Genomic DNA, 54498 nt, shown 5'->3' on the forward strand with positions numbered 1-54498 from the left:
TCTATCTGAATTTGCGTCCCGAGCAGCTGAAAAACGAACGACGCTTAAAGCGGATGTCTGCAGTGATTACGCTGTTATTAGGGGCACTGCTGCTGCTGGCCGCCTGGCGTCCACCGGAGATGATCATCTGGCTGAACCTGCTTGCGTTTGGCGGCCTTGAAGCTGTTTTCCTGTGGCCGCTGGTGCTTGGCCTGTACTGGGAACGCGCGAATGCTGCGGGCGCGCTAAGCGGCATGATTGTTGGCGGTGTCGTGTACGCCGTGCTCGCCACCTTTAAGATCCAGTACCTGGGCTTCCATCCAATTGTGCCTTCGTTACTGTTAAGTTTACTGGCGTTTGTGGTGGGGAACCGTTTCGGTCAACCCGTCCCACAACCCGCTATGATGTCTACTGATAAATAAAGAGTTTTGCCATGCCGTGGATCCAACTAAAACTGAACACAACCGGTGCTCACGCCGAAGAGCTGAGCGATGCGCTGATGGAGGCCGGCTCGGTCTCTATCACCTTCCAGGACACGCATGACACGCCGGTTTTTGAGCCGCTGCCGGGCGAAACGCGCCTGTGGGGCGATACCGACGTGATTGGCCTGTTTGATGCCGAAACCGACATGAAAGAAGTGGTCGCGATTCTGGAACAGAATCCTCTGCTGGGCGCGGGTTTTGCACACAAGATCGAACAACTGGAAGACAAAGACTGGGAACGCGAGTGGATGGATAACTTCCACCCCATGCAGTTTGGCAAGCGTCTGTGGATCTGCCCAAGCTGGCGTGAGGTTCCCGATGAAAACGCGGTCAACGTGATGCTCGACCCGGGTCTGGCATTCGGTACCGGCACCCACCCGACCACCTCACTGTGCCTGCAGTGGCTGGATGGTCTGGATCTGGAAGGGAAAACCGTGATCGACTTCGGCTGTGGATCCGGGATCCTCGCCATTGCCGCACTGAAGCTGGGCGCCGCAAAAGCCATCGGGATCGATATCGATCCGCAGGCTATTCAGGCCAGTCGTGATAACGCCGAGCGTAACGGCGTTTCCGATCGCCTTGAGCTGTATCTGCCGGACGCGCAGCCAGAGGCCATGAAAGCCGATGTGGTGGTCGCTAACATCCTGGCAGGCCCATTACGCGAGCTTGCACCGTTAATCAGCGTGCTGCCCGTTGAGGGCGGTCTGCTGGGGCTTTCCGGTATCCTGGCAAGCCAGGCTGACAGCGTCTGCGAAGCCTACGCCGATCTCTTCACCCTCGATCCGGTGGTGGAAAAAGAAGAGTGGTGCCGCATTACGGGCCGTAAAAAATAAGAACATTTTTCGTACTGAGATGATGTTCTAAAATGCGACGCAGATCGCATAGAAGCGGGAGAATCTGCTGCTAAAAACAGCAGAATATCCCGCTCAACGGATTCATTTTTTGAGAAATGATGAGAAGTTACGGGAAATTGTAAGCGGTCATAAAATCGCCGTTAATACATAACATAATGATTTAAATAAAAAATAATTTTCATCATTGTGACTGGGTGGCGATTCCTTGATCTACAACAGTGGATTGTTCAAAGTTTGGCCTTTCATCTCGTGCAAAAAATGCGTAATATACGCCGCCTTGCAGTCACAGTATGGTCATTTCTTAACTCATGCGCATCGGACACCACCAGCTCAGAAATCGCCTGATCGCAGCCCCAATGGCAGGTATTACCGACCGGCCGTTCAGGACGCTGTGTTATGAGATGGGAGCCGGTTTAACCGTTTCCGAGATGATGTCGTCTAACCCGCAGGTCTGGGAAAGCGACAAATCCCGCCTTCGGATGGTGCACATTGATGAACCAGGTATTCGCACCGTGCAAATCGCCGGAAGTGTGCCTGAAGAGATGGCAGATGCCGCGCGGATTAACGTGGAAAGTGGCGCCCAGATTATTGATATCAACATGGGTTGCCCGGCCAAAAAAGTGAATCGCAAGCTTGCAGGTTCAGCCCTTCTGCAATACCCCGACCAGGTGAAGTCAATCCTGACGGCGGTTGTCAGCGCAGTGGACGTTCCTGTTACGTTGAAGATTCGCACGGGTTGGTCGCCGGAACACCGTAACTGTGTAGAGATTGCCCAACTGGCCGAAGACTGTGGCATTCAGGCCCTGACCATTCACGGACGCACTCGCGCCTGTTTGTTCAACGGTGAAGCTGAATACGACAGCATTCGGGCAGTTAAGCAGAAAGTTTCCATTCCGATTATCGCGAATGGCGACATTACTGACCCGCTTAAAGCCAGAGCTGTGCTCGACTATACGGGAGCTGATGCTCTGATGATAGGACGTGCAGCTCAGGGAAGACCCTGGATCTTTCGGGAAATCCAGCATTATCTGGACACTGGGGAGCTGCTTGCCCCGCTGCCACTGGCAGAGGTTAAGCGCTTGCTTTGTTCGCATGTTCGGGAACTGCATGACCACTACGGCCAGGCAAAAGGGTACCGAATTGCGCGTAAACACGTCTCCTGGTATCTCCAGGAGCACGCTCCAAATGACCAGTTTCGGCGCACATTCAACGCCATAGAGGATGCCAGCGAACAGCTGGAGGCGTTGGAGGCATACTTCGAAAATCTTGCGTAATGAAATAAAGAGCTGACAGAACTATGTTCGAACAACGCGTAAATTCTGACGTACTGACCGTTTCTACCGTTAACTCTCAGGATCAGGTAACTCAAAAACCCCTGCGTGACTCGGTTAAACAGGCACTGAAGAACTATTTTGCTCAACTGAATGGTCAGGATGTTAATGACCTGTATGAGCTGGTACTGGCTGAAGTTGAACAGCCACTGTTGGACATGGTGATGCAATACACCCGCGGTAACCAAACCCGCGCTGCGCTGATGATGGGTATCAACCGTGGTACTCTGCGTAAGAAACTGAAAAAATACGGCATGAACTAATTTCGGTTAGCGAAATGCTTGTTTAAAAAGGCGCTACCTGGCATGGGGATGCGCCTTTTTTATTGCTCCACATCTGCCACCGTCAACGCTTTGTAAACCTTCGCTTTCCCCACTTTTCAACCGCCGCTTTTCGTGTATATTTCCACCACCTTACTGGCTCTCTTCTTCCGGAATGTCATAATGATTCGTAAATACTGGTGGCTGGTTGTCTTTGCTGTCTCAGTTTTTCTCTTTGATGCGTTGCTGATGCAGTGGATTGAACTGATGAGCACCGAAACCGATAAGTGTCGCAATATGGATTCCGTGAACCCGCTTAAACTCGTCAATTGTTCAGAGCTGGACTGAGCCGCCAACGTCGTCAAAAACCCCGAAATCACTTAATAAAAACGGGGATTTAAATCCCTTTGAGTCATTACCTTACGATGATAATGTCTCGCCCTTCACCACCGCCCTTGCGTAACCTCACACTCGAGTTGAACCGATCATGCTGGTTAGCCAATACAACCATATCCTTGTCGTCCTCTCCTTTGTTGTCGCTATCCTTGCTGCCTATACCGCGCTGAATATGGCCGCGCGTGTGGCGGGAAGTCAGGGCGTGGCAGCGCGCATCTGGCTGGCCGGTGGCGGTGTTGCAATGGGGATTGGCGTATGGGCGATGCATTTTATCGGCATGCTGGCGATGGATCTCTCCATGCGCATGAGCTACAACGCCACCCTGACGGGGTTATCGATGGTTATCGCCGTGGGTTCATCCTTGTTTGCGCTGTGGCTTGTCAGCTGCGAGCAGCTGCGTTTGCGCCGTCTGCTGCCCGGTGCACTAGTCATGGGAACCGGTATTGTGGCCATGCATTACACCGGCATGGCGGCCCTGGAGGTTACGCCCGGTATTATCTGGGATAAAACATGGGTGGCGATATCAGTCGCTATTGCGCTTGCTGCGTCGCTCGCGGCACTGTGGCTGACGTTCCGCCTGCGTCATGAGGCCGCTCAGGTCGCGCTGATGCGCATGGGTGCCGCAATCACGATGGGGATTGCGATTGCCGGAATGCATTATGCGGGGATGAAAGCCGCACAGTTTCCAGTGTCGACCATGGCTCACCATGAGGGGATTAACGGCAGCTGGCTGGCCGTGCTGGTGAGCGTTGTCGCACTGGCCATCCTTGGTATCACCCTGCTGGTGTCGATGCTGGATGCGCGCCTGCAGGCACGTACCTCTCTCCTCGCCTCGTCTCTGGCGGAAGCAAACCGGGAGCTGGCCCAGCTGGCGCTACAGGATACGCTGACGCGCCTGCCCAATCGTATCCTGCTGGAAGATCGACTCGATCAGGCCATCAACAAAGCAGACCGTGAAGGCACGCATTTCGCATTGATGTTTATGGATCTCGACGGCTTTAAAACCGTCAATGACGCCTACGGGCATGATGTCGGCGATAAACTGCTGGTTGCCGTTACGCAACGCCTGCTGCTCCCCCTGAAAGGCCAGTACACCCTTGCACGTATTGGCGGTGATGAATTTGTTCTGCTGGCAGAAGTTGGGGGGCCGGACGATGCAGCCTCCCTTGCCAATGCCCTGGTGCGCACTATCGATAGTCCATTCAATGTGGATCCGTATAAACTGGTGGTGACCCTCAGTATTGGCATTGCGCTTTATCCTCACGATGGCAAAACCGATCGCGAGCTGATGTTTAACGCCGATGCGGCGATGTACCACACCAAGCATATGGGCCGTAACGGTTATCACTTTTTCCAGCCCTCCATGAACACGCTGGCGCAAACCCATTTGCAGCTGATGAACGATCTGTGGCTGGCCATCGATCGTAATGAGCTACAGCTGCATTATCAGCCCAAATTCCACGCGCCGGCAGGCCCCGTACTCGGGTTTGAGGCACTCCTGCGCTGGCAACACCCGAAGCTGGGATTGCTGACGCCAGACCTGTTCCTGCCGCTGGCGGAAAAAACGGGACAGATCATTCCCATTGGCAACTGGGTTATCAACGAAGCCTGCCGCCAGTTGCGGGAATGGCACCTTAAAGGGCATCAAAACTGGTCAATGGCGGTGAACCTGTCGACACTTCAGTTTGAACAACCTTCGCTGGTGAGTACGGTGCTTGATTGTCTGACACGTCACCAGGTGCCGCCGGAAATGCTGATCCTTGAAGTGACGGAAACCACTGCGATGAGTAACCCGGATGAGAGCGTGCGGGTGCTGACAGAGCTGACGAATGCGGGTGTGAAAGCCTCTATTGATGACTTTGGTACCGGCTACTCGAGCCTGCTGTATCTTAAACGCTTACCCGCCTGTGAATTGAAAATCGACAGGGCGTTTGTAAAAGAGCTCAGTGGAGAAAGCAAAGATGCGACCATTGTCTCCGCGATTGTCGCCCTGGCGAAAACGCTGAATCTGAAAGTAGTGGCTGAAGGGGTGGAAACCGAAGCACAGCAAGCCTTTTTGACGGAACTGGGCTGTAATACCCTTCAGGGCTATTTGTTAGGAAAGCCTGTCAGTGCGCAGACCATTGAAACGCTTTGCGAGCAGGGAGAGATCTTGCCCGACACCGAGTCGTAAGCTTCTTCACGTGGCGACACTCGCACCACCGGGAGTGTCGCCAGAATGTTATCGACCAGAGCAGGTGCCTGTTGATAGAGGTTGAAGCTGTCGTTATTCATTAACCAGTTTTTAATTATTCCGCTAAAAAATCCGTGGAACACTATCAGCGTTAAATCCACATTGACCTGCGAAGAAATGATGTTTCGTGAAATACAGCGCTCCAGTGTCGCACGTAGAAAATCATTGTTGAAACCAATACGTTTCCTGATTTCATACTCGGAAACCATATCACTGGTAAATTCACACTTATGATACAAAATCTGTAACAGCGCCCACTGGCGAGGCTCATGCGCAATATATTGCAACGCAGTGATAAATTGCTCACGAAGCATTAACAAGGGATCATCTTTTTCGGAAAGAGAAAGTCTGTCGCGAATGAGATCGCGAAGCGGCAATTGCTGTTCCCAGATAGCATTAAATATCTCTGTTTTACTGGTGAAATGCCAATAGACGGCCCCACGCGTCACCTTTGCCGCATCGGCGATATCCGTCAGCGTTGTGTTGGTTACGCCACGTGTCGCAAACTGCCCGATAGCCGCTTCAATCAGCTGTTGACGGGTTTGTTGAGCCTCTGCTTTCTTTTTACGCGCCATGGACGACTACTCGTTACTCACAAGAATTAAGCTGTTTAGTAGGGTTTTGTAATCAGAAGTATTCATGAAAGACAAGGTGAATTCTGCACAAAAAAAGTCAATTCGCTTTATTTATAACTGAGGTAAATACATACCAATAATTAAATTCACAAAACAGATGAATGCCCTCTATGAAACATCACTCTCCTGATTACTTTTGTTAAAGTATATTGCTGTAAACGCAAAGCCTTCTTCTGATTTTCTTTCCTGCCGCATTTATCCGCACTTATAAATTAAAAAACATTAAATACCCTCATTATTATACGCAGCTACATTTTTTGTTTTTGTCCCCTGCCCTGTCACCGATCCACGGAAATATCGGTTAATGGGTATTTAAAGGAACAGTAATGACGAATCATTTCAGACGCTTGCCCTTAACCGGTTTTATTGTCTGCGCCGCACTGCTTGCCGGATGCGATGGGCAGGAAAATCAGCAACATCAACCGCAGCCGCCTCAGGTGAGTGTACACATTGTCAAAAGTGCCCCCCTCACTGTGACAACAGAGCTGCCGGGCAGAACAGATGCGTTTCGCGTTGCGGAAGTGCGTCCTCAGGTTAGCGGCATTATCCTGCGTCGCAATTTCACCGAAGGCAGCGATGTCAAAGCTGGCCAGTCACTTTATCAGATCGATCCCGCCAGCTATCAGGCGGCGTATGACAGCGCAAAAGGAGAGCTGGCGAAAGCCCAGGCGGCAGCCAATATTGCGCACCTGACGGTGAAACGTTATCTCCCGCTGGTGGGCACACAGTATGTCAGTAAGCAGGAGTACGACCAGGCCGTTGCGACGGCTCAGCAGGCGGATGCCAGTGTCGTTGCTGCAAAAGCAGGAGTTGAAAGCGCACGCATCAACCTTGCCTATACCAAAGTCACCTCTCCCGTCGATGGTCGCATTGGTAAATCCAGCGTGACCGAGGGAGCTCTCGTCACCAACGGCCAGGCAAACGCCCTCGCAACGGTACAGCAACTGGATCCGATGTATGTCGATGTCACCCAGTCCAGCAATGATTTTATGCGTCTGAAGCAGACAAGCCTGCAAAAAGGGGAGACCACCAGCACCGTCGAGCTGTTGATGGAGAATGGTCAGCCCTATCCGCTAAAAGGCACGCTGCAGTTTTCTGATGTGACGGTTGATGAAAGCACTGGCTCCATCACTCTGCGGGCGATTTTCCCGAATCCGCAACACCTGCTGTTACCGGGAATGTTTGTACGCGCCCGCATTAATGAGGGTACGCAGCCGAATGCGATTCTGATCCCACAGCAAGGCGTCACCCGCACGCCGCGTGGGGATGCAACCGTCCTGATTGTTAACGACAAAAACCAGGTTGAGTCACGCACCGTCGTTGCCTCTCAGGCCATTGGCGATCGCTGGCTGGTCACAGAGGGGCTGAAAAACGGTGACCGCGTGATTGTCAGTGGGTTACAAAAAGCCAAACCTGGGGCTACCGTCGTCGCCACACCCGATACCTCTACGACTCCAGCCGGTTAAGGAACGACGTCATGGCTAATTTCTTTATCCAGAGGCCGGTTTTCGCCTGGGTACTCGCCATCATTTTGATGATTGCAGGTGGGCTGGCGATCCTCAAACTGCCTGTAGCGCAGTATCCGACTATCGCCCCACCCGCGGTTGCCATAACCGCAACCTACCCTGGCGCAGATGCGCAGACGGTGCAGGATACCGTGACGCAGGTTATCGAACAGAATATGAACGGCATCGATAACCTGATGTATATGTCATCCACCAGCGATTCTGCAGGTAATGTCACCATCACCCTGACCTTTGAGTCTGGTACAGACCCGGATATCGCCCAGGTTCAGGTTCAGAATAAACTTCAGCTCGCCATGCCGCTGCTGCCGCAGGAAGTGCAGCAACAAGGGATCGGCGTTGAGAAGTCCAGCAGCAGCTTCCTGCTGGTGGCTGGCTTTGTTTCAGACAATAAAAGCCTCTCGCAGGATGACATTTCCGACTACGTCGCCTCGAATGTGAAAGATGCCATTAGTCGAACCACTGGGGTGGGTGATGTTCAGCTGTTTGGTGCCCAGTATGCAATGCGCATCTGGCTCGACAGTAACGCGATGAATAAATACCAGCTGACGCCGCTGGACATTATTAATCAACTGAAAACCCAGAATGACCAGATAGCGGCAGGCCAGCTAGGCGGAACGCCGTCCGTGCCGGGCCAACAATTGAACGCCTCGATCATTGCGCAAACCCGCCTGAAATCACCGGAAGAGTTTGGCCGCGTGACGCTGAAGGTGAACCAGGACGGCTCGATGGTGCATCTGAAGGATGTCGCACGCATTGAACTGGGCGGTGAAAACTACAATATGGTGACCAAAATCAACGGGCAGGCCGCAACCGGCCTGGGGATTAAGCTGGCGACCGGTGCAAATGCGCTGGATACGGCGTCGGCCATCAAGAGCAAGCTGGCGCAACTGCAGCAATTCTTCCCACAGGGTCTGAAGGTGGTTTATCCGTACGACACCACGCCGTTTGTGAAGATCTCTATTCACGAAGTGGTGAAAACCCTGTTTGAAGCGATCATTCTCGTCTTCCTGGTGATGTATCTGTTCCTGCAAAACCTGCGCGCGACGCTTATCCCCACTATCGCGGTGCCGGTTGTTTTGCTGGGTACCTTCGCGGTGCTGGCGGCGTTCGGGTTCTCCATCAATACCCTGACGATGTTCGGGATGGTGCTGGCAATAGGCTTGCTGGTTGATGATGCCATCGTGGTCGTTGAGAACGTCGAACGCGTGATGGTAGAACACAAACTGCCGCCGAAAGAGGCGACGCAGAAGTCGATGGAACAGATTCAGGGCGCACTGGTGGGTATAGCCATGGTGCTGTCGGCGGTCTTTATCCCGATGGCATTTTTCGGTGGCTCGACCGGGGCCATCTATCGGCAGTTTTCGCTGACCATCGTTTCGGCAATGGCGCTCTCCGTGTTGGTCGCCCTGATCCTGACCCCCGCGCTGTGCGCAACCCTGCTTAAACCGGTATCCGGCGATCACCACGAAAAGAAAGGCGGTTTCTTTGGCTGGTTTAATGCGCTTTTTGACCGTAGCGTGGAGCACTACAGCAACAGCGTGAGCGGCATTTTACGCAAGACCGGACGCTACCTGGTGGTGTACATCATCATTGTGGGTGGTATGGCGGTGCTGTTCCTGCGCTTGCCCACCTCCTTCCTGCCCGAAGAGGACCAGGGGGTATTTATGACGATGGTTCAACTTCCGGCCGGTGCGACCCAGACGCGTACGCAGCAGGTCCTCGATCAGGTCCAGAACTATTATCTGAAAAACGAGAAGGCCAATGTTGAATCTGTCTTTACCGTTAATGGTTTTAGTTTTAGCGGCCAGGGCCAGAACGCCGGGATTGCCTTCATCAGCCTGAAGCCCTGGGAAGCACGACCGGGGGCGGAAAATAGCGTTGAGGCGATTGTTGGCCGCGCGACAAAAGCCTTCAGTCAGATAAAAGATGGGCTCGTATTTCCGTTTAACCTGCCTGCGATTATCGAACTGGGAACCGCAACGGGCTTCGACTTCGAACTGATTGATCAGGCAAACCTGGGGCATACCTCGCTGACGCAGGCGCGAAATGAGCTTCTCGGAATGGTGAAAGCGCACCCTGACATGCTGGTGCGCGTGCGGCCAAATGGTCTGGAAGATACCCCGCAGTTTAAACTGGATGTCGACCAGGAGAAGGCTCAGGCGCTGGGCATCAGTCTTTCTGATGTCAACCAGACCATCTCAACGGCCCTGGGTGGAACTTATGTAAATGACTTTATCGATCATGGACGCGTGAAAAAAGTCTATGTCCAGGCCGATGCGCGCTTCCGTATGCTGCCTGGTGACATCAGCAACCTGTATGTACGCAGCGCAAATGGTGAGATGGTTCCTTTCTCCGCCTTTAGCACCTCGCATTGGGTGTACGGTTCACCTCGCCTGGAGCGCTATAACGGGATGCCATCCATGGAGATCATCGGTGAGTCCGCCCCCGGTAAAAGTACCGGTGAGGCCATGGCGCTGATGGAAAGTCTTGCTGCAAAACTGCCTTCCGGCATCGGGTATGACTGGACAGGAATGTCTTATCAGGAGCGACTTTCCGGAAATCAGGCGCCTGCGTTGTACGCCATTTCACTGATTGTGGTGTTCCTGTGTCTGGCTGCTCTTTACGAAAGCTGGTCCATTCCCTTCTCAGTTATGCTGGTGGTTCCGCTGGGAGTCATAGGGGCGCTGGTTGCAGCAGCGTTACGTGGCTTGAACAATGACGTCTATTTCCAGGTGGGTTTGCTGACAACGATTGGTTTGTCGGCTAAAAACGCCATTCTGATCGTTGAGTTTGCCAAAGATCTGATGGAAAAAGAGGGTAAAGGCATCATTGAAGCCACGCTGGAAGCATCGAGAATGCGCCTTCGACCGATCCTGATGACCTCGCTCGCCTTTATTCTTGGCGTCATGCCGCTGGTGATCAGCCATGGCGCCGGGAGCGGTGCGCAAAACGCGGTCGGGACAGGGGTCATGGGGGGCATGCTTTCCGCAACGCTTCTGGCTATCTTCTTCGTGCCCGTTTTCTTTGTGGTCGTCCGGCGACGCTTTACGCGCCATAAAGAGTAATGAATACCTGAAAGGCACCTCTGGTGCCTTTTTTATTTTAAGATAAACAGTGTATTAAGATCGCAGTGTTAAAAAGAGTCAGTTTGCATTAAGTAAGAACGCCACGTTGTTACTCCATAATTTCTCCATTAATTCGTTCTGACGAAACACTTTTCTCCACGATGTTTACAAACAACATAATTTGAGATTATTCCTCGTGTAACGTGGGCTTATCCCGGTGGTAAAATAACCTCCAGTTCGTTAATAGCCCTCCTGGCTTTATAGCGGACGCGAAATAATACTGAGGTAACATCATGAAAAGATTCATTTCCGTTGCACTACTCGCTGCGCTGCTGGCTGGATGCGCGCACGACTCTCCATGTGTACCGGTATACGACGATCAGGGCCGACTGGTTCATACCAATACCTGTATGAAAGGTACCACTCAGGATAACTGGGAAACAGCAGGTGCTATCGCTGGTGGTGCTGCCGCGGTGGCGGGGTTGACGCTGGGTATTGTTGCCCTGACCCGATAACATCTGTTCAGAAAGCGCGGCTCTGGCCGCGCTTTTGCTTTGAATGATTGCAGTAATATCAAATCAGTAAAAATCCCGTATTTATTCACGCCATTAATTTTAGCCAGAAGCCTGTCACCTCTTTTTCACTTCCCCTTTTAATTTTGTATTCAGTTTTGATGATTTTCACCCATTCATATTATTGAATACCCGGCCAATATTCACTCTGGAAACTATCTCTTCTTTTTTTCTGACCCTCCTTAAAAGTTTTGCTCCGATTTGTGGCACAGGTTGTAATTTCGCACCGTTTCGGGGCGCTCCTTTTATTTAAGCCTGTCTACACTCAGCATTAAGCGTTCACTTATCGCTTATTTCATCGAGCGCGAAACCTGGCATTACGTTTGCTATATAAACGTCGGCCAACGCCACAGATGGGTAAAAGTGTTTAAAACACCTAAATAACGATAAATTTAGCCACACAGGATGCATTATGAAAAAGACGATGATAGCCAGCCTGGCCGCTGCGGGTATGTTGTTTGCTGTTGCGGGTCAGGCCCATGCGGGCACAACGCTGGATGCCGTTAAAAAGAAAGGTTTTGTTCAGTGCGGTATCAGCGACGGTTTGCCTGGCTTCTCTTATGCCGATGCTAACGGCAAATTTACCGGTATCGATGTTGACGTCTGCCGGGGCGTCGCCGCTGCCGTTTTCGGTGATGACAGCAAAGTAAAATATACCCCGCTGACGGCCAAAGAACGTTTCACCGCGCTGCAGTCCGGCGAAGTGGACATGCTCTCCCGTAATACCACCTGGACCTCCTCCCGTGATGCAGGAATGGGGATGTCATTCACAGGTGTCACTTATTATGACGGCATCGGTTTCCTGACCCACAATAAAGCGGGTCTGAAAAGCGCCAAAGAGCTGGACGGTGCGACCGTGTGTATTCAGGCCGGTACCGATACCGAGCTTAACGTCGCCGATTATTTCAAAGCGAATAATATGAAGTACACCCCGGTGACATTCGATCGCTCTGATGAATCAGCCAAAGCGCTGGAATCTGGCCGTTGCGATACGCTGGCGTCTGACCAGTCACAGCTCTACGCGCTGCGTATTAAGCTGAGTAACCCGGCAGAGTGGATCGTCCTGCCTGAAGTCATCTCCAAAGAACCCCTTGGACCCGTCGTTCGCCGTGGCGACGAAGACTGGTTCTCTATCGTTCGCTGGACCCTGTTCGCCATGTTAAATGCAGAAGAGATGGGCATCAGCTCGAAAAACGTCGATGAGAAAGCCGCCAAACCCTCTACCCCGGATATGGCACACCTGCTGGGCACAGAAGGCGATTTTGGCAAGGATCTGAAGCTGGATAACAAGTGGGCGTACCACATCATTAAACAGGTGGGCAACTACGCTGAGATCTTTGAGCGCAACGTGGGATCGGAAAGCCCGCTGAAGATCAAACGCGGCCAGAACAATCTCTGGAATAACGGCGGTATTCAGTACGCACCGCCAGTACGTTAAGTCTTTGCTGTAACGGGCACTGTGAACGCAGTGCCCACTCCAGAGTCATGGTTACCGAGGTTTCTTTATGTTCCATCGCCGCTCCCCCGTAAAAGGATCGTTATCCTTTTCTCATCCCGCGGTCCGCGCCTGGCTATTCCAGATTATTGCCATTCTTGCGGTTGTTCTTATCGCCATTTATTTAATTCATAACACGGTTACCAACCTGAATAATCGCGGTATTACCTCCGGCTTTGCTTTTCTGGATCGCAGTGCGGGTTTTGGCATTGTTCAGCATCTTATTGACTATCAGGAAGGCGATACCTACGGCCGCGTGTTCCTCGTCGGTTTACTCAATACACTGCTGGTCTCCGCGCTGTGTATTGTTTTCGCCTCCATACTGGGCTTTTTTATTGGCCTCGCTCGCCTGTCAGATAACTGGCTGCTGCGAAAGCTGTCCACCATTTACATTGAGACGTTCCGTAATATCCCGCCGCTGCTGCAGATTTTTTTCTGGTATTTCGCCGTACTGCGTAACCTTCCGGGCCCACGTCAGGCTGTCGATGCCTTCGATCTGTTTTTCCTGAGCAACCGTGGGCTCTATATTCCTTCTCCTGAACTCGCAGAAGGGATATATGCTTTTATCGCCGCGATTATCATCGCGCTCGCCCTCTCTGCCGGGCTATTTCGCTATAACCGCAAACATCAGATCAAAACCGGGCAGCTTCGCAAGACATGGCCAATTGCGGCGCTTTTGATTATCGGTCTGCCGCTACTGACACACTGGCTTTTTGGTGCCGCGTTACACTGGGATGTCCCACATCTGCGGGGCTTTAACTTCCAGGGCGGGATGGTATTAATTCCTGAACTGGCGGCCCTGACCCTGGCCCTTTCCATTTATACGTCTGCGTTTATTGCCGAAATCATTCGGGCGGGGATCCAGGCAGTCCCGCATGGACAGCACGAGGCAGCACGCTCTCTGGGGTTACCTCATACGGTAACGCTTCGACAGGTCATTATTCCACAGGCGTTACGGGTCATCATTCCGCCCCTGACCAGCCAGTACCTCAATATTGTCAAAAACTCGTCGCTGGCAGCCGCTATTGGCTACCCGGATATGGTGTCACTGTTCGCCGGAACCGTGCTTAACCAGACAGGACAGGCCATTGAAACCATTGCCATCACTATGTCCGTCTATCTGATTATCAGCCTGGCGATCTCGTTGCTGATGAACCTGTATAACCGCCGTATTGCACTGGTTGAGCGCTAAGGAACTATGATGACAAAAGCGATACTGTCGCACTCTTCGCGTCCTGCCAACCCGACAGGTGGGCGTTTTATTCTCTGGGCGCGTAAGAATCTGTTCTCCAGCTGGGGTAACAGTCTGCTGACAATAATTTGTCTGTGGCTGATGTGGGAGTTGATCCCGCCACTCATTAACTGGGCTTTCTTGCAGGCTAACTGGGTCGGTTCAACCCGGGCAGATTGTACAAAAGCTGGCGCTTGCTGGGTGTTTATCCACGAGCGTTTTGGTCAGTTCATGTATGGATTGTATCCGCACGAACAACGCTGGCGAATCAATCTGGCGCTGGTTATTGGGCTGCTCTCCATCGCCGTGATGTTCTGGAAAAGGCTGCCGCAACGCGGACAGTACATCGCCTGCTGGGCGGTGGTGTATCCGATTGTTGTGTGGGTGCTGTTGTACGGTGGTTTCCTGGGGCTGGAACGCGTGGAAACCCGACAGTGGGGCGGCTTAACGCTGACGCTGATTATTGCTTCTGTTGGGATCGCTGGCGCGCTGCCGTGGGGCATTTTACTGGCGCTTGGCCGTCGCTCAAAAATGCCCGTTGTCCGTGTGCTCTCGGTTATTTTCATTGAGTTCTGGCGCGGTGTACCGCTTATTACCGTCCTTTTTATGTCTTCGGTCATGCTGCCATTGTTTATGGCAGAAGGCACGACGATAGACAAACTGATCCGTGCCCTGGTAGGAGTCATTCTGTTCCAGTCAGCCTACGTTGCGGAAGTGGTGCGTGGCGGTCTGCAGGCATTGCCTAAAGGGCAGTATGAGGCTGCGGAATCACTGGCGCTCGGTTACTGGAAAACACAGGGGCTGGTGATACTTCCGCAGGCACTCAAGCTGGTTATCCCTGGGCTGGTGAACACGATCATCGCCCTCTTCAAAGATACCAGCCTCGTGATCATTATCGGATTGTTCGATCTCTTTAGCAGCGTGCAACAGGCAACGGTTGACCCTGTCTGGCTTGGCATGTCCACCGAAGGATATGTCTTTGCTGCTCTGATCTACTGGATCTTTTGTTTTAGCATGTCGCGCTATAGCCAGCATCTGGAAAAGCGCTTTAACACCGGGCGTACACCGCACTGAGGAAATTATGAGCCAAATAACTATGACACCCGCCGACGCGATGATTACGCTTGAAAACGTAAATAAATGGTACGGGCAATTTCACGTCCTGAAAGATATCAATCTTAAGGTCAAGCAGGGCGAACGCATTGTCCTTTGCGGCCCTTCCGGGTCCGGGAAATCGACAACCATTCGCTGCATCAATCACCTTGAGGAGCATCAACAGGGGCGTATTGTTGTTGATGGTATCGAACTGAATGAAGATATTCGCAACATCGAACGCGTGCGTCAGGAAGTCGGGATGGTGTTTCAGCACTTTAACCTGTTCCCCCATCTGACGGTGCTGCAGAACTGTACGCTTGCGCCGATTTGGGTGCGCAAAATGCCAAAAAAGGAAGCTGAAGCGTTAGCGATGCACTATCTGGAACGTGTACGTATTGCTGAACACGCCAATAAATTTCCAGGCCAGATATCGGGTGGCCAGCAGCAGCGTGTGGCTATCGCCCGTTCACTGTGCATGAAGCCCAAAATTATGCTTTTTGATGAGCCAACTTCAGCGCTGGATCCTGAAATGGTGAAAGAAGTTCTGGATACCATGATTGGGCTGGCGCAATCTGGAATGACTATGCTGTGCGTGACTCACGAAATGGGGTTCGCCAGGACCGTGGCTGACCGGGTGATCTTTATGGATCGCGGAGAGATTGTTGAACAGGCGCCACCGGATGAGTTCTTTGCGCATCCGAAGTCAGAACGCACGCAAGCATTCCTGTCACAGGTGATTCACTAGTCGTTTGTTATGCCGGGTGGCGGCTTCGCCGTACCCGGCCTACGCTGTGTGCCGTGTAGAAATGCAAAAAGGCCATCCTTTCGGATGGCCTTTTCACTTGTTTGATGTCTGGCAGTTCCCTACTCTCACATGGGGAAACCCCACACTACCATCGGCGCTACGGCGTTTCACTTCTGAGTTCGGCATGGGGTCAGGTGGGACCACCGCGCTAAAGCCGCCAGACAAATTCTTTTACTTCTTGCCGAACTTTAACCTAAGTATAAAGTGGTGCTGATACCCAGAGTCGAACTGGGGACCTCACCCTTACCAAGGGTGCGCTCTACCAACTGAGCCATATCAGCACACTAAATTTGATGCCTGGCAGTTCCCTACTCTCACATGGGGAGACCCCACACTACCATCGGCGCTACGGCGTTTCACTTCTGAGTTCGGCATGGGGTCAGGTGGGACCACCGCGCTAAAGCCGCCAGGCAAATTCTGTTAATCTGTATCAGGCTGAAAATCGTCTCTTCGCCAAAACATCTTCGGCGTTGTAAGGTTAAGCCTCACGGTTCATTAGTATCGGTTAGCTCAACGCATCGCTGCGCTTACACACCCGACCTATCAACGTCGTCGTCTTCAACGTTCCTTCAGGAGACTTTAAGTCTCAGGGAGAACTCATCTCGGGGCAAGTTTCGTGCTTAGATGCTTTCAGCACTTATCTCTTCCGCATTTAGCTACCGGGCAGTGCCATTGGCATGACAACCCGAACACCAGTGATGCGTCCACTCCGGTCCTCTCGTACTAGGAGCAGCCCCCCTCAATTCTCCAGCGCCCACGGCAGATAGGGACCGAACTGTCTCACGACGTTCTAAACCCAGCTCGCGTACCACTTTAAATGGCGAACAGCCATACCCTTGGGACCTACTTCAGCCCCAGGATGTGATGAGCCGACATCGAGGTGCCAAACACCGCCGTCGATATGAACTCTTGGGCGGTATCAGCCTGTTATCCCCGGAGTACCTTTTATCCGTTGAGCGATGGCCCTTCCATTCAGAACCACCGGATCACTATGACCTGCTTTCGCACCTGCTCGAGCCGTCACTCTCGCAGTCAAGCTAGCTTATGCCATTGCACTAACCTCCTGATGTCCGACCAGGATTAGCTAACCTTCGTGCTCCTCCGTTACTCTTTGGGAGGAGACCGCCCCAGTCAAACTACCCACCAGACACTGTCCGCAACCCGGATTACGGGTCTACGTTAGAACACCAGCCATTAAAGGGTGGTATTTCAAGGATGGCTCCACGCAGACTGGCGTCCACGCTTCAAAGCCTCCCACCTATCCTACACATCAAGGACCAGTGTTCAGTGTCAAGCTATAGTAAAGGTTCACGGGGTCTTTCCGTCTTGCCGCGGGTACACTGCATCTTCACAGCGAGTTCAATTTCACTGAGTCTCGGGTGGAGACAGCCTGGCCATCATTACGCCATTCGTGCAGGTCGGAACTTACCCGACAAGGAATTTCGCTACCTTAGGACCGTTATAGTTACGGCCGCCGTTTACCGGGGCTTCGATCAAGAGCTTCGCGTTACCGCTAACCCCATCAATTAACCTTCCGGCACCGGGCAGGCGTCACACCGTATACGTCCACTTTCGTGTTTGCACAGTGCTGTGTTTTTAATAAACAGTTGCAGCCAGCTGGTATCTTCGACTGATTTCAGCTCCACCCGCAGGGGCTTCACCTACATATCAGCGTGCCTTCTCCCGAAGTTACGGCACCATTTTGCCTAGTTCCTTCACCCGAGTTCTCTCAAGCGCCTTGGTATTCTCTACCTGACCACCTGTGTCGGTTTGGGGTACGATTTCGTGTTACCTGATGCTTAGAGGCTTTTCCTGGAAGCAGGGCATTTGTTACTTCAGCACCGTAGTGCCTCGTCATCACACCTCAGCGTTAAAAGGTACCGGATTTACCTGGAACCTCCGCCTACATGCTTAAACCGGGACAACCGTCGCCCGGCTAACATAGCCTTCTCCGTCCCCCCTTCGCAGTAACACCAAGTACAGGAATATTAACCTGTTTCCCATCGACTACGCCTTTCGGCCTCGCCTTAGGGGTCGACTCACCCTGCCCCGATTAACGTTGGACAGGAACCCTTGGTCTTCCGGCGAGCGGGCTTTTCACCCGCTTTATCGTTACTTATGTCAGCATTCGCACTTCTGATACCTCCAGCAACCCTCACAGGCCACCTTCAACGGCTTACAGAACGCTCCCCTACCCAACAACGCATAAGCGTCGCTGCCGCAGCTTCGGTGCATGGTTTAGCCCCGTTACATCTTCCGCGCAGGCCGACTCGACCAGTGAGCTATTACGCTTTCTTTAAATGATGGCTGCTTCTAAGCCAACATCCTGGCTGTCTGGGCCTTCCCACATCGTTTCCCACTTAACCATGACTTTGGGACCTTAGCTGGCGGTCTGGGTTGTTTCCCTCTTCACGACGGACGTTAGCACCCGCCGTGTGTCTCCCGTGATAACATTCTTCGGTATTCGTAGTTTGCATCGGGTTGGTAAGCCGGGATGGCCCCCTAGCCGAAACAGTGCTCTACCCCCGAAGATGAGTTCACGAGGCGCTACCTAAATAGCTTTCGGGGAGAACCAGCTATCTCCCGGTTTGATTGGCCTTTCACCCCCAGCCACAGGTCATCCGCTAATTTTTCAACATTAGTCGGTTCGGTCCTCCAGTTAGTGTTACCCAACCTTCAACCTGCCCATGGCTAGATCACCGGGTTTCGGGTCTATACCCTGCAACTTAACGCCCAGTTAAGACTCGGTTTCCCTTCGGCTCCCCTATACGGTTAACCTTGCTACAGAATATAAGTCGCTGACCCATTATACAAAAGGTACGCAGTCACACCACGAAGGTGCTCCCACTGCTTGTACGTACACGGTTTCAGGTTCTTTTTCACTCCCCTCGCCGGGGTTCTTTTCGCCTTTCCCTCACGGTACTGGTTCACTATCGGTCAGTCAGGAGTATTTAGCCTTGGAGGATGGTCCCCCCATATTCAGACAGGATACCACGTGTCCCGCCCTACTCTTCGAGTTCACAGCCTGTGTGCTTTCGTGTACGGGACTTTCACCCTGTACCGTGCGACTTTCCAGACGCTTCCACTAACACACAAGCTGATTCAGACTCTGGGCTGCTCCCCGTTCGCTCGCCGCTACTGGGGGAATCTCGGTTGATTTCTTTTCCTCGGGGTACTTAGATGTTTCAGTTCCCCCGGTTCGCCTCGTTAACCTATGTATTCAGTTAACGATAGTGCAACGGATTGCACTGGGTTTCCCCATTCGGACATCGCCGGGTCAAGGGTTCATATCACCTCGCCGGCGCTTTTCGCAGATTAGCACGTCCTTCATCGCCTCTGACTGCCAGGGCATCCACCGTGTACGCTTAGTCGCTTAACCTCACAACCCGAAGATGTTTCACTTCTGATTGCGAAAATTTGAGAGACTCGAACACACCATTAAAGATGTGTCGTTTCAATTTTCAGCTTGATCCAGATTTTTAAAGAGCAAATATCTCAAACATGACTCGCAAGTCAGTTTTGAGATATGACGGCAGGTGACTTTCACTCACGAACCAGCAAGTGGCGTCCCCTAGGGGATTCGAACCCCTGTTACCGCCGTGAAAGGGCGGTGTCCTGGGCCTCTAGACGAAGGGGACGTACAGTCTCAATCGCAAGACGCCTTGCTATTTACTTTTCATCAGACAATCTGTGTGAGCACTACAAAGGCAGGTTCTTTAAGGTAAGGAGGTGATCCAACCGCAGGTTCCCCTACGGTTACCTTGTTACGACTTCACCCCAGTCATGAATCACAAAGTGGTAAGCGCCCTCCCGAAGGTTAAGCTACCTACTTCTTTTGCAACCCACTCCCATGGTGTGACGGGCGGTGTGTACAAGGCCCGGGAACGTATTCACCGTAGCATTCTGATCTACGATTACTAGCGATTCCGACTTCATGGAGTCGAGTTGCAGACTCCAATCCGGACTACGACGCACTTTATGAGGTCCGCTTGCTCTCGCGAGGTCGCTTCTCTTTGTATGCGCCATTGTAGCACGTGTGTAGCCCTGGTCGTAAGGGCCATGATGACTTGACGTCATCCCCACCTTCCTCCAGTTTATCACTGGCAGTCTCCTTTGAGTTCCCGGCCGGACCGCTGGCAACAAAGGATAAGGGTTGCGCTCGTTGCGGGACTTAACCCAACATTTCACAACACGAGCTGACGACAGCCATGCAGCACCTGTCTCACAGTTCCCGAAGGCACCAATCCATCTCTGGAAAGTTCTGTGGATGTCAAGACCAGGTAAGGTTCTTCGCGTTGCATCGAATTAAACCACATGCTCCACCGCTTGTGCGGGCCCCCGTCAATTCATTTGAGTTTTAACCTTGCGGCCGTACTCCCCAGGCGGTCGATTTAACGCGTTAGCTCCGGAAGCCACGCCTCAAGGGCACAACCTCCAAATCGACATCGTTTACGGCGTGGACTACCAGGGTATCTAATCCTGTTTGCTCCCCACGCTTTCGCACCTGAGCGTCAGTCTTTGTCCAGGGGGCCGCCTTCGCCACCGGTATTCCTCCAGATCTCTACGCATTTCACCGCTACACCTGGAATTCTACCCCCCTCTACAAGACTCCAGCCTGCCAGTTTCGAATGCAGTTCCCAGGTTGAGCCCGGGGATTTCACATCCGACTTGACAGACCGCCTGCGTGCGCTTTACGCCCAGTAATTCCGATTAACGCTTGCACCCTCCGTATTACCGCGGCTGCTGGCACGGAGTTAGCCGGTGCTTCTTCTGCGGGTAACGTCAATTGCTGCGGTTATTAACCACAACACCTTCCTCCCCGCTGAAAGTACTTTACAACCCGAAGGCCTTCTTCATACACGCGGCATGGCTGCATCAGGCTTGCGCCCATTGTGCAATATTCCCCACTGCTGCCTCCCGTAGGAGTCTGGACCGTGTCTCAGTTCCAGTGTGGCTGGTCATCCTCTCAGACCAGCTAGGGATCGTCGCCTAGGTGAGCCGTTACCCCACCTACTAGCTAATCCCATCTGGGCACATCTGATGGCAAGAGGCCCGAAGGTCCCCCTCTTTGGTCTTGCGACGTTATGCGGTATTAGCTACCGTTTCCAGTAGTTATCCCCCTCCATCAGGCAGTTTCCCAGACATTACTCACCCGTCCGCCACTCGTCACCCGAGAGCAAGCTCTCTGTGCTACCGTTCGACTTGCATGTGTTAGGCCTGCCGCCAGCGTTCAATCTGAGCCATGATCAAACTCTTCAATTTAAAAGTTTGATGCTCAATGAATTAAACTTCGTAATGAATTACGTGTTCACTCTTGAGACTTGGTATTCATTTTTCGTCTTGCGACGTTAAGAATCCATGTCACTTTGAGTGCCCACACAGATTGTCTGATAAATTGTTAAAGAGCAGTTGCGACGCGCTTCAGCGCTCTGTCGCGAGGTGGCGTATATTACGCTTTCCTCTTTCAGAGTCAACCCTGATTTTCAGGATTTTTTCTCTTCAACCGACCGGGCTGTTTGTGAAGTGATTCACATCCGCCGTGTCGATGGAGGCGCATTATAGGGATCCCATTTTTTAGCACAAGTATTTTTTAGATCTTTTTTTCTGACTGATGATTTTCCGCGCTTTTCGCTGAAATCCCGCCCGATCTGCTTAAATATTGACGTATTTTGCCTTGCCTCGTTCCAAAAATATGATCAAAGTCTTCTGTATAGCGCTCATCTGTCGAGGTAGATATGTCTGCAGTACTACGTCCGTATAAAGATCTGTTTCCACAAAAAGGCGATCGCGTGATGATCGATGCCAGCAGTGTGGTCATTGGCGATGTCCGAATGGCCGATGATGTCAGCATCTGGCCGCTCGTTGCGATCAGGGGAGACGTTAACTATGTGGCAATTGGCGCACGCACTAATATTCAGGATGGCAGCGTGCTGCATGTCACCCACAAATCCTCATATAACCCGGACGGCAATCCACTTGTTATAGGAGAAGATGTTACCGTCGGCCATAAAGTCATGCTTCACGGCTGCACTATCGGAAACCGGGTGCTGGTTGGCATGGGATCGATCCTGCTGGATGGTGTCATCGTAGAGGATGATGTGATGATTGGTGCCGGGAGTCTTGTCCCTCAACATAAACGGCTCGAAAGCGGTTATCTCTATTTAGGCAGCCCGGTAAAGCAGATCCGCCCCTTAACAGAAGCGGAAAGAGAAGGTCTGAAATATTCAGCGAATAATTACGTGAAATGGAAAGATGAGTATCTGGATCAGGACAGCCAGACCCAGCCCTGATCGTCTTCCTGCTGATCGCGGATCAAATCGCTGGCTTCTTCTTCAAGATCCCAGCGATTTTCGCAAAACACCTATAATGGATTTGAGCCACCAAAGCGGCGCTTGAGCGTTTCACCGCTAATGGCACATGTCAGTTGCATCCCATGCACGAGCACCGGGAAACAGACCGCTTGCTTACTCTCATCCCACTGTTCTCTGTCGGGAAAGTGAATCGCCTGGTTCACGCCATAAGTTCCTGTTTCAGCTTTTCAATGACGGGTTCGACAGCAGGTAATACACCGTGCCAGAGCAAGACTGCATGCGCAGCCTGCCCCACCAGCATGCCCAGACCATCAGCCAGCTGTTTCGCGCCGTGTTGTTCACACCAGCTAAGGAAAGGAGTTTTCCCTTTCTGATAAAACATGTCGTAGCAATAGAGGTGGCTGTTTACCAAAGAGGACGGGATCGCCGGTACTTCCCCACCAATGCCGCTGGAGGTGGCATTAATGATAAGATCAAATTCATGGTGGATAAGATCATCAAGAGCCACCGCACTCACGCTGCCAGTATGCGCAAACAACGCCGCCAACGCTTCCGCCCGGGAAAAGGTGCGATTGGTAATGGTCACTGCACAATCCAGTGAAAGGAGCGGTAACAGTACGCCTCGCGATGCCCCACCAGCACCAATCAACAGAACCCGGAACCCGGGTTTAATAAATGAGAGTCTTTCCAGATCGCTAAGTAAGCCGATTCCGTCAGTGTTGTCACCCAGAAGGCGTCCATCCTCCAGCCGTTTAAGCGTATTCACGGCACCCGCAAGAGACGCGCGCTCAGTTAATTCATCCGCACGTTCAAAGGCTTCTTCTTTAAAAGGCACCGTCACATTGGCACCTTTACCACCCGCGTCAAAAAAAGCATTCAGGGTAGTAACAAAGGCATCAACAGGTGCCAGCACCCGGCCATAGGGATGATCAATCTGCAGTTGTTCAGCAAACTGCTGATGGATCAGCGGAGACTTGCTGTGTGCGATCGGATTACCAAAAACGGCATAGGTTTCCATCATATTACCCCTGGCGAAAACGTTCGCCGGTCAAGGCGTCGCGGATTTCCGACGGATTAAGACGACCTCCGGTTTCACCGACGGCTACCGGGAAGTCATTCCCGAACTGCGCCAGCACCTCTTCGGTGCTCCGGCAAGGAGGCTGCCCGGTAAGGTTGGCACTGGTTGAGACCAGCGGTTTACCAAACGCCAGACATAGCTCTACCACCAGCGGATGATCGGTGACACGGACAGCGAGGGAATCGAAACGCCCTGTTAACCAGCGTGGCGTAGTTGGCTGCGCCGGGAAAACAAAGGTCACCGGCCCTGGCCACGCCGAAAAGATGGTATCCCGTTGTGCTGGCGTGAGCATGGAATCATCAATATAGGGTTTAAGCTGCTCATAATTAGCAGCGATCAAAATCAATCCTTTTTCGACAGGTCTCTGTTTTAGCGTAAGTAAGCGATTCACAGCTGTCTCGCTGTCAGGATCGCAACCGACCCCAAAGACAGCTTCTGTTGGATAGGCGATGACTTCTTCATTTTTCAGGACCTCCACTGCGTGCGCAATGGATCCTGTTGGCAGGTTATTATTCACTGATTTCATCCGCCGAAACCGGCTTTCCACATTGTTTACTGGCGCAAAAGCGTTTCATACCTTGCGCCGTTTTCTTCTCTATAAGTAACGGATAATCGCAATGAGGGCAGGTACCCGCTACCGGTTTGAAATTGATAACGAACTGGCATTCAGGATAACGATCGCAGGAATGGAAGGTTTTACCAAAACGAGAACGACGCTGTACCAGTTGTCCGCGCTGGCACTGGGGGCAGGCGATTGCCGTTTCATCTGGCTTATCAATTTGTTCCGTATGTTCACATTCAGGATAGCGACTGCAACCAATGAACATACCAAAACGGCCCTGCCGTAACGCCAGTTCGCCTCCACACTTCGGGCAAAGCTGCCCCTCCAGAATTTTAACGATATGTCCGTCCGCCTGGCTTTTCAGGGGACGAACATAATCACATTCCGGATAGTGTGAACAACCGAGAAACGGACCGTGTTTCCCGGACCGAATGACAAGTTCAGCCCCGCACTGTGGGCAGGGCTCGTTTTTATGCACCGTGAACAGTGCTGATTTGGCCATAACAACTCTTGGTGCTGCACATTGAATTAGTGCAGCATACCTTCATTCACTTCAAAGAGTAATTCTTCCATTTGCTGATAGGCATTTTCACAGCCTGGAATATTAAACAGAACCATCAGGATCACCCACTTGAGGTCATCCAGTTCGAACTCTGCCGTATCCAGCGCCATAACACGCTCTATCACCATTTCTCTTGTTTCGAGGTTTAGCACCTGAATCTGCTCAAGGAATAAGATGAATCCCCGGCAGCTGGCGTCCAGCCTTTCACACTCTTCAGCGGTATAAATGCGCACAGACAATGGGTCAGAAGCAAGCTGCATCGGTTCGGCAAGGCCTTCCTGATAATCAGCCAGTTTTTCCAGCCACATCAACGCATTATAAATATCTTCCCGTTCAAACCCCGCATCGGTAAGATCCTGTGTCAATTTGTCCTGATCCACTCGCATTTCTGCTTCGTTATGGATGTAAGTCTCAAACAAATACATCAGTACGTCGAACATGGCTTGCCCTCCTCAATCGGACATAGCCGCCGGGTACAGCTGCGATCCACCCTGCTAACTCCAGTTCGAGTAGCTGTGCTACCGTTACTGGCACAGGTTGGCCGGCACGTTCAGCGACAACGTCAACAGGTGTTACCTCATCTCCTACGTTAGCCAGGAGGCTGGGAAATGGCAATGCCACCTTCTCCTGATCTGATGAAAAATGTCGCTTTTCGGGTTCATCTGTTAACCAGTGCAAGCCATATTGCAAATTTTCAAGGATGTCCTCGACGCTCGTCACAGGCGTTGCCCCCTGCTTGATGAGCCAGTGGGGGCCCTCACACCCCGGGTTACCTATCGGGCCAGGTAAGGCAAAGACTTCTCGCCCCTGTTCTAGCGCATACCGTGCCGTGACGAGTGAGCCGCTTCTTAAAGCGGCCTCCACCACCAGCACGCCCAGACTCAGACCGCTGATGATTCGGTTACGACGTGGAAAATTTGCCGGCCAGGGCGGCGCTGACAGCGGGAACTCTGACACAATAGCCCCCTCTGATTCGATAAGCCGTGCAGCCAGAGCCTGATGCCGACGGGGATAAATGCTAAACAGCCCGTTTCCAAGCACCGCGACACTTCGCCCTTTTACAGACAGCGCGGCGTGATGAGCGACGCCGTCAATACCGCAGGCCAGCCCACTGGTGATCGTGAAACCACTTTGTGAAAGTTGTTCGCACAGGATTTTCCCCCATCGCTCACCGTACCAGGATGGCGCGCGGCTACCCACAACCGCCAGTTGAACGGTAATAAGGGCTTCAGGATTGCCTTTAATAAACAATGCGCTGGGGTAGTCAGGGATCGTGCGAAGTAAAGGGGGATAACGAGGATCATCCGCCGTCAGCAGATGGTTCTCCGGCTGTTCAAGCCACGCCAGATTTCGTTGCAGTTCATTTTCATCAAGCGCAAAGAACTGTTGAGCCTGTTTTGTTGACAGCCCGGCATCTCTGACAACGGCATCATCAATCCTTGTCTGCATAAGTAGTCGCGCTGCCGCTGCGAGCATCTGATCACCACACAGAGAGCCTGTGTGGATTAGCCGTAACCATATCTCCGTCGACGTCATCCTTTTCCCTGCCATAAGCAGCCTCTGCAATCATTGCGATTGGTCACGGATGCTGTCAATCGATGGGGGATTTGTCTAGAATAGAGATAGTATTCTTATCAACTCCTGAACACGACTCTGGAAATTTATGGCAGTTTTGCAAGTGTTACATATTCCGGACGAGCGCCTTCGCATCGTCGCTGAACCGGTCAAAGAAGTGAATGCAGAAATTCAGCGTATCGTTGATGATATGTTCGATACCATGTACGCCGAAGAAGGCATTGGTCTTGCGGCAACTCAGGTGGACATTCACAAGCGTATTATCGTGATCGACGTTTCTGAGAATCGCGATGGCCGTCTGGTGCTGATCAACCCTGAGCTGTTGGAAAAGAGCGGTGAAACAGGTATTGAGGAAGGTTGTCTGTCCATTCCTGAACAGCGTGCTTTAGTTCCACGTGCCGAAAAAGTGAAAATTCGCGCCCTGGATCGTGAAGGCAACCCGTTCGAACTGGAAGCAGACGATCTGCTGGCGATTTGTATTCAGCATGAGATGGATCACCTGGTCGGTAAACTGTTTATCGATTACCTCTCACCATTGAAGCAGCAGCGTATTCGTCAGAAAGTAGAGAAACTGGATCGTTTGCGCTCCCGCGCATAACATCCCCCCGGATACAAGGATCATCGTGTCTAAAACACTACGTATTATCTTCGCGGGTACCCCTGATTTTGCAGCGCGTCATCTTGACGCGCTGTTATCTTCTGGCCACCAGGTTGTTGGCGTGTTTACCCAACCGGATCGCCCGGCAGGCCGTGGTAAAAAGCTCATGCCCAGCCCGGTGAAAGTGCTGGCAGAAGAACATGGGTTACCCGTTTACCAGCCCGCATCCTTACGACCTCAGGAAAATCAGCAACTTGTTGCCGATCTCAATGCTGATGTCATGGTGGTGGTGGCTTACGGCTTAATTCTGCCAAAAGTCGTGCTTGATATGCCTCGTCTGGGGTGTGTCAACGTACATGGTTCGTTGCTTCCACGCTGGCGTGGCGCGGCACCGATCCAGCGCTCGCTGTGGGCGGGTGATGCTGAAACCGGCGTCACCATCATGAAGATGGATGTAGGTTTAGACACCGGCGACATGTTGTATAAACTGGCCTGTCCAATTACCGCCGACGACACCAGTGCCACGCTGTATGACAAACTGGCGGATCTGGGTCCACAAGGACTCATCAAAACCTTGCAGCAGCTTGCTGATAATACGGCTACCCCTGAAGTTCAGGATGAGACCCTGGTGACCTACGCCGAAAAACTCAGCAAAGAAGAGGCGCGGGTCGACTGGTCCCTCTCCGCCGCACAGCTTGAGCGTTGCATTCGCGCCTTTAATCCGTGGCCAATGAGCTGGATGGTGATCGATGAGCAACCTGTTAAAGTCTGGAAAGCGTCCGTCATTGAAGGCAATACGTCTGCTGAGCCGGGTACAATTATCGAAGCCAGCAAAAATGGTATCCAGGTGGCAACCTCGGAAGGGATCCTGAATCTGGAATCACTGCAGCCCGCGGGTAAAAAGGCAATGAGTGCTCAGGATCTGTTAAATTCCCGTCGCGAATGGTTTATCCCTGGCTCTCGCCTTGCCTGAGCAAATTTATTCTTAAGGCCCGGTGTTTCCGGGCATTTTTATTTTTACGGTTATGAAAAAACAAAATCTACGCAGTCTGGCGGCACAGGCCGTTGAGCAGGTTGTCGAGCAGGGTCAATCACTGAGTAATGTCCTGCCTCCACTGCAGCAAAAAGTGTCCGACAAAGACAAAGCTCTGCTTCAGGAGCTCTGTTTTGGCGTCCTGCGCACCCTTTCTCAGCTTGAATGGCTGATTAATAAGCTGATGTCGCGCCCAATGACCGGTAAGCAGCGTACCGTCCATTATTTGATTATGGTTGGCTTCTATCAGCTTCTTCATACCCGCATCCCACCTCATGCTGCGTTGGCTGAGACGGTAGAAGGTGCCGTCGCGATTAAACGTCCCCAGCTCAAAGGGCTGATCAACGGCGTACTGCGTCAGTTCCAGCGTCAACAGGAAGAACTTCTGGCAGAATTTGCAAAAAGCGAAACCCGTTTCCTTCATCCTGACTGGCTTCTGAATCGCCTCAAAAAAGCGTATCCGCAGCGGTGGCAGGATATTGCTGACGCAAATAATCAACGTCCGCCGATGTGGTTACGCGTTAACCGTAATCATCATACCCGCGATGCATGGCTGGCCTTGCTGGAAGAAGCCGGAATGAGTGGATTCGCGCATGATGCTTATCCTGATGCCGTGCGTTTAGCCTCCCCTGTGCCGGTGCATGCCTTACCCGGATTCGATGAAGGCTGGGTAACCGTTCAGGATGCCTCTGCTCAGGGCTGTATGACATGGCTCGAACCCAAAAATGGCGAACAGATCCTCGACCTGTGTGCCGCGCCTGGGGGCAAAACAACGCATATTCTGGAAGTCGCACCGCAGGCCAGCGTAATGGCTGTGGATATTGATGATCAGCGACTTTCGCGTGTCTACGACAACCTTAAGCGTTTAGGAATGAAGGCGCAGGTCAAGCAAGGCGACGGACGTAAGCCCACAGAATGGTGCGGCGAGACTCAATTCGACCGCATTTTGCTGGACGCTCCCTGCTCGGCAACCGGCGTTATTCGTCGTCACCCGGACATTAAGTGGCTGCGTCGCGACCGTGATATTAAGGAACTTGCGCAGCTGCAATCCGAGATCCTTGACGCTATCTGGCCACACCTGAAGCCTGGCGGAACGCTGGTCTATGCCACCTGTTCCATTCTTCCGGAGGAGAATAGCCAGCAAATTTCAGCCTTCCTTAAACGCACTCCTGGCGCTACGCTGCGCGATACGGGGACACCGGAGCACCCGGGCCAGCAGAACCTGCCCGGCGCTGAAGAGGGTGATGGCTTCTTTTACGCTAAGCTAATCAAAGAGTGATGTTGAGAACAGGTCACGAGATATGAAGATTATCATTCTGGGCGCAGGACAGGTCGGCGGGACGCTGGCGGAAAACCTTGTAGGTGAAAACAACGACATTACGATCGTCGATACCAACGGCGATCGACTGCGCGTTCTGCAGGATAAATTTGACCTTCGCGTTGTGCAGGGACACGGTTCGCATCCACGTGTCCTCCGTGAAGCCGGTGCTGACGATGCCGATATGTTAGTGGCCGTGACCAGCTCGGATGAGACCAATATGGTCGCTTGTCAGGTGGCCTATTCGCTTTTCAACACGCCTAACCGAATCGCCCGTATCCGCTCCCCGGATTATGTCCGCGATGCGGAAAAACTCTTTAACTCAGAAGCGGTACCAATCGACCACCTTATCGCACCAGAACAACTGGTTATCGATAATATTTATCGCCTGATCGAATATCCCGGCGCACTGCAGGTCGTGAACTTTGCAGAAGGGAAAGTGAGTCTGGCCGTTGTTAAGGCCTATTATGGCGGTCCGTTGATCGGAAACGCGCTGTCTACGATGCGCGAACATATGCCGCATATCGATACCCGCGTCGCAGCCATTTTCCGTCACGACAGACCGATTCGACCTCAGGGCTCGACCATTGTCGAAGCAGGAGATGAAGTCTTCTTCATTGCTGCCTCTCAACATATTCGTGCCGTAATGAGTGAACTTCAGCGCCTCGAAAAGCCCTATAAACGCATCATGCTGGTCGGCGGGGGTAATATCGGCGCAGGTCTCGCTCGCCGTCTGGAAAAAGACTATAGCGTGAAGTTGATCGAGCGCGATCAACAGCGCGCCTCTGAACTTGCTGAAAAACTACAAAACACGATCGTGTTTTATGGCGATGCATCAGATCAGGAATTACTGGCAGAAGAGCATATCGATCAAGTTGATCTGTTTATTGCCGTCACCAACGACGATGAAGCAAATATTATGTCCGCCATGCTCGCCAAGCGCATGGGAGCAAAAAAGGTCATGGTACTTATTCAGCGTCGTGCCTATGTTGACCTGGTGCAGGGGAGCGTAATTGATATTGCGATTTCACCGCAGCAGGCAACGATTTCCGCACTGTTGAGCCACGTTCGTAAAGCAGACATTGTTGGTGTGTCCTCACTGCGTCGCGGCGTCGCTGAAGCCATTGAAGCTGTCGCTCACGGTGATGAAACCACATCGCGCGTAGTGGGTCGCGCCATCGATGAAATTAAGCTGCCACCCGGCACAATTATCGGCGCCGTAGTACGCGGGAATGATGTCATGATTGCCAATGATAATTTGCGTATTGAACAAGGCGATCACGTTATTATGTTCCTGACCGATAAAAAATTTATTACCGACGTCGAACGTTTATTCCAGCCAAGTCCATTCTTCCTGTAATGATTCAGGTGCTCGCGATAGAGCACCTGAGTATTATCCTTCTGATTCCTGTGCCTTTTATTTTCATAACGTTTATTTATCCCCAATGGCAATTAGCTAATCATTTGTTAAACTTATAGTCGTCAGCTGGCACAAGGAGAACATAATGAGTTTTGTTAAAGAATTTCGCGAATTTGCGATGCGCGGAAATGTGGTGGATTTGGCAGTGGGTGTCATTATTGGTGCAGCGTTCGGCAAGATCGTTTCATCTTTAGTGGCTGATATCATCATGCCACCTTTAGGGCTATTAATTGGGGGCATTGATTTCAAACAATTCGCCTTCACGCTTCGGGAAGCACAGGGGGATATCCCGGCAGTGGTGATGCACTATGGCGTGTTTATTCAGAACGTATTTGATTTCGTGATCGTCGCGTTTGCCATTTTTATGGCCATCAAGCTTATCAACAAGCTCAACCGTAAAAAAGAAGAACCTGCTGCGGCGCCCGCGCCTACGAAAGAAGAAGTATTACTGACTGAAATTCGCGATCTGTTAAAAGAGCAGAATAACCGCGTTTAACAGCTAAAAGCAGGAAGGCCAGTGGTAAATAAGCGATTCGCTTGCTTGCCACTGGCCTCCCAGTTCCCCCGTTTTGCATGTTTGTTTTTGCGCAGATAACTTCCCTTCCCTTTTTTGTTCTTTTCAACTCGCTGTCGAAAAAGCGGGTCGTGAAGCAAAGCCTCAATGGCATTATCTTTAATTTGTCCCTTCGTATGCTGATAGTGACTCATAATTTCTCCTGAACATGATTAATGTCGAGGGGAGTCTAGACCCGGACTGATAAAAAATCAACAACCCCGGGTTTCTCCACTTGCCCCTTGTTCAAGGGCCTCCAGAATAGAACAATAGACACTGCTGTGGGCCGTACCACAGCACGCATCATTCAACCTTTGCAGAGAGCGCTGCATGGTTTGCAGTTCCTGAATACGCGCTTCAACTTCATCCAGCCTGGCCTGGACAATGCTTTTCGATTCCTGGCAGGTGTGATGTGCCGGATCGATACGGATCGACAATAACTCACGGATCGAATCCAGCGTGAATCCCAGTTGGCGTGCATAACGAATAAACCGCAGCCGTTGCAGATCGTTGTCGGTATAGAGGCGGAACCCACCTTCGGTGCGCACCTCATGATCAATCATCTGCTGTTTTTCATAGTAGCGGATGGTATCCGGCGTCACGTTAGCAAGCTTTGCAAGTTCACCGATACGATACATGGCTATTCCTCATTTATTTTCTGCATCAGTCTTTCACTATACTCGCCGTGCAGAAAATCAGTCGCAATTCCTGCCTGTCGTAGCTTGAGTTCAACCAGAGCCAACCGCCGGCTTAGTTCTCCATGACGGGGATCGTCTTTCCGTATCCCTTTTAGCAGGTCAGTAAGCTCAATCGCCTCTTTGCGCTGTTCAAGCTCGGGAGGCAGACACCCCGCATTTTTCAGTAAGCGATATCCAGCCCGTAGTTCAGGGGGTATATGCGAATCATCTTCCAGTATTAGCGGTTCACCGCTACCGGACAGGTTATCGAATTCGCCTTTTGTTTGGGCATCGCGAATATGGCGTTCTGCCCACTGGTCGAGCAACCACATCATAAACTCCAGGGGATGAACAAAATTAATACAGATATTGTAGAGAAGTGGGGATAGTGCGGATATAAAAAAACCCGCCGGAGCGGGTTTTTTTACGTTACTGCAGATTACTCTGCAGCAGCTTCTGCTTTCGACTCAGAACGATCAACCAGCTCGATGTAAGCCATCGGAGCGTTGTCGCCTGCGCGGAAGCCACACTTCAGAATGCGAGTGTAACCACCGGCACGGCTCGCGAAACGCGGGCCCAGCTCGTTAAACAGTTTTGCCACGATCTCGTTATCACGAGTACGGGCGAATGCCAGACGACGATTAGCAACGCTGTCAGTCTTGGCAAGAGTAATCAGCGGCTCAACTACACGACGCAGCTCTTTCGCTTTAGGCAGGGTCGTCTTGATGATTTCATGACGAACCAGTGAACCTGCCATGTTGCGGAACATAGCCTGGCGATGGCTGCTGTTGCGGTTCAGTTGACGACCACTCTTACGATGGCGCATGACCTTATCCTTCTCAGTAAAACCTTAACCTGTGATCCGGTTACTCGTCAGCAATGCTTGCTGGTGGCCAGTTTTCCAGGCGCATGCCCAGAGACAGACCACGTGAAGCCAGCACGTCTTTAATCTCAGTAAGAGATTTTTTACCCAGGTTCGGCGTTTTCAGCAACTCAACCTCGGTACGCTGTACCAGATCACCGATATAGTGGATAGCTTCTGCCTTGAGGCAGTTAGCAGAGCGGACAGTCAATTCGAGATCGTCAACAGGGCGCAGCAGGATCGGATCGAATTCTGGTTTCTCTTCTTTCACTTCCGGCTGACGTACATCACGTAAGTCAACGAAAGCTTCCAGTTGTTCTGCCAGGATGGTTGCCGCACGACGAATCGCCTCTTCAGGATCGATTGTGCCATTGGTTTCCATTTCGATGACCAGCTTGTCCAGGTCGGTACGCTGTTCTACACGCGCTGCTTCAACATTGTAGGCAATACGCTCTACAGGGCTGTAGCATGCGTCGACCAGCAGACGGCCGATTGGGCGCTCATCTTCTTCCGAATGAATTCGGGCAGAAGCCGGCACATAACCACGACCGCGCTGAACTTTGATACGCATGCTAATAGCTGCGTTCTCATCGGTCAGGTGGCAGATCACGTGCTGCGGCTTGACGATTTCAACATCACCGTCGTGGGTGATGTCGGCTGCAGTCACAGGGCCAATGCCAGATTTATTCAGAGTAAGAATAACTTCATCTTTACCCTGAACTCTCACCGCCAGCCCTTTCAGGTTGAGCAGGATTTCAAGGATATCTTCCTGAACGCCTTCTTTGGTGCTGTACTCATGAAGTACACCATCAATCTCAACCTCGGTCACCGCGCAACCCGGCATCGATGAGAGCAGAATACGGCGCAGTGCGTTACCCAGAGTATGGCCAAAGCCACGCTCTAAAGGCTCAAGGGTCACCTTGGCGTGCGTCGAACTCACTTGCTCGATATCTACCAGGCGCGGTTTTAGAAACTCTGTCACAGAACCCTGCATTGTGTCCTCTCTTTGGTACTAAGCTTTACTTGGAGTAAAGCTCGACGATCAGGTGTTCGTTAATGTCCGCAGACAGATCAGAACGTTCTGGCTGACGCTTGAACGTACCTTCCATCTTGCCAGCATCAACTTCCAGCCAGGTTGGCTTTTCACGCTGCTCAGCCAGCTCCAGAGCGGCTTTCACGCGAGATTGCTTTTTCGCTTTCTCACGAATGCTAACAACGTCATTCGCTTTAACCTGATAAGAAGCGATGTTAACAACACGACCGTTTACCATGATTGCTTTGTGGCTAACCAGCTGGCGTGATTCAGCACGAGTAGCGCCGAAGCCCATACGGTATACAACGTTGTCCAGACGACCTTCCAGCAGAGCCAGCAGGTTTTCACCTGTGTTGCCTTTCAGACGTGCTGCTTCTTTATAGTAGTTACGGAACTGACGCTCCAGCACACCGTAGATACGGCGAACTTTTTGCTTTTCACGCAACTGCACACCATAGTCAGACAGACGCGGTTTACGCGCACCGTGCTGGCCAGGAGCTTGTTCAATTTTACACTTGGTATCGATCGCGCGAACGCCAGACTTAAGGAATAAGTCGGTGCCCTCACGACGGCTCAGCTTGAGCTTAGGACCCAAATATCTTGCCATTTTCTATCTCCAACTAACCTAAAAAACGAGCGTTATACGCGACGTTTTTTCGGCGGACGACAACCGTTATGAGGGATCGGAGTCACATCAGTAATATTAGTGATGCGGAAACCAGCGGCGTTCAGAGCGCGAACAGTAGATTCACGACCCGGACCCGGACCTTTAACCATAACTTCCAGATTCTTGATGCCGTATTCTTTTACGGCTTCTGCGCAACGCTCTGCTGCAACCTGAGCTGCAAACGGAGTGGATTTGCGAGAACCACGGAAACCGGAACCACCGGCTGTTGCCCAACCCAATGCGTTACCCTGACGATCAGTAATAGTAACGATGGTGTTGTTGAAAGAAGCATGGATATGAGCCACGCCGTCAGAGACTTGTTTTCTTACACGTTTACGTGCACGAATTGGTGCCTTTGCCATTATTCAATCACCCCGATTATTTCTTGATCGGTTTGCGCGGACCCTTACGGGTACGTGCGTTGGTCTTAGTACGCTGACCGCGCACTGGCAGACCACGACGATGACGCAAACCGCGATAGCAACCAAGATCCATCAGGCGCTTGATGCTCATGCTGATTTCACGGCGCAGATCACCTTCAACGACAAATTTGGCAACTTCGTCACGCAGCGTGTCGATTTGTCCTTCAGACAGCTCACTGATCTTAACATCTTCAGCGATACCCGCTGCAGCCAGGATGGCTTTAGAACGGGTCTTGCCGATGCCGTAGATCGAAGTTAATGCGATCACAGCATGTTTCTGATCAGGAATGTTAATGCCTGCTATACGGGCCACTATGCACTCCTACTATTTAATATGTACGCACCATGCTGAAAAGCCCGTTTTCAGGATACTCAAATGGAAACGTACAGACATACAAAAGATTGGCTGGCTAATCTAGCCAGCTCAACCCAACTTTGCAAGAAAAATATGCGAAATAATCAGCCTTGGCGCTGTTTATGCTTCGGCTCGGCACTGCAAATCACACGGATGACACCATCACGCTTAACGATTTTGCAGTTACGGCATAATTTCTTGACGGAAGCACGAACTTTCATTTTTACTCTCCGTAACTTCTCAGGCGACCAATTAGCGGCCGTAGCCTTTCAGGTTCGCCTTCTTCAATGCAGACTCATACTGACTGGACATCATCAGAGTTTGCACTTGAGCCATAAAGTCCATAATCACGACAACAACGATAAGCAGTGAGGTCCCACCGAAGTAGAACGGTACTTTCATTGCATCACGCATGAACTCCGGGATCAGGCAGATAAAAGTAATATAAAGCGCACCAACCAAAGTCAGGCGAGTCATTACTTTATCGATATACTTCGCCGTTTGCTCTCCCGGACGAATTCCTGGTACAAATGCACCGGACTTCTTCAGGTTATCTGCTGTTTCACGCGGGTTGAAGACCAACGCCGTGTAGAAGAAACAGAAGAAGATGATCGCAGACGCATAGAGTAACACATAAAGTGGTTGCCCAGGCTGCAAATACAGCGAAATTGTTGTCAGCCAGTTCCAACCAGTACCGCCCCCGAACCATGACGCGATGGTTGCCGGGAACAGAATAATACTGGAAGCGAAGATCGCCGGGATTACCCCTGCCATATTCACTTTCAGCGGCAAATGTGTGCTCTGTGCAGCATAGACACGACGACCCTGCTGACGTTTCGCGTAGTTCACCACAATGCGGCGTTGACCACGTTCAACGAAGACAACAAAGAACGTCACTGCAAATACTAATACTGCAACCAACAGCAACAGGAGGAAGTGCAGGTCGCCTTGACGCGCTTGCTCGATAGTATGGGCGATGGCTGGCGGGAGACCCGCAACAATACCGGCGAAGATAATGATTGAGATACCGTTACCGATACCACGTTCAGTAATCTGTTCGCCGAGCCACATCAGGAACATTGTCCCTGTGACCAGACTAACAACAGCGGTGAAATAGAATGCAAAGCCTGGGTTTAAGACCAGGCCCTGCATACCAGGCATATTCGGAAGACCGGTAGCAATACCGATCGACTGGAATATTGCCAGCACCAGAGTACCGTAGCGGGTGTACTGACTAATCTTACGACGTCCAGACTCCCCTTCTTTCTTCAGTTCTGCCAGGGCCGGATGAACGACCGTCAGCAGCTGGATAATAATGGATGCCGAAATATACGGCATAATACCCAGCGCGAAGATAGAAGCACGGCTGAGAGCACCACCAGAGAACATGTTGAACATTTCAATGATGGTGCCTCGCTGTTGCTCAAGCAGTTTGGCAAGTACAGCGGCATCGATACCAGGGATCGGAATAAAAGAGCCAATACGGAACACAATCAGCGCGCCGATTACAAACAGCAGTCTGCGTTTCAGCTCACCAAATCCACCTTTGGCACTTTGAAAATCTAATCCCGGTTGCTTAGCCATCTGCTACTTATTCCTCAATTTTACCGCCAGCAGCTTCGATAGCAGCACGAGCACCTTTAGTAACACGCAGGCCACGAACAGTTACCGGAGTAGAAACTTCACCAGCCAGGATCACTTTCGCGAACTCGATCTGGATACCGATAATGTTAGCTGCTTTCAGCGTGTTCAGGTCTACAACGCCGCCTTCAACTTTCGCCAGGTCAGACAGACGGACTTCCGCTGTGATCGCTGCTTTGCGAGAAGTGAAGCCGAACTTCGGCAGACGACGGTACAGTGGCATCTGGCCACCCTCGAAACCGCGACGTACGCCACCGCCAGAACGAGAGTTCTGACCTTTGTGACCACGACCACCGGTTTTGCCGAGGCCAGAACCGATACCACGACCCAGGCGTTTACCCGCCTTTTTAGAGCCTTCGGCCGGAGACAGAGTATTTAAACGCATCTCTTACTCCTCAACTTTAACCATGAAGTAAACCGCGTTGACCATACCGCGAACAGCAGGAGTATCCTCGCGCTCAACGGTATGACCAATACGACGCAGACCCAGGCCAAGCAGCGTTGCCTTGTGTTTCGGCAGACGACCGATTGCACTGCGGGTTTGAGTGATTTTAATAGTCTTTGCCATGGTCAATTACCCCAGAATTTCTTCAACGGATTTACCACGCTTGGCAGCGACCATTTCTGGAGAATTCATATTTTCCAGGCCATCAATAGTTGCACGAACCACGTTGATCGGGTTGGTGGAACCGTATGCTTTAGCCAGAACGTTATGAACCCCAGCAACTTCCAGAACGGCACGCATTGCACCACCGGCGATGATACCGGTACCTTCTGAAGCTGGCTGCATGAATACACGAGAACCCGTGTGAACACCTTTAACTGGGTGCTGCAGGGTGCCGTTGTTCAGCGCGACGTTAATCATATTGCGACGGGCTTTTTCCATCGCTTTCTGGATCGCTGCTGGAACTTCACGCGCTTTACCGTAACCAAAACCAACGCGACCGTTACCATCGCCAACAACAGTCAGAGCTGTGAAGGAGAAAATACGACCACCTTTAACGGTTTTAGATACGCGGTTTACCGCGATCAGCTTTTCCTGCAGTTCGCCAGCTTGTTTTTCGATGTGAGCCATCTTACACCTCTACCTTAGAACTGAAGGCCAGCTTCACGGGCAGCATCTGCCAGTGCCTGGACACGACCATGATATTGGAACCCGGAACGGTCAAAGGATACATTGCTGATACCTTTTTCCAGAGCGCGTTCAGCAACAGCTTTACCTACAGCTGCAGCAGCGTCTTTGTTACCGGTGTACTTCAATTGTTCTGCGATAGCTTTTTCTACAGTAGAAGCAGCTACCAGAACTTCAGAACCGTTCGGTGCAATTACCTGTGCGTAAATGTGACGCGGGGTACGATGTACCACCAGGCGAGTTGCACCCAGCTCTTTGAGCTTGCGGCGTGCGCGGGTCGCACGACGGATACGAGCAGATTTCTTATCCATAGTGTTACCTTACTTCTTCTTAGCCTCTTTGGTACGCACGACTTCGTCGGCGTAACGAACACCCTTGCCTTTATAAGGCTCAGGACGACGGTAGGCGCGCAGATCTGCTGCAACCTGACCAATCAGCTGTTTATCAGCGCCTTTCAGCACGATCTCAGTCTGAGTTGGACATTCTGCAGTGATACCGGCCGGCAGCGGATGCTCAACAGGGTGAGAGAAGCCCAGAGACAGGCCTACTGCATTCCCTTTGATCGCTGCACGATAACCTACACCAACCAGCTGCAGCTTCTTAGTGAAGCCTTCGGTAACACCGATAACCATTGAGTTCAGCAGGGCACGCGCGGTACCAGCCTGAGCCCAGCCGTCTGCGTAACCATCACGCGGACCGAAGGTCAGAGCATTATCTGCATGTTTAACTTCAACAGCATCGTTGAGAGTACGAGTCAGCTCGCCGTTTTTACCTTTGATCGTAATAACCTGACCGTTGATTTTTACATCAACGCCGGCAGGAACAACGACCGGTGCTTTAGCAACACGAGACATTTTTTCCTCCGATTAGGCTACGTAGCAGATAATTTCGCCGCCAAGACCAGCCTGGCGCGCTGCACGATCAGTCATAACACCTTTAGAGGTAGAAACAACTGCGATACCCAGACCGGCCATAACTTTTGGCAGCTCATCTTTTTTCTTATAGATGCGCAGACCTGGGCGGCTGACACGCTGAATGCTTTCTACAACAGCTTTACCCTGGAAGTATTTAAGAGTCACTTCCAGTTCCGGCTTGGTGTCGCCTTCAACTTTAAAATCTTCAATAAAACCTTCGTCCTTCAGCACGTTGGCGATTGCCACTTTCAGCTTGGAGGAAGGCATGGTGACCGCAGCTTTATTCGCGGCCTGACCGTTACGGATACGGGTCAGCATATCCGCGATCGGATCTTGCATGCTCATCTGTCTTTACTCCCGTGATTCAATTGGTGACAATTACCAGCTAGCCTTTTTCAAGCCTGGCACTTCACCGCGCATGGCGGCTTCACGCAGCTTAATACGGCTCAACCCGAACTTGCCCACATAACCATGTGGACGACCTGTTTGACGGCAGCGGTTACGCTGACGAGACGGGCTGGAATCACGCGGCAGAGTTTGCAGCTTGAGAACTGCGTTCCAACGATCTTCGTCGGAAGCGTTCACATCAGAGATGATCGCTTTCAGTTCAGCGCGTTTAGCGAAGAATTTATCAGCTAAAGCTACGCGTTTTACTTCGCGTGCTTTCATTGATTGCTTAGCCATTCAGTAACCCTACCTTACTTGCGGAACGGGAAGTCAAAGGCAGCCAGCAGAGCACGGCCTTCTTCGTCAGATTTCGCAGTAGTGGTAATGGTAATATCCAAACCACGCACGCGGTCGACTTTATCGTAGTCGATTTCTGGGAAGATGATCTGCTCACGGACACCCATGCTGTAGTTACCACGACCATCGAATGACTTAGCGGACAGGCCACGGAAGTCACGGATACGAGGTACAGCAATAGTGATCAGGCGCTCAAAGAACTCCCACATGCGTTCGCCACGCAGAGTTACTTTACAGCCGATCGGATAGCCCTGACGGATTTTGAAGCCTGCAACTGATTTGCGTGCTTTGGTGATCAGCGGTTTTTGACCGGAGATTGCTGTCAGGTCAGCTGCTGCGTTATCCAGCAGTTTCTTGTCAGCGATCGCTTCACCAACACCCATGTTCAGGGTGATCTTCTCGACCCGAGGGACTTGCATGACAGAATTGTAGTTAAACTCAGTCATGAGTTTCTTAACTACTTCGTCTTTGTAGTAATCATGCAGTTTCGCCATCGTACTACTCCAAATTACTTGATAGTTTCGCTGTTAGACTTGAAGAAACGGACTTTTTTGCCGTCTTCGAATCTAAAGCCTACACGGTCAGCCTTGCCGGTTGCCGCATTGAAGATTGCAACGTTAGAAACCTGAATAGCAGCTTCTTTTTCAACGATGCCGCCTGGTTGGTTCAGGGCCGGAACCGGCTTCTGATGTTTCTTAACCAGGTTGATACCTTCAACAATGACCTTGCCGGAAGACAGGACATTTTTTACTTTACCGCGTTTACCTTTATCTTTACCGGTTAACACGATAACTTCGTCATCACGACGGATTTTCGCTGCCATGATTCGCTCCTTAGAGTACTTCTGGTGCCAGAGAGATAATTTTCATGAACTTCTCAGTACGAAGTTCACGAGTTACCGGCCCAAAGATACGCGTGCCGATTGGCTGCTCGCTGTTATTGTTCAAAATAACGCATGCATTACCATCGAAGCGAATGACAGAACCGTCAGGGCGACGAACACCCTTCTTGGTGCGCACCACTACCGCTTTCAGCACATCACCTTTTTTGACCTTACCACGTGGAATTGCTTCTTTGATGGTGATCTTGATGATGTCGCCTACGCCTGCGTAGCGACGGTGCGAGCCACCCAGAACCTTGATACACATTACGCGACGTGCACCGGAGTTGTCGGCGACGTTCAGCATAGTCTGTTCTTGGATCATTTTAGTGCTCCGCTAATGTCAACTACTACCTGAGACTCTAAAATCAGAGCCGTTAAAAAGCCCCATATCGAGGGCGCGGCATTATAACACCGCTTCTGCAATATGGGTAGAAAAAATAAACGGCTCATCGCTGAGCCGTTTATTCGTATCGAGAACGGGTACTGTATTACAGAACCGCTTTCTCTACAACGCGAACCAGCGTCCAGGACTTAGTCTTGGACAGTGGACGGCATTCACGGATTTCAACCTTGTCGCCGATACCACATTCGTTGTTCTCGTCATGTACGTGCAGTTTGGTCGTACGCTTGATGAATTTACCGTAGATCGGGTGTTTCACAATGCGTTCGATAGCAACAACGATGGATTTCTCCATTTTGTCGCTAACAACACGACCTTGCAGAGTACGGATTTTATCGGTCATTACGCACCCGCCTTCTCAGTCAGTAAAGTCTTAACGCGTGCAACATTGCGACGCACTTGCTTCAGCAGGTGGGTCTGTTGCAGCTGGCCACTTGCAGCCTGCATACGCAGGTTGAACTGCTCGCGCAGCAGGTTCAGCAGCTCAGCGTTCAGCTCTTCAACGCTCTTTTCACGCAGCTCTTTTGCTTTCATTACATCACCGTCTTAGTTACAAAGGTGGTTTTGATAGGCAGTTTCGCTGCTGCCAGGCCGAAGGCTTCACGGGCCAGCTCTTCCGGAACACCGTCCATTTCATACAGGACTTTGCCCGGTTGGATCAAGGCAACCCAGTACTCCACGTTACCTTTACCTTTACCCATACGAACTTCCAGCGGCTTCTCGGTGATCGGTTTGTCCGGGAATACACGGATCCAGATCTTACCTTGACGCTTAACTGCACGGGTCATTGCACGACGTGCTGCTTCGATCTGACGTGCAGTCAGACGACCACGGCCAACAGCTTTCAGACCGAAAGTGCCGAAGCTAACATCCGTACCCTGCGCCAGACCACGGTTGCGGCCTTTGTGCACTTTACGGAATTTTGTACGCTTTGGTTGTAACATCAGCGACGCTCCTTATTTACGGCCTTTACGCTGCTGCTTTTTAGGTTGAGCAGCCGGTTTTTCCGGTTGTTCAACAGCAGCCATACCACCCAGGATCTCACCTTTGAAGATCCATACCTTAACGCCGATTACACCGTAAGTGGTGTGCGCTTCAGAGGTGTTGTAGTCGATGTCAGCACGCAGAGTGTGCAGCGGTACGCGACCTTCACGGTACCATTCGGTACGTGCGATTTCCGCGCCGCCCAGACGGCCGCTAACTTCAACTTTGATACCTTTAGCGCCCAGACGCATTGCGTTCTGTACAGCACGCTTCATAGCACGACGGAACATAACACGACGTTCCAGCTGAGAAGTGATGCTGTCAGCAACCAATTTAGCGTCCAGTTCAGGCTTACGAACTTCAGCGATATTGATCTGTGCAGGAACGCCAGCGATATCCGCTACGACCTTGCGCAGTTTTTCTACGTCTTCGCCTTTCTTACCGATAACGATGCCAGGACGAGCAGTGTGAATAGTCACACGGATGCTCTTAGCTGGACGCTCGATAACGATACGAGATACAGACGCTTTAGCCAGTTCCTTCGTCAGGTACTGACGTACTTTAAAATCGCTGTCCAGGTTGTCAGCGAATTCTTTGGTGTTCGCAAACCAGGTAGAGTTCCATGGTTTTACAATACCCAGGCGAATACCATTAGGATGTACTTTCTGACCCATTGCTAGTCTCCAGAGTCTCAGCGATCGGACACAACCACAGTAATGTGGCTGGTGCGCTTCAGGATGCGATCTGCACGACCTTTCGCACGCGGCATAATGCGCTTCATGCTTGGGCCTTCATCTACGAAAATTTTCGCGACTTTCAGATCGTCGATGTCAGCGCCATCGTTGTGTTCAGCGTTAGCAATGGCAGATTCCAGTACTTTCTTGACCAATACCGCAGCTTTCTTGTTGGTATAGGTCAGGATGTCCAGGGCCTGCGACACTTTCTTACCGCGAATCAGGTCAGCAACAAGGCGAACCTTCTGTGCAGAAGAACGAGCATGGCGATGTTGAGCTAAAGTTTCCATCTCTTCCTCCTACCTTATTTCTTCTTCGCTTTTTTATCAGCAGCGTGGCCGCGATAAGTACGAGTCGGTGCGAATTCACCCAGTTTGTGACCAACCATTTCGTCGGTAACAAAGACTGGAACGTGCTGACGACCATTATGGACAGCGATGGTCAAACCGATCATGTTAGGAAAGATCGTTGAACGACGGGACCAAGTGCGCAGGGGCTTCTTGTCTCCGCTTTCCACCGCTTTCTCTACCTTCTTCAGCAAGTGCAGGTCAATAAAAGGACCTTTCTTGAGAGAACGTGGCATGGCTTATCCTCTAAAATTATTTGCTACGGCGACGTACGATAAATTTATCAGTACGCTTGTTGCTGCGGGTCTTCTTACCTTTGGTCTGAACGCCCCACGGAGTTACCGGGTGCTTACCAAAGTTACGACCTTCACCACCACCATGTGGGTGATCTACTGGGTTCATCGCAGTACCGCGAACGGTAGGACGAACACCACGCCAGCGTGCAGCACCAGCTTTACCCAGAACGCGCAGCATATGCTCAGCATTGCCAACTTCGCCCAGAGTAGCGCGGCAGTCTGCTTCGACTTTACGCATTTCACCAGAACGCAGACGCAGGGTGACATAAGCACCGTCACGCGCAACGATCTGAACGTAAGTACCCGCGGAACGCGCCAGCTGACCGCCTTTACCTGGTTTCATTTCTACGTTATGAACGGTAGAACCAACCGGGATATTGCGCATCGGCAGGGTGTTGCCTGCTTTGATTGCAGCATCAACGCCAGACTGAATCTGGTCGCCAGCTTTCAGGCCTTTAGGGGCCAGGATGTAACGGCGTTCGCCATCTTTGTACAGAACCAGCGCGATGTTCGCGGAACGGTTCGGATCGTACTCAAGACGCTCAACAACTGCTGGGATACCGTCTTTGTTGCGTTTGAAGTCAACAATACGATAAGCCTGCTTGTGGCCACCACCGATGTGACGAGTGGTGATACGGCCATTGTTGTTACGACCACCGGATTTGCTGTTTTTTTCCAGCAACGGAGCAAAAGGTTTGCCCTTGTGCAGCTCAGGGTTAACCACTTTAACTACGTGGCGACGACCCGGAGATGTCGGTTTACATTTAACAACTGCCATTGTATTACTCCTCCGACTTACTCAGCGCCGCCAACGAAGTCCAGGTTCTGGCCTTCTTTCAGGGTGACGTAAGCTTTTTTCCAGTCGCTACGACGACCGATACGCTGTCCGTGACGTTTAACTTTCCCTTTAACTACCAGGGTGTTAACGACTTCGACTTCGACTTCAAACAGTTTCTGCACAGCAGCTTTGATCTCTGCTTTGGTCGCGTCTTTAGCAACTTTGAGAACGATGGTGTTTGTTTTTTCCATCGCAGTAGACGCTTTTTCAGAAACGTGCGGTGCGCGCAGCACCTTCAGCAGACGTTCTTCACGAATCATGCCAGCATCTCCTCAACTTGCTTAACAGCATCAGCAGTCATTACGACTTTGTCGAAGGCGATCAGGCTAACCGGGTCGATACCAGTCGCGTCGCGTACGTCAACCTTGTGCAGGTTGCGCGCGGCCAGGAACAGGTTCTCGTCCAGCTCACCGGTGATGATCAGCACATCTTCCAGAGCCATGTCTTTCAGTTTCTGTGCCAGCAGCTTAGTTTTAGGCGCTTCTACAGAGAACTTCTCGACAACGATCAGACGATCCTGACGTACCAGCTCGGACAGGATGCTTTTCAGCGCGCCGCGGTACATCTTTTTGTTAACTTTTTGACTGTGGTCCTGTGGACGCGCAGCGAAGGTCACGCCACCTGAACGCCAGATCGGGCTCTTGATAGAACCTGAACGCGCACGGCCGGTACCTTTCTGGCGCCATGGCTTTTTGCCAGAACCAGTTACTTCAGCACGAGTCTTCTGAGCACGAGTACCCTGACGAGCACCAGCTGCATAAGCAACAACAACCTGGTGAACCAGCGCTTCGTTGAAATCACGACCGAAGGTAGTTTCGGAAACAGTCAGCGCGCTCTGCGCGTCTTTCAATACTAATTCCATTGCTATCCCCTTACGCCTTCACAGCTGGTTTAACGATCAGGTCGCTACCGGTTGCACCCGGGACCGCACCTTTAACCAGCAGCAGGTTGCGCTCAGCGTCAACACGTACTACGTCCAGGCTCTGAACAGTTACACGTTCGTTGCCCAGCTGACCTGCCATTTTCTTGCCTTTGAACACTTTGCCCGGAGTCTGGTTCTGACCGATAGAACCCGGAACGCGGTGAGACAAGGAGTTACCGTGAGTAGCGTCCTGGGTACGGAAGTTCCAGCGCTTAACGGTACCAGCAAAACCTTTACCTTTAGAGGTACCGGTTACGTCAACTTTTTTAACGTCAGCAAACAGCTCAACGCTAATGTCCTGACCTACGGTGAACTCTTCGCCTTCAGCAAGACGGAATTCCCACAGACCACGGCCAGCTTCAACGCCAGCTTTAGCGAAGTGACCCGCTTCTGGTTTGGTTACACGGTTAGCTTTTTTAGCACCAGTGGTAACCTGAATAGCGCGGTAGCCATCGTTAGCCAGATCTTTAACCTGAGTAACGCGGTTTGCTTCAACTTCGATTACGGTTACTGGGATAGAAACGCCATCTTCAGTGAAGATGCGGGTCATACCCACTTTTTTACCGACTAAACCAATCATTGTTTCAACCTCTCAATCGCTCGATGACCTGATTAACCCAGGCTGATCTGCACGTCTACACCGGCAGCCAGATCCAGACGCATCAGAGCATCAACGGTTTTCTCAGTTGGCTCAACGATGTCAACCAGACGCTTGTGAGTGCGGATTTCGTACTGATCACGCGCGTCTTTGTTAACGTGCGGGGAGATCAGAACGGTGAAGCGCTCTTTGCGGGTCGGCAGCGGGATCGGACCACGGACTTGCGCACCAGTGCGCTTAGCAGTCTCGACGATTTCCGCGGTTGATTGATCGATCAGACGATGATCAAACGCTTTAAGGCGGATACGGATTCTTTGGTTCTGCATGAGACCAGAGCTCCAATTATTTTATAAACGAAAATGATTACTCCTCAAACCCATTACGATTGATGGGAGAGTGTAACCGTTCTTACGTAGCTCCCCAATTGGGAGCATTGTTGAGTAACAAAATGAGTCACTCCGGTTCAGATTGAACCCGCCGTCAATTACGACAAGCCCGCGCATTATACGTAAATCTGGGCAAGACGCAAGTGCCGTTTAGAATTTAAGCGCTAAAGGTGTACCTTGCGTAAGGCCTCGCACTGTTTTCTGCAATCCGTCCCCTTTCTTCTGTTCTTATGAAACCACTACGCAATTACATTTTTTGGCTATTGCCAGGCATTCGTGGTGTGAAGAGTATTCGCTGAAATTCACCTTGAGGTTTCGTTCATGCTTACTCTCCTCCCCTTCCTGCTCATCTATTTTGTTCTCTCAGGTTTACTGGTGCGTGAAGATATTCGCTCAGGCATTCTCCCTGATAAATACCTCTGTCCCCTGTTATGGGCTGGTTTGCTCTATCAACTCTGTCTTCACCCTGATTTTCTGCCTGGCGCAGTGGTCGGGGCGATGGCAGGGTATGTCGGCTTTGCCATGATCTACTGGGGTTATCGGCTTATATTTCGCCGTGAAGGGATGGGCTATGGCGATGTGAAGTATCTTTCGGCACTCGGTGCATGGCATGGTTGGTGCGTGTTGCCCGAACTGGCACTGGTTGCCGCACTATTGGCGCTGCTCTACCTTCTTATGACTTCGTTGTTCAACCCTGCCAGACGGACATTAAAAAACCCACTGCCTTTTGGGCCATTTCTGGCGGCAGCGGGTTTATGCGTAGGTTGGCAGACGCTCGTTAATCTTCCACTTTAATCTGCGACTGGAGATAGTTTTGCAGGCCAATTTTGCCAATGAGATCCAGCTCGGTTTCCAGCCAGTCGATATGCCCTTCTTCATCGGCCAGAATCTGGATCATCATATCGCGGCTAACGTAGTCATGGACACTGTCTGCGTAGGCAATAGCTTCGCGAAGGTCTTTTGCGCCTTCAAGTTCAAGTCTGAGATCGGATCGCAGCATCTCTTCAACATCTTCACCGATGCCGAGTTTACCGAGGTCCTGCAGGTTGGGGATGCCTTCGAGAAATAAAATACGCTCGATATATTTATCGGCATGTTTCATCTCATCGATGGATTCGTGATACTCAACGTCGTTGAGGCGCATGAGGCCCCAGTTTTTAAACATTCTCGCATGGAGAAAATACTGATTGATTGCGACAAGCTCATTTCCCAATAATTTATTGAGATAACTTATGATTTTAACATCACCTTTCATTATATAGTCCCTCCGCTTCCACTCATTGAAGCGTAGATCGGGCTACAGGGATGTCAAAAAAAAGATGGGCGCTTACGCGATCTCTTTGTATTCCGGGATCTGCATCAGTTCATCCTGCATGATTTCACGCGCTGCGCGTACGCATTTACCGCATTGATTTCCCACTGGAACAAACTTGCGAAGTTGCTGGAAGGACTGTGGCTGAAACTGGCGAACGGCCTGACGTATTTTTGTGTCACTCACACCATTACATAAACAAACGTACATAAAGACTCCCGTTCAAAATATGCGCAAAGTGTAAGTGAGAATGGTTATGATTACAATAGCACAAACGCCAGTATACGGGGCGGGAGCAAACAAAAAATGCGAAAATTTGTGACAAGTACACACGCTAAGAAAACAAAAAAGGACGCCGAAGCGTCCTTTTTTTATTCGGGGATAATTAATTAGCCCAGAACTTTAGCAACAACGCCCGCGCCAACGGTACGGCCGCCTTCACGGATTGCGAAACGCAGACCGTCGTCCATCGCGATTGGGTGGATCAGAGTCACAACCATCTTGATGTTGTCGCCTGGCATTACCATCTCTACGGCCTTCTGGCAGTTCGATGGTACCGGTCACGTCAGTTGTACGGAAGTAGAACTGTGGACGGTAGCCTTTGAAGAACGGAGTATGACGGCCGCCTTCGTCTTTGGACAGGATGTACACTTCAGATTCGAACTTGGTGTGTGGCTTGATTGTAGCCTGGCTTCGCCAGAACCTGACCACGTTCGATTTCTTCACGTTTGATACCACGCAGCAGAACACCAACGTTCTCACCAGCACGGCCTTCGTCCAGCAGTTTGCGGAACATTTCAACGCCAGTACAGGTAGACTTCGCAGTCTCTTTGATACCAACGATTTCAACTTCTTCACCCACTTTGATGATACCGCGCTCTACACGACCGGTAACAACGGTACCACGACCGGAGATGGAGAATACGTCCTCGATTGGCAGCAGGAATGGCTTGTCAATCGCACGCTCTGGTTCTGGGATGTAAGAATCCAGGTAGCCAGCCAGTTCGATGATTTTCTCTTCCCACTCTGCTTCGCCTTCCAGCGCTTTCAGAGCAGAACCACGAACGATTGGAGTATCGTCGCCTGGGAAATCGTACTGAGACAGCAGTTCACGAACTTCCATCTCTACCAGTTCCAGCAGCTCTTCGTCATCAACCATGTCGCATTTGTTCAGGAACACGATGATGTAAGGAACGCCTACCTGACGACCCAGCAGGATGTGCTCACGAGTCTGAGGCATTGGGCCGTCAGTCGCAGCTACTACCAGGATCGCGCCGTCCATCTGCGCAGCACCGGTGATCATGTTTTTAACATAGTCGGCGTGACCTGGGCAGTCTACGTGTGCGTAGTGGCGAGTCGGGGTGTCATATTCAACGTGAGAGGTGTTGATGGTGATACCACGAGCTTTTTCTTCTGGTGCGTTATCGATCTGGTCGAATGCACGAGCAGAACCACCGTAGGTTTTAGCCAGAACGGTAGTGATTGCAGCAGTCAGGGTAGTTTTACCATGGTCAACGTGGCCGATAGTACCAACGTTGACGTGCGGTTTTGTACGTTCAAATTTTTCTTTAGACACGGCTATATTCCTTACTATAGTGCTCTCCCCTCAGGAGAGAGCACGGGACTTAGGTTTTAATCCTGTGGATTACTTACCACGGGCTTCAATAACGGCCTGAGCAACGTTGTTAGGCGCATCATCATACTTCAGGAATTCCATGGTGTATGATGCACGACCTTTGGTCAGAGAACGCAGCTGAGTTGCATATCCGAACATTTCAGACAGCGGAACTTCAGCGTGGATCTTAACGCCAGTTACTTCGGATTCCTGACCGCGCAGCATACCGCGACGACGGCTCAAGTCACCGATAACGTCACCGGTGTTCTCTTCAGGAGTTTCTACTTCAACCTTCATGATTGGCTCAAGCAGAACTGGTTTTGCTTTCTTAAAGCCTTCTTTAAAGGCAATAGACGCAGCCAGTTTAAACGCCAGTTCAGAGGAGTCAACGTCGTGGTAAGAACCGAAGTGCAGACGGATACCCATGTCAACAACCGGATAGCCAGCCAGAGGGCCCGCTTTCAGCTGTTCCTGGATGCCTTTATCAACGGCAGGGATGTATTCGCCAGGAATTACACCACCTTTGATGTCGTTGATGAACTCGTAACCTTTCGGGTTAGAGCCCGGCTCCAGTGGGTACATGTCGATCACAACGTGACCGTACTGACCGCGACCACCAGACTGCTTAGCGTGTTTACCTTCGATATCGGTAACTTTCGCGCGAATCGCTTCGCGGTAAGCAACCTGAGGTTTACCCACGTTCGCTTCAACGTTGAACTCGCGCTTCATACGGTCAACGATGATGTCCAGGTGCAGTTCACCCATACCTGCGATGATGGTCTGGTTAGATTCTTCATCAGTCCATACGCGGAATGATGGGTCTTCTTTCGCCAGACGGCCCAGAGCCAGACCCATTTTTTCCTGGTCAGCTTTGGTTTTTGGTTCAACCGCGATGGAGATTACCGGCTCAGGGAATTCCATACGCTCCAGAATGATCGGGTGATCCGGGTCACACAGGGTGTCACCGGTGGTCACGTCTTTCAGACCGATAGCTGCAGCGATGTCGCCCGCACGAACTTCTTTGATCTCTTCACGTTTGTTAGCGTGCATCTGTACGATACGGCCAAAACGTTCACGCGCCGCTTTCACGGAGTTCAGGATGGTGTCACCGGAGTTAACCACACCAGAGTAAACGCGGAAGAAGGTCAGGTTACCCACGAATGGGTCGGTAGCAATTTTGAACGCCAGTGCAGAGAACGGCTCGTCGTCGCTTGCGTGACGCTCAGCCGGAGTATCTTTACCGTCGTCCAGGATGCCGTTGATCGCAGGAACGTCAACCGGGGATGGCAGGTAGTCAACTACCGCATCCAGCATCGCCTGAACACCTTTGTTCTTGAACGCAGAACCACAGGTTACCAGGATGATTTCGTTGTTCAGAACACGCTGACGCAGAGCTTTTTTGATCTCTTCTTCAGTCAGTTCTTCACCACCCAGGTATTTCTCCATCAGCTCTTCAGAAGCTTCAGCAGCGGATTCGATCAGGTTCTGGTGCCATTCGTCAGCCAGGTCCTGCATCTCAGCCGGGATATCTTCGTATTCGAAGGTAACGCCCTGGTCTGCATCGTTCCAGTTGATGGCTTTCATTTTCACCAGGTCGATAACGCCGGTGAAGCCTTCTTCAGCACCAATTGCCAGCTGCAGCGGAACAGGGTTCGCGCCCAGACGGGTTTTGATCTGACCAACAACTTTCAGGAAGTTAGCACCCATACGGTCCATTTTGTTAACGAACGCGATGCGTGGAACTTTATATTTGTTCGCCTGACGCCATACGGTTTCAGACTGTGGCTGAACACCACCAACTGCGCAATAAACCATTACCGCGCCGTCAAGAACACGCATGGAACGTTCTACTTCGATGGTAAAGTCAACGTGCCCAGGGGTGTCGATGATGTTTACGCGATGCGGTTCGTACTGCTTAGCCATACCTGACCAGAATGCAGTAGTCGCTGCGGAGGTGATAGTAATACCACGCTCCTGCTCCTGTTCCATCCAGTCCATGGTGGCTGCGCCGTCATGAACTTCACCGATTTTATGGTTTACACCGGTGTAGAACAGAATACGTTCGGTAGTAGTGGTCTTACCGGCGTCGATGTGCGCACTGATACCGATGTTACGGTAGCGTGCGATGGGTGTTGTACGAGCCATTTGATTCCTCGTTTGTTTCTTTAGGCGTTCAGTTAAGTAACCCAGAGCGGGCAGCTTCTCTGAAGCGCCCGCCTGGTGACTAATACTCCGAAGGGATTACCAACGGTAGTGTGCGAACGCCTTGTTGGCTTCTGCCATACGGTGAACGTCTTCACGTTTCTTAACTGCAGTACCTTTGTTTTCTGCAGCATCAGAAAGTTCGTTCGCCAGACGCAGAGCCATGGATTTATCACCGCGTTTACGAGCAGCTTCAACGATCCAACGCATTGCCAGGGCATTACGACGAACCGGACGAACTTCAACTGGAACCTGATAAGTAGAACCACCAACGCGGCGGGACTTAACTTCTACAGTTGGGCGAACGTTGTCGAGAGCGACTTCGAAAGCTTCCAGTTCATTTTTACCAGAACGCTGAGCCAGGGTCTCCAGCGCGCTGTATACGATTGCTTCTGCAGTAGATTTTTTACCATCTACCATCAGGATATTTACAAATTTTGCCAGCAGTTCTGATCCGAATTTCGGATCTGGAAGAATTTTACGCTGACCAATGACGCGACGACGTGGCATGGGAATACTCCGTTGTTAATTCAGGATTGTCCAAAACTCTACGAGTTTAGTTTGACATTAAGATAAATCAGTTTGGCCTTACTTAACGGAGAACCATTAAGCCTTAGGACGCTTCACGCCGTACTTGGAGCGAGCCTGCTTACGGTCTTTAACACCTGAGCAGTCCAGCGCACCACGAACGGTGTGGTAACGAACACCCGGAAGGTCTTTAACACGACCGCCACGGATCAGGATCACGGAGTGCTCCTGCAGGTTGTGACCTTCACCACCGATGTAGGAAGTCACTTCGAAACCGTTAGTCAAACGCACACGGCATACTTTACGCAGTGCGGAGTTTGGTTTTCTAGGAGTGGTGGTATACACACGAGTACATACACCACGTTTCTGCGGGCATGCTTCCAGCGCAGGCACGTTGCTCTTTGCAACTTTGCGTGCACGTGGTTTGCGTACCAGCTGGTTAACTGTTGCCATTAAATAGCTCCTGGTTTTAGCTTTTGCTTCGTAAACACGTAATAAAACGACCTCATACAATATGAGGACGCGAAATTTTAGGGCTACGTCGAAAAGGTGTCAAGAAATATACAGCGATCTCAAATCACCAGTTCATTTGACTGGCGTGCGTCACAGTAAGATTGACGAAATCAGTATAGCCAACCACGTCAATTTTGGCTGAAATTTGACCAGAAAGACCCCGCGCATCCAGATCGTCCTTTAGCGCAGAGACAGTTATGGGGGCATTTGTAAGGATTTCAACGAAACGGCTGCCTTCCAGCGCAGCAAGTACGCCATCCTGAATCAGCAGCAGGTCATCACCTTCGCGCAGCATGCTCAGTAGCGTGTCGATATCACATTGCCACGGTGAGCGGCTCAGGGTATGGAGCATGGCAGCCTCAGAAAGTCAGAACAGTGTCGTAGTGAGAGAGTTGTTCGCGCAGCGCAGCAGAAGACAGGCACGTGACATCCAGAACAAAAGGCGTCTTCTCATCTAATCCGCGAGCGGCCAGCGAGTCGGCACACACATAGAAGGTTTCAATGTCGTACAGCGGCAACACTTTAAAGGTGGCGATGTAATCCCGCATCAAAATCGCCTGCGGTTGCTGGCCCGCCAGAAGCTGAAACACCCCGTCCCCTAAAAAGAAGACGCCGATCTCCTCGGTCAATGCAGATGTCGCGAGCAGCGCGTCCAGCCCTTCTCGGCCCGATGCGCTACCGTGCGGGGCAGTGGTAAAAACAAACGCGATGCGTTTCATCAGAATTGCACCACTCGGTCACAGGTGAGCGCAGCCTGCGCCAGCGCGCCCAGACCACTTAGTGAAAATCCGGGCTGCAGGTTGGAAGCGGCTAAACCAAGACGCGCGGCTTCGATTGTATCAGCGACACCGCGACGCAGGGCCGCTGCCACGCAGATATGCAATTCAACACCCTGCGTCTCATTTAACGCCTGCCAGGCGCGCACCAGATCAAACTCATCGCTGGCCGGCGACGTAAACTGGTTCGCGTTATAGACCCCTTCCCGATAAAAGAAGACGCTCACCAGTTCATGTCCGGCTTTTAGCAGCGCCTGGGCAAATTGCAGCGCGCTGCTGGCCTGCTGAGTGCCATACGCCGGGCCTGTCACCATTAACGCAAAACGCATTACTTATCTTGCCCCAGGAAATCACCGCTTTTGAACTGGCGAATATAGAGGTAGACCGTATGTTTGGAAATGTTCAGGCGGTCAGCCACCTGATTGATGGCGTCTTTGATATCAAAAATGCCTTTTTCATAGAGATTCAGCACGATCTGACGGTTCTTGGCGTTGTTCGATACGTTGCGATCGGCATTCACCTCTTCAATCGTGAACTCCAGCGTCTGCGTGACGAGATCCTCAACTGAAGAGGCAAAGTTAACAGAAGAGCCCACGTCTGGCGTTTCAGGCGGAATAAAGGTGCTCATGATTTGCGAGAATGGCACATCAAGGTTCATGTTGATGCACAGCAGTCCGATCACACGATGCTCGCGATTTCGAATAGCAATGGTTTCTGATTTCATCAGCACGCCGCTTTTGGCGCGAGTGAAATAGCATTTGGAGACGCTGCTGTCCGCGCCGGTCATGTCATGCAGCATACGCAATGCAAGGTCGGTAATTGGCGAACCAATTTTACGGCCAGTATGCTCACCATTAGCAATGCGGATGGCGGAACACTTCAGATCTTGCAGGGAGTGCAATACGATTTCGCAGTGGGACCCAATGAGCATCGCTAACCCGTCCACCACCGCTTCGTAGGATTTCAGAATATCGAAGTCGGTCTGGTCGAAAGGACGTTGATCCAGCAAATCAAGTTCACTGGTTTCGTTGGTTAAAAGCGACCTGGACATGAAAAAAACACTCCTTTTCAGGAGCCTGTCGTTAGGTTTTCAGGGCAGGCTCATTATCTACACGGACAACTAAATTAATACAGCGTACCTGGCACTTTCCAGTGTTAATTATATCTGCCCCACAATAAAAAAAACCGCCGCCTTAAAGGCGGCGGTTTTCATCACATTACTTCTTCGCGTCTGCGGCAGCTTTTTGATCTGCCTGCGCTTCTGGTTTCGCATCGGCTTTCGGTGCCGGTTTGATATCCAGCAGCTCTACGTCAAACACCAGCGTAGAGTTGGCAGGGATACCCGGAACGCCGGTTTTGCCATAGGCCAGATCCGGTGGGATAACCAGCTTGATCTTACCGCCTTTCTTGATGTTTTTCAGACCTTCGGTCCAGCCTGGGATCACACCATCCAGACGGAAGGAGAGCGGCTCACCGCGGGTGTAGGAGTTATCGAACTCTTTACCGTCGATCAGCGTACCTTTGTAGTTCACCACGACAGTATCGCTGTCTTTCGGTGCATCACCGGTACCTTCTTTCTCAACTTTGTATACCAGGCCGGTAGAAGAGGTTTTTACGCCCTTCTCTTTAGCAAAGGTATCGCGGTAGGCTTTGCCTTTCGCTTCGTTGTCTTTCGCGTCCGCTTCCATCTTCGTCTGAGCGGCACCTTTCACACGCGCTTCGAACGCCTGCAGAGTCTGTTCAATTTC

General features: G+C 51.4%; 67 protein-coding genes, 2 tRNA genes, 4 rRNA genes and 2 pseudogenes (2 of these 75 cut by a window edge). 20 read left to right on the plus strand and 55 right to left on the minus strand.

Features of this window, described 5'->3' with window-relative positions; translation table 11 throughout:
* The 6 genes from panF to ECL_RS23175 all read left to right on the plus strand — a co-directional run.
* Positions 1-401: the 3' end of a sodium/pantothenate symporter gene (gene panF, locus ECL_RS23150; protein WP_013098994.1), read on the plus strand. Its footprint begins 1051 nt before the window's first position; the window shows 401 of its 1452 coding nt (coding positions 1052-1452); the start codon falls outside the window, past its left edge; the stop codon is at positions 399-401.
* A gap of 11 nt (positions 402-412) precedes the next feature.
* On the plus strand, positions 413-1294 hold the full coding sequence (gene prmA / locus ECL_RS23155; RefSeq protein WP_013098995.1) for a 50S ribosomal protein L11 methyltransferase: 882 nt from the start codon (positions 413-415) through the stop codon (positions 1292-1294).
* 329 nt (positions 1295-1623) lie between these two features.
* Positions 1624-2589 (plus strand): tRNA dihydrouridine synthase DusB, encoded by a 966-nt coding sequence (gene dusB / locus ECL_RS23160; protein ID WP_013098996.1) that lies wholly within the window; start codon positions 1624-1626, stop codon positions 2587-2589.
* A 23-nt stretch (positions 2590-2612) separates the two neighbouring features.
* The gene (gene fis / locus ECL_RS23165; protein WP_000462905.1) at positions 2613-2909 is read left to right on the plus strand and encodes a DNA-binding transcriptional regulator Fis; all 297 of its coding nucleotides are present in this window, start codon (positions 2613-2615) and stop codon (positions 2907-2909) included.
* Positions 2910-3089: 180 nt separating this feature from the next.
* A complete protein-coding gene (locus tag ECL_RS23170) occupies positions 3090-3254 on the plus strand; it encodes a DUF2556 family protein (RefSeq protein ID WP_013098997.1) in 165 nt (54 codons plus the stop codon).
* Between the two features lie 139 nt (positions 3255-3393).
* Positions 3394-5475 carry a putative bifunctional diguanylate cyclase/phosphodiesterase gene (locus tag ECL_RS23175; protein WP_013098998.1) on the plus strand — a complete coding sequence of 694 codons (2082 nt, stop codon included), beginning with the start codon at positions 3394-3396 and terminating at the stop codon, positions 5473-5475.
* On the opposite strand, the gene envR is transcribed toward ECL_RS23175, so the two are convergent.
* A complete protein-coding gene (gene envR, locus ECL_RS23180; protein ID WP_054442329.1) occupies positions 5391-6110 on the minus strand; it encodes an acrEF/envCD operon transcriptional regulator in 720 nt (239 codons plus the stop codon). The two genes, ECL_RS23175 and envR, sit on opposite strands and share 85 nt — an antisense overlap.
* 386 nt (positions 6111-6496) lie before the next feature.
* Here envR and ECL_RS23185 point away from each other — a divergent pair, with 386 nt between their 5' ends.
* The 7 genes from ECL_RS23185 (at position 6497) to ECL_RS23215 (ending at position 15899) form a co-directional block, all read left to right on the plus strand.
* Entirely contained in the window at positions 6497-7636 is a 1140-nt protein-coding gene (locus ECL_RS23185) for an efflux RND transporter periplasmic adaptor subunit (RefSeq protein ID WP_013098999.1), read from the plus strand.
* Positions 7637-7647: 11 nt separating this feature from the next.
* Positions 7648-10761 carry an efflux RND transporter permease subunit gene (locus ECL_RS23190; RefSeq protein ID WP_013099000.1) on the plus strand — a complete coding sequence of 1038 codons (3114 nt, stop codon included), beginning with the start codon at positions 7648-7650 and terminating at the stop codon, positions 10759-10761.
* Positions 10762-11054: 293 nt separating this feature from the next.
* Positions 11055-11276 carry a lipoprotein gene (locus tag ECL_RS23195; protein ID WP_013099001.1) on the plus strand — a complete coding sequence of 74 codons (222 nt, stop codon included), beginning with the start codon at positions 11055-11057 and terminating at the stop codon, positions 11274-11276.
* A 469-nt stretch (positions 11277-11745) separates the two neighbouring features.
* A complete protein-coding gene (locus tag ECL_RS23200) occupies positions 11746-12771 on the plus strand; it encodes an amino acid ABC transporter substrate-binding protein (protein WP_013099002.1) in 1026 nt (341 codons plus the stop codon).
* Between the two features lie 67 nt (positions 12772-12838).
* On the plus strand, positions 12839-14020 hold the full coding sequence (locus ECL_RS23205; RefSeq protein WP_013099003.1) for an amino acid ABC transporter permease: 1182 nt from the start codon (positions 12839-12841) through the stop codon (positions 14018-14020).
* A 9-nt stretch (positions 14021-14029) separates the two neighbouring features.
* The gene (locus tag ECL_RS23210) at positions 14030-15133 is read left to right on the plus strand and encodes an amino acid ABC transporter permease (protein WP_013099004.1); all 1104 of its coding nucleotides are present in this window, start codon (positions 14030-14032) and stop codon (positions 15131-15133) included.
* A gap of 7 nt (positions 15134-15140) precedes the next feature.
* Positions 15141-15899: an amino acid ABC transporter ATP-binding protein gene (locus tag ECL_RS23215; RefSeq protein WP_013099005.1), complete on the plus strand. Its 759-nt coding sequence runs from the start codon at positions 15141-15143 to the stop codon at positions 15897-15899.
* A 106-nt stretch (positions 15900-16005) separates the two neighbouring features.
* Here the strand turns inward: ECL_RS23215 and rrf (ECL_RS23220) are convergent.
* The 6 genes from rrf (ECL_RS23220) to ECL_RS23245 all read right to left on the minus strand — a co-directional run bounded on the left by rrf (ECL_RS23220) (position 16006) and on the right by ECL_RS23245 (position 21221).
* Positions 16006-16121 (minus strand): 5S ribosomal RNA (gene rrf, locus ECL_RS23220).
* 43 nt (positions 16122-16164) lie between these two features.
* A tRNA-Thr gene (locus ECL_RS23225) sits at positions 16165-16240 on the minus strand.
* 14 nt (positions 16241-16254) lie between these two features.
* Positions 16255-16370: ribosomal RNA gene (rrf, locus tag ECL_RS23230) — 5S ribosomal RNA — on the minus strand.
* 63 nt (positions 16371-16433) lie between these two features.
* Positions 16434-19338: ribosomal RNA gene (locus tag ECL_RS23235) — 23S ribosomal RNA — on the minus strand.
* Positions 19339-19521: 183 nt separating this feature from the next.
* Positions 19522-19597, minus strand: a tRNA-Glu gene (locus tag ECL_RS23240).
* A gap of 84 nt (positions 19598-19681) precedes the next feature.
* A 16S ribosomal RNA gene (locus tag ECL_RS23245) occupies positions 19682-21221 on the minus strand.
* The 16S, 23S and 5S rRNA genes sit together here with 2 tRNA genes alongside, the layout of an rRNA operon.
* A 473-nt stretch (positions 21222-21694) precedes the next feature.
* Here ECL_RS23245 and ECL_RS23250 point away from each other — a divergent pair.
* Positions 21695-22249: a gamma carbonic anhydrase family protein gene (locus ECL_RS23250; RefSeq protein ID WP_013099006.1), complete on the plus strand. Its 555-nt coding sequence runs from the start codon at positions 21695-21697 to the stop codon at positions 22247-22249.
* Here the strand turns inward: ECL_RS23250 and ECL_RS23255 are convergent.
* From ECL_RS23255 to dprA, 6 genes and pseudogenes are all read right to left on the minus strand, one after another.
* Positions 22225-22473: pseudogene (locus ECL_RS23255) on the minus strand (DUF1488 family protein). The gene ECL_RS23250 and the pseudogene ECL_RS23255 overlap by 25 nt on opposite strands.
* Entirely contained in the window at positions 22470-23288 is an 819-nt protein-coding gene (aroE, locus tag ECL_RS23260; RefSeq protein WP_044159246.1) for a shikimate dehydrogenase, read from the minus strand. The pseudogene ECL_RS23255 and the gene aroE overlap by 4 nt, the downstream one beginning before the upstream one ends.
* A 4-nt stretch (positions 23289-23292) precedes the next feature.
* Positions 23293-23865: an L-threonylcarbamoyladenylate synthase type 1 TsaC gene (gene tsaC, locus ECL_RS23265; protein ID WP_038420961.1), complete on the minus strand. Its 573-nt coding sequence runs from the start codon at positions 23863-23865 to the stop codon at positions 23293-23295.
* Entirely contained in the window at positions 23858-24412 is a 555-nt protein-coding gene (locus tag ECL_RS23270; RefSeq protein ID WP_013099010.1) for a DNA topoisomerase family protein, read from the minus strand. Before ECL_RS23270 ends, tsaC begins: the two co-directional genes overlap by 8 nt.
* 26 nt (positions 24413-24438) lie before the next feature.
* A complete protein-coding gene (gene smg, locus ECL_RS23275) occupies positions 24439-24912 on the minus strand; it encodes a DUF494 family protein Smg (protein ID WP_013099011.1) in 474 nt (157 codons plus the stop codon).
* Positions 24884-26008, minus strand: coding sequence for a DNA-protecting protein DprA (dprA, locus tag ECL_RS23280; RefSeq protein ID WP_044157682.1), 1125 nt, complete (start codon positions 26006-26008; stop codon positions 24884-24886). The genes smg and dprA overlap by 29 nt, the downstream gene beginning before the upstream one ends.
* Before the next feature lie 127 nt (positions 26009-26135).
* Between dprA and def the strand changes: the two genes are divergently transcribed.
* From def to mscL, 5 genes are all read left to right on the plus strand, one after another.
* Entirely contained in the window at positions 26136-26645 is a 510-nt protein-coding gene (def, locus tag ECL_RS23285; RefSeq protein WP_013099013.1) for a peptide deformylase, read from the plus strand.
* A 25-nt stretch (positions 26646-26670) separates the two neighbouring features.
* Complete coding sequence (gene fmt / locus ECL_RS23290; RefSeq protein ID WP_013099014.1) at positions 26671-27618, plus strand: methionyl-tRNA formyltransferase; 948 nt, start codon at positions 26671-26673, stop codon at positions 27616-27618.
* 52 nt (positions 27619-27670) lie between these two features.
* Positions 27671-28957 (plus strand): 16S rRNA (cytosine(967)-C(5))-methyltransferase RsmB, encoded by a 1287-nt coding sequence (gene rsmB, locus ECL_RS23295; protein ID WP_044159249.1) that lies wholly within the window; start codon positions 27671-27673, stop codon positions 28955-28957.
* A gap of 22 nt (positions 28958-28979) precedes the next feature.
* Positions 28980-30356 (plus strand): Trk system potassium transporter TrkA, encoded by a 1377-nt coding sequence (gene trkA / locus ECL_RS23300; protein WP_013099016.1) that lies wholly within the window; start codon positions 28980-28982, stop codon positions 30354-30356.
* Positions 30357-30501: 145 nt separating this feature from the next.
* A complete protein-coding gene (mscL, locus tag ECL_RS23305; RefSeq protein WP_013099017.1) occupies positions 30502-30912 on the plus strand; it encodes a large-conductance mechanosensitive channel protein MscL in 411 nt (136 codons plus the stop codon).
* Here mscL and ECL_RS23310 read toward each other — a convergent pair.
* The 31 genes from ECL_RS23310 to rpsJ form a co-directional block, all read right to left on the minus strand.
* Positions 30909-31124 (minus strand): alternative ribosome-rescue factor A, encoded by a 216-nt coding sequence (locus tag ECL_RS23310; protein WP_013099018.1) that lies wholly within the window; start codon positions 31122-31124, stop codon positions 30909-30911. The two genes, mscL and ECL_RS23310, sit on opposite strands and share 4 nt — an antisense overlap.
* A gap of 57 nt (positions 31125-31181) precedes the next feature.
* The gene (gene zntR, locus ECL_RS23315; RefSeq protein WP_013099019.1) at positions 31182-31607 is read right to left on the minus strand and encodes a Zn(2+)-responsive transcriptional regulator; all 426 of its coding nucleotides are present in this window, start codon (positions 31605-31607) and stop codon (positions 31182-31184) included.
* A gap of 2 nt (positions 31608-31609) precedes the next feature.
* Positions 31610-31978: a DnaJ family domain-containing protein gene (locus ECL_RS23320; protein ID WP_013099020.1), complete on the minus strand. Its 369-nt coding sequence runs from the start codon at positions 31976-31978 to the stop codon at positions 31610-31612.
* Positions 31979-32085: 107 nt separating this feature from the next.
* Positions 32086-32472, minus strand: coding sequence for a 50S ribosomal protein L17 (gene rplQ / locus ECL_RS23325; RefSeq protein WP_001216372.1), 387 nt, complete (start codon positions 32470-32472; stop codon positions 32086-32088).
* A gap of 40 nt (positions 32473-32512) precedes the next feature.
* Entirely contained in the window at positions 32513-33502 is a 990-nt protein-coding gene (locus tag ECL_RS23330) for a DNA-directed RNA polymerase subunit alpha (RefSeq protein WP_002919219.1), read from the minus strand.
* Between the two features lie 25 nt (positions 33503-33527).
* Positions 33528-34148 carry a 30S ribosomal protein S4 gene (gene rpsD, locus ECL_RS23335; protein WP_003863314.1) on the minus strand — a complete coding sequence of 207 codons (621 nt, stop codon included), beginning with the start codon at positions 34146-34148 and terminating at the stop codon, positions 33528-33530.
* 32 nt (positions 34149-34180) lie between these two features.
* Complete coding sequence (rpsK, locus tag ECL_RS23340; protein ID WP_003031137.1) at positions 34181-34570, minus strand: 30S ribosomal protein S11; 390 nt, start codon at positions 34568-34570, stop codon at positions 34181-34183.
* 16 nt (positions 34571-34586) lie between these two features.
* Positions 34587-34943, minus strand: coding sequence for a 30S ribosomal protein S13 (gene rpsM / locus ECL_RS23345; protein ID WP_013099021.1), 357 nt, complete (start codon positions 34941-34943; stop codon positions 34587-34589).
* 146 nt (positions 34944-35089) lie between these two features.
* Complete coding sequence (gene rpmJ, locus ECL_RS23350; protein ID WP_000868187.1) at positions 35090-35206, minus strand: 50S ribosomal protein L36; 117 nt, start codon at positions 35204-35206, stop codon at positions 35090-35092.
* 31 nt (positions 35207-35237) lie between these two features.
* Positions 35238-36569, minus strand: a complete 1332-nt coding sequence (secY, locus tag ECL_RS23355) for a preprotein translocase subunit SecY (RefSeq protein ID WP_003863305.1) — start codon at positions 36567-36569, stop codon at positions 35238-35240.
* Positions 36570-36576: 7 nt separating this feature from the next.
* A complete protein-coding gene (rplO, locus tag ECL_RS23360) occupies positions 36577-37011 on the minus strand; it encodes a 50S ribosomal protein L15 (protein WP_013099022.1) in 435 nt (144 codons plus the stop codon).
* 3 nt (positions 37012-37014) lie between these two features.
* Positions 37015-37194, minus strand: coding sequence for a 50S ribosomal protein L30 (rpmD, locus tag ECL_RS23365; protein WP_003863301.1), 180 nt, complete (start codon positions 37192-37194; stop codon positions 37015-37017).
* 6 nt (positions 37195-37200) lie between these two features.
* A complete protein-coding gene (rpsE, locus tag ECL_RS23370; RefSeq protein ID WP_003863299.1) occupies positions 37201-37701 on the minus strand; it encodes a 30S ribosomal protein S5 in 501 nt (166 codons plus the stop codon).
* A gap of 14 nt (positions 37702-37715) precedes the next feature.
* On the minus strand, positions 37716-38069 hold the full coding sequence (rplR, locus tag ECL_RS23375; protein WP_013099023.1) for a 50S ribosomal protein L18: 354 nt from the start codon (positions 38067-38069) through the stop codon (positions 37716-37718).
* A gap of 9 nt (positions 38070-38078) precedes the next feature.
* Positions 38079-38612 carry a 50S ribosomal protein L6 gene (gene rplF / locus ECL_RS23380; RefSeq protein WP_013099024.1) on the minus strand — a complete coding sequence of 178 codons (534 nt, stop codon included), beginning with the start codon at positions 38610-38612 and terminating at the stop codon, positions 38079-38081.
* A gap of 12 nt (positions 38613-38624) precedes the next feature.
* Positions 38625-39017, minus strand: a complete 393-nt coding sequence (rpsH, locus tag ECL_RS23385; RefSeq protein WP_013099025.1) for a 30S ribosomal protein S8 — start codon at positions 39015-39017, stop codon at positions 38625-38627.
* 33 nt (positions 39018-39050) lie between these two features.
* Positions 39051-39356 carry a 30S ribosomal protein S14 gene (gene rpsN, locus ECL_RS23390; protein ID WP_013099026.1) on the minus strand — a complete coding sequence of 102 codons (306 nt, stop codon included), beginning with the start codon at positions 39354-39356 and terminating at the stop codon, positions 39051-39053.
* A gap of 14 nt (positions 39357-39370) precedes the next feature.
* Positions 39371-39910, minus strand: coding sequence for a 50S ribosomal protein L5 (gene rplE / locus ECL_RS23395; protein ID WP_001096202.1), 540 nt, complete (start codon positions 39908-39910; stop codon positions 39371-39373).
* A gap of 14 nt (positions 39911-39924) precedes the next feature.
* On the minus strand, positions 39925-40239 hold the full coding sequence (gene rplX / locus ECL_RS23400; protein WP_000729185.1) for a 50S ribosomal protein L24: 315 nt from the start codon (positions 40237-40239) through the stop codon (positions 39925-39927).
* 10 nt (positions 40240-40249) lie between these two features.
* A complete protein-coding gene (gene rplN, locus ECL_RS23405) occupies positions 40250-40621 on the minus strand; it encodes a 50S ribosomal protein L14 (protein ID WP_002919748.1) in 372 nt (123 codons plus the stop codon).
* A gap of 166 nt (positions 40622-40787) precedes the next feature.
* A complete protein-coding gene (gene rpsQ, locus ECL_RS23410) occupies positions 40788-41042 on the minus strand; it encodes a 30S ribosomal protein S17 (protein WP_008503489.1) in 255 nt (84 codons plus the stop codon).
* Entirely contained in the window at positions 41042-41233 is a 192-nt protein-coding gene (gene rpmC, locus ECL_RS23415) for a 50S ribosomal protein L29 (protein ID WP_013099027.1), read from the minus strand. The genes rpsQ and rpmC overlap by 1 nt, the downstream gene beginning before the upstream one ends.
* Complete coding sequence (rplP, locus tag ECL_RS23420; protein ID WP_002919759.1) at positions 41233-41643, minus strand: 50S ribosomal protein L16; 411 nt, start codon at positions 41641-41643, stop codon at positions 41233-41235. Before rplP ends, rpmC begins: the two co-directional genes overlap by 1 nt.
* 12 nt (positions 41644-41655) lie before the next feature.
* Positions 41656-42357 carry a 30S ribosomal protein S3 gene (gene rpsC, locus ECL_RS23425; protein ID WP_000529945.1) on the minus strand — a complete coding sequence of 234 codons (702 nt, stop codon included), beginning with the start codon at positions 42355-42357 and terminating at the stop codon, positions 41656-41658.
* 17 nt (positions 42358-42374) lie between these two features.
* On the minus strand, positions 42375-42707 hold the full coding sequence (gene rplV / locus ECL_RS23430; RefSeq protein WP_002919773.1) for a 50S ribosomal protein L22: 333 nt from the start codon (positions 42705-42707) through the stop codon (positions 42375-42377).
* Positions 42708-42721: 14 nt separating this feature from the next.
* Positions 42722-43000, minus strand: a complete 279-nt coding sequence (gene rpsS, locus ECL_RS23435; RefSeq protein WP_001138117.1) for a 30S ribosomal protein S19 — start codon at positions 42998-43000, stop codon at positions 42722-42724.
* A gap of 16 nt (positions 43001-43016) precedes the next feature.
* Positions 43017-43838 (minus strand): 50S ribosomal protein L2, encoded by an 822-nt coding sequence (gene rplB / locus ECL_RS23440; protein ID WP_000301859.1) that lies wholly within the window; start codon positions 43836-43838, stop codon positions 43017-43019.
* A 17-nt stretch (positions 43839-43855) separates the two neighbouring features.
* Positions 43856-44158: a 50S ribosomal protein L23 gene (gene rplW, locus ECL_RS23445; protein ID WP_000617546.1), complete on the minus strand. Its 303-nt coding sequence runs from the start codon at positions 44156-44158 to the stop codon at positions 43856-43858.
* The gene (rplD, locus tag ECL_RS23450; protein ID WP_000424395.1) at positions 44155-44760 is read right to left on the minus strand and encodes a 50S ribosomal protein L4; all 606 of its coding nucleotides are present in this window, start codon (positions 44758-44760) and stop codon (positions 44155-44157) included. Before rplD ends, rplW begins: the two co-directional genes overlap by 4 nt.
* A 10-nt stretch (positions 44761-44770) precedes the next feature.
* Positions 44771-45400, minus strand: a complete 630-nt coding sequence (gene rplC, locus ECL_RS23455; RefSeq protein ID WP_003863274.1) for a 50S ribosomal protein L3 — start codon at positions 45398-45400, stop codon at positions 44771-44773.
* Positions 45401-45432: 32 nt separating this feature from the next.
* Positions 45433-45744: a 30S ribosomal protein S10 gene (rpsJ, locus tag ECL_RS23460; protein WP_001181005.1), complete on the minus strand. Its 312-nt coding sequence runs from the start codon at positions 45742-45744 to the stop codon at positions 45433-45435.
* Positions 45745-46125: 381 nt separating this feature from the next.
* On the opposite strand from rpsJ, the gene ECL_RS23465 reads away from it, so the two are divergent.
* Complete coding sequence (locus ECL_RS23465) at positions 46126-46599, plus strand: prepilin peptidase (protein ID WP_013099028.1); 474 nt, start codon at positions 46126-46128, stop codon at positions 46597-46599.
* On the opposite strand, the gene bfr is transcribed toward ECL_RS23465, so the two are convergent.
* From bfr to fkpA, 11 genes and pseudogenes are all read right to left on the minus strand, one after another.
* Positions 46583-47059, minus strand: a complete 477-nt coding sequence (gene bfr, locus ECL_RS23470) for a bacterioferritin (RefSeq protein ID WP_013099029.1) — start codon at positions 47057-47059, stop codon at positions 46583-46585. The two genes, ECL_RS23465 and bfr, sit on opposite strands and share 17 nt — an antisense overlap.
* A 72-nt stretch (positions 47060-47131) precedes the next feature.
* Positions 47132-47326 carry a bacterioferritin-associated ferredoxin gene (gene bfd / locus ECL_RS23475; protein ID WP_013099030.1) on the minus strand — a complete coding sequence of 65 codons (195 nt, stop codon included), beginning with the start codon at positions 47324-47326 and terminating at the stop codon, positions 47132-47134.
* Between the two features lie 179 nt (positions 47327-47505).
* A pseudogene (gene tuf / locus ECL_RS23485) lies at positions 47506-48692 on the minus strand (elongation factor Tu).
* Between the two features lie 69 nt (positions 48693-48761).
* Positions 48762-50876 (minus strand): elongation factor G, encoded by a 2115-nt coding sequence (gene fusA, locus ECL_RS23490; protein WP_013099032.1) that lies wholly within the window; start codon positions 50874-50876, stop codon positions 48762-48764.
* A 96-nt stretch (positions 50877-50972) separates the two neighbouring features.
* The gene (gene rpsG / locus ECL_RS23495) at positions 50973-51443 is read right to left on the minus strand and encodes a 30S ribosomal protein S7 (RefSeq protein WP_003861706.1); all 471 of its coding nucleotides are present in this window, start codon (positions 51441-51443) and stop codon (positions 50973-50975) included.
* A gap of 96 nt (positions 51444-51539) precedes the next feature.
* Positions 51540-51914: a 30S ribosomal protein S12 gene (gene rpsL, locus ECL_RS23500; protein WP_001319024.1), complete on the minus strand. Its 375-nt coding sequence runs from the start codon at positions 51912-51914 to the stop codon at positions 51540-51542.
* A gap of 124 nt (positions 51915-52038) precedes the next feature.
* The gene (gene tusB, locus ECL_RS23505) at positions 52039-52326 is read right to left on the minus strand and encodes a sulfurtransferase complex subunit TusB (protein WP_013099033.1); all 288 of its coding nucleotides are present in this window, start codon (positions 52324-52326) and stop codon (positions 52039-52041) included.
* 7 nt (positions 52327-52333) lie between these two features.
* Positions 52334-52693 carry a sulfurtransferase complex subunit TusC gene (tusC, locus tag ECL_RS23510; RefSeq protein ID WP_013099034.1) on the minus strand — a complete coding sequence of 120 codons (360 nt, stop codon included), beginning with the start codon at positions 52691-52693 and terminating at the stop codon, positions 52334-52336.
* Positions 52693-53079 carry a sulfurtransferase complex subunit TusD gene (gene tusD / locus ECL_RS23515; RefSeq protein ID WP_013099035.1) on the minus strand — a complete coding sequence of 129 codons (387 nt, stop codon included), beginning with the start codon at positions 53077-53079 and terminating at the stop codon, positions 52693-52695. Before tusD ends, tusC begins: the two co-directional genes overlap by 1 nt.
* Positions 53079-53801 (minus strand): helix-turn-helix transcriptional regulator, encoded by a 723-nt coding sequence (locus ECL_RS23520; protein ID WP_003861697.1) that lies wholly within the window; start codon positions 53799-53801, stop codon positions 53079-53081. Before ECL_RS23520 ends, tusD begins: the two co-directional genes overlap by 1 nt.
* A gap of 166 nt (positions 53802-53967) precedes the next feature.
* Positions 53968-54498, minus strand: partial view of an FKBP-type peptidyl-prolyl cis-trans isomerase gene (fkpA, locus tag ECL_RS23525; protein ID WP_013099036.1) — the 3' portion only. It continues 291 nt past the right edge of the window; the window shows 531 of its 822 coding nt (coding positions 292-822); its start codon lies off the right edge, out of view; it ends in the stop codon at positions 53968-53970.

The sequence above is a fragment of the Enterobacter cloacae subsp. cloacae ATCC 13047 genome (assembly GCF_000025565.1).
GTDB lineage: Bacteria > Pseudomonadota > Gammaproteobacteria > Enterobacterales > Enterobacteriaceae > Enterobacter > Enterobacter cloacae.

Bases quoted from the DNA above. Each gene is read 5' to 3' on its own strand.
- prmA (WP_013098995.1), top strand. From the start codon at position 413: ATGCCGTGGATCCAACTAAAACTGAACACAACCGGTGCTCACGCCGAA.
- dusB (WP_013098996.1), top strand. From the start codon at position 1,624: ATGCGCATCGGACACCACCAGCTCAGAAATCGCCTGATCGCAGCCCCA.
- fis (WP_000462905.1), top strand. From the start codon at position 2,613: ATGTTCGAACAACGCGTAAATTCTGACGTACTGACCGTTTCTACCGTT.
- ECL_RS23170 (WP_013098997.1), top strand. From the start codon at position 3,090: ATGATTCGTAAATACTGGTGGCTGGTTGTCTTTGCTGTCTCAGTTTTT.
- ECL_RS23175 (WP_013098998.1), top strand. From the start codon at position 3,394: ATGCTGGTTAGCCAATACAACCATATCCTTGTCGTCCTCTCCTTTGTT.
- envR (WP_054442329.1), bottom strand. From the start codon at position 6,110: ATGGCGCGTAAAAAGAAAGCAGAGGCTCAACAAACCCGTCAACAGCTG.
- ECL_RS23185 (WP_013098999.1), top strand. From the start codon at position 6,497: ATGACGAATCATTTCAGACGCTTGCCCTTAACCGGTTTTATTGTCTGC.
- ECL_RS23190 (WP_013099000.1), top strand. From the start codon at position 7,648: ATGGCTAATTTCTTTATCCAGAGGCCGGTTTTCGCCTGGGTACTCGCC.
- ECL_RS23195 (WP_013099001.1), top strand. From the start codon at position 11,055: ATGAAAAGATTCATTTCCGTTGCACTACTCGCTGCGCTGCTGGCTGGA.
- ECL_RS23200 (WP_013099002.1), top strand. From the start codon at position 11,746: ATGAAAAAGACGATGATAGCCAGCCTGGCCGCTGCGGGTATGTTGTTT.
- ECL_RS23205 (WP_013099003.1), top strand. From the start codon at position 12,839: ATGTTCCATCGCCGCTCCCCCGTAAAAGGATCGTTATCCTTTTCTCAT.
- ECL_RS23210 (WP_013099004.1), top strand. From the start codon at position 14,030: ATGACAAAAGCGATACTGTCGCACTCTTCGCGTCCTGCCAACCCGACA.
- ECL_RS23215 (WP_013099005.1), top strand. From the start codon at position 15,141: ATGAGCCAAATAACTATGACACCCGCCGACGCGATGATTACGCTTGAA.
- ECL_RS23250 (WP_013099006.1), top strand. From the start codon at position 21,695: ATGTCTGCAGTACTACGTCCGTATAAAGATCTGTTTCCACAAAAAGGC.
- aroE (WP_044159246.1), bottom strand. From the start codon at position 23,288: ATGGAAACCTATGCCGTTTTTGGTAATCCGATCGCACACAGCAAGTCT.
- ECL_RS23270 (WP_013099010.1), bottom strand. From the start codon at position 24,412: ATGGCCAAATCAGCACTGTTCACGGTGCATAAAAACGAGCCCTGCCCA.
- smg (WP_013099011.1), bottom strand. From the start codon at position 24,912: ATGTTCGACGTACTGATGTATTTGTTTGAGACTTACATCCATAACGAA.
- dprA (WP_044157682.1), bottom strand. From the start codon at position 26,008: ATGACGTCGACGGAGATATGGTTACGGCTAATCCACACAGGCTCTCTG.
- def (WP_013099013.1), top strand. From the start codon at position 26,136: ATGGCAGTTTTGCAAGTGTTACATATTCCGGACGAGCGCCTTCGCATC.
- rsmB (WP_044159249.1), top strand. From the start codon at position 27,671: ATGAAAAAACAAAATCTACGCAGTCTGGCGGCACAGGCCGTTGAGCAG.
- trkA (WP_013099016.1), top strand. From the start codon at position 28,980: ATGAAGATTATCATTCTGGGCGCAGGACAGGTCGGCGGGACGCTGGCG.
- mscL (WP_013099017.1), top strand. From the start codon at position 30,502: ATGAGTTTTGTTAAAGAATTTCGCGAATTTGCGATGCGCGGAAATGTG.
- ECL_RS23310 (WP_013099018.1), bottom strand. From the start codon at position 31,124: ATGAGTCACTATCAGCATACGAAGGGACAAATTAAAGATAATGCCATT.
- zntR (WP_013099019.1), bottom strand. From the start codon at position 31,607: ATGTATCGTATCGGTGAACTTGCAAAGCTTGCTAACGTGACGCCGGAT.
- ECL_RS23320 (WP_013099020.1), bottom strand. From the start codon at position 31,978: ATGTGGTTGCTCGACCAGTGGGCAGAACGCCATATTCGCGATGCCCAA.
- rplQ (WP_001216372.1), bottom strand. From the start codon at position 32,472: ATGCGCCATCGTAAGAGTGGTCGTCAACTGAACCGCAACAGCAGCCAT.
- ECL_RS23330 (WP_002919219.1), bottom strand. From the start codon at position 33,502: ATGCAGGGTTCTGTGACAGAGTTTCTAAAACCGCGCCTGGTAGATATC.
- rpsD (WP_003863314.1), bottom strand. From the start codon at position 34,148: ATGGCAAGATATTTGGGTCCTAAGCTCAAGCTGAGCCGTCGTGAGGGC.
- rpsK (WP_003031137.1), bottom strand. From the start codon at position 34,570: ATGGCAAAGGCACCAATTCGTGCACGTAAACGTGTAAGAAAACAAGTC.
- rpmJ (WP_000868187.1), bottom strand. From the start codon at position 35,206: ATGAAAGTTCGTGCTTCCGTCAAGAAATTATGCCGTAACTGCAAAATC.
- secY (WP_003863305.1), bottom strand. From the start codon at position 36,569: ATGGCTAAGCAACCGGGATTAGATTTTCAAAGTGCCAAAGGTGGATTT.
- rplO (WP_013099022.1), bottom strand. From the start codon at position 37,011: ATGCGTTTAAATACTCTGTCTCCGGCCGAAGGCTCTAAAAAGGCGGGT.
- rpmD (WP_003863301.1), bottom strand. From the start codon at position 37,194: ATGGCAAAGACTATTAAAATCACTCAAACCCGCAGTGCAATCGGTCGT.
- rpsE (WP_003863299.1), bottom strand. From the start codon at position 37,701: ATGGCTCACATCGAAAAACAAGCTGGCGAACTGCAGGAAAAGCTGATC.
- rplR (WP_013099023.1), bottom strand. From the start codon at position 38,069: ATGGATAAGAAATCTGCTCGTATCCGTCGTGCGACCCGCGCACGCCGC.
- rplF (WP_013099024.1), bottom strand. From the start codon at position 38,612: ATGTCTCGTGTTGCTAAAGCACCGGTCGTTGTTCCTGCCGGCGTTGAT.
- rpsH (WP_013099025.1), bottom strand. From the start codon at position 39,017: ATGAGCATGCAAGATCCGATCGCGGATATGCTGACCCGTATCCGTAAC.
- rpsN (WP_013099026.1), bottom strand. From the start codon at position 39,356: ATGGCTAAGCAATCAATGAAAGCACGCGAAGTAAAACGCGTAGCTTTA.
- rplE (WP_001096202.1), bottom strand. From the start codon at position 39,910: ATGGCGAAACTGCATGATTACTACAAAGACGAAGTAGTTAAGAAACTC.
- rplX (WP_000729185.1), bottom strand. From the start codon at position 40,239: ATGGCAGCGAAAATCCGTCGTGATGACGAAGTTATCGTGTTAACCGGT.
- rplN (WP_002919748.1), bottom strand. From the start codon at position 40,621: ATGATCCAAGAACAGACTATGCTGAACGTCGCCGACAACTCCGGTGCA.
- rpsQ (WP_008503489.1), bottom strand. From the start codon at position 41,042: ATGACCGATAAAATCCGTACTCTGCAAGGTCGTGTTGTTAGCGACAAA.
- rpmC (WP_013099027.1), bottom strand. From the start codon at position 41,233: ATGAAAGCAAAAGAGCTGCGTGAAAAGAGCGTTGAAGAGCTGAACGCT.
- rplP (WP_002919759.1), bottom strand. From the start codon at position 41,643: ATGTTACAACCAAAGCGTACAAAATTCCGTAAAGTGCACAAAGGCCGC.
- rpsC (WP_000529945.1), bottom strand. From the start codon at position 42,357: ATGGGTCAGAAAGTACATCCTAATGGTATTCGCCTGGGTATTGTAAAA.
- rplV (WP_002919773.1), bottom strand. From the start codon at position 42,707: ATGGAAACTTTAGCTCAACATCGCCATGCTCGTTCTTCTGCACAGAAG.
- rpsS (WP_001138117.1), bottom strand. From the start codon at position 43,000: ATGCCACGTTCTCTCAAGAAAGGTCCTTTTATTGACCTGCACTTGCTG.
- rplB (WP_000301859.1), bottom strand. From the start codon at position 43,838: ATGGCAGTTGTTAAATGTAAACCGACATCTCCGGGTCGTCGCCACGTA.
- rplW (WP_000617546.1), bottom strand. From the start codon at position 44,158: ATGATTCGTGAAGAACGTCTGCTGAAGGTGCTGCGCGCACCGCACGTT.
- rplD (WP_000424395.1), bottom strand. From the start codon at position 44,760: ATGGAATTAGTATTGAAAGACGCGCAGAGCGCGCTGACTGTTTCCGAA.
- rplC (WP_003863274.1), bottom strand. From the start codon at position 45,400: ATGATTGGTTTAGTCGGTAAAAAAGTGGGTATGACCCGCATCTTCACT.
- rpsJ (WP_001181005.1), bottom strand. From the start codon at position 45,744: ATGCAGAACCAAAGAATCCGTATCCGCCTTAAAGCGTTTGATCATCGT.
- ECL_RS23465 (WP_013099028.1), top strand. From the start codon at position 46,126: ATGCTTACTCTCCTCCCCTTCCTGCTCATCTATTTTGTTCTCTCAGGT.
- bfr (WP_013099029.1), bottom strand. From the start codon at position 47,059: ATGAAAGGTGATGTTAAAATCATAAGTTATCTCAATAAATTATTGGGA.
- bfd (WP_013099030.1), bottom strand. From the start codon at position 47,326: ATGTACGTTTGTTTATGTAATGGTGTGAGTGACACAAAAATACGTCAG.
- fusA (WP_013099032.1), bottom strand. From the start codon at position 50,876: ATGGCTCGTACAACACCCATCGCACGCTACCGTAACATCGGTATCAGT.
- rpsG (WP_003861706.1), bottom strand. From the start codon at position 51,443: ATGCCACGTCGTCGCGTCATTGGTCAGCGTAAAATTCTTCCAGATCCG.
- rpsL (WP_001319024.1), bottom strand. From the start codon at position 51,914: ATGGCAACAGTTAACCAGCTGGTACGCAAACCACGTGCACGCAAAGTT.
- tusB (WP_013099033.1), bottom strand. From the start codon at position 52,326: ATGCTCCATACCCTGAGCCGCTCACCGTGGCAATGTGATATCGACACG.
- tusC (WP_013099034.1), bottom strand. From the start codon at position 52,693: ATGAAACGCATCGCGTTTGTTTTTACCACTGCCCCGCACGGTAGCGCA.
- tusD (WP_013099035.1), bottom strand. From the start codon at position 53,079: ATGCGTTTTGCGTTAATGGTGACAGGCCCGGCGTATGGCACTCAGCAG.
- ECL_RS23520 (WP_003861697.1), bottom strand. From the start codon at position 53,801: ATGTCCAGGTCGCTTTTAACCAACGAAACCAGTGAACTTGATTTGCTG.